At 66.0% G+C, this 56,913-nt stretch carries 51 protein-coding genes and 1 pseudogene (2 of these 52 cut by a window edge); 27 read left to right on the plus strand and 25 right to left on the minus strand.

Annotated features, from left to right (window positions below; genetic code table 11):
• The 6 genes from trbL to VFG17_RS03670 all read left to right on the plus strand — a co-directional run.
• Positions 1 to 58, plus strand: the final stretch of a protein-coding gene (gene trbL / locus VFG17_RS03645; RefSeq protein WP_325028101.1) for a P-type conjugative transfer protein TrbL. Its footprint begins 1,229 nt before the window's first position; 58 of the gene's 1,287 nt are visible here — the last part of the coding sequence; the start codon falls outside the window, past its left edge; the stop codon is at positions 56 to 58.
• A gap of 4 nt (positions 59 to 62) precedes the next feature.
• Positions 63 to 746 carry a conjugal transfer protein TrbF gene (trbF, locus tag VFG17_RS03650; RefSeq protein WP_325028102.1) on the plus strand — a complete coding sequence of 228 codons (684 nt, stop codon included), beginning with the start codon at positions 63 to 65 and terminating at the stop codon, positions 744 to 746.
• Positions 743 to 1,597: a P-type conjugative transfer protein TrbG gene (trbG, locus tag VFG17_RS03655; RefSeq protein WP_325028103.1), complete on the plus strand. Its 855-nt coding sequence runs from the start codon at positions 743 to 745 to the stop codon at positions 1,595 to 1,597. The genes trbF and trbG overlap by 4 nt, the downstream gene beginning before the upstream one ends.
• A gap of 119 nt (positions 1,598 to 1,716) precedes the next feature.
• On the plus strand, positions 1,717 to 2,799 hold the full coding sequence (locus VFG17_RS03660) for a TrbI/VirB10 family protein (protein ID WP_325028104.1): 1,083 nt from the start codon (positions 1,717 to 1,719) through the stop codon (positions 2,797 to 2,799).
• Positions 2,799 to 3,020 carry a DUF2274 domain-containing protein gene (locus tag VFG17_RS03665; RefSeq protein WP_325028105.1) on the plus strand — a complete coding sequence of 74 codons (222 nt, stop codon included), beginning with the start codon at positions 2,799 to 2,801 and terminating at the stop codon, positions 3,018 to 3,020. The genes VFG17_RS03660 and VFG17_RS03665 overlap by 1 nt, the downstream gene beginning before the upstream one ends.
• On the plus strand, positions 3,017 to 3,229 hold the full coding sequence (locus tag VFG17_RS03670) for an AlpA family transcriptional regulator (protein ID WP_325028106.1): 213 nt from the start codon (positions 3,017 to 3,019) through the stop codon (positions 3,227 to 3,229). Before VFG17_RS03665 ends, VFG17_RS03670 begins: the two co-directional genes overlap by 4 nt.
• 7 nt (positions 3,230 to 3,236) lie before the next feature.
• On the opposite strand, the gene VFG17_RS03675 is transcribed toward VFG17_RS03670, so the two are convergent.
• Positions 3,237 to 4,502, minus strand: coding sequence for a tyrosine-type recombinase/integrase (locus VFG17_RS03675; RefSeq protein ID WP_325028107.1), 1,266 nt, complete (start codon positions 4,500 to 4,502; stop codon positions 3,237 to 3,239).
• A 424-nt stretch (positions 4,503 to 4,926) separates the two neighbouring features.
• Between VFG17_RS03675 and VFG17_RS03680 the strand changes: the two genes are divergently transcribed.
• From VFG17_RS03680 to VFG17_RS03710, 7 genes are all read left to right on the plus strand, one after another.
• Positions 4,927 to 5,421, plus strand: a complete 495-nt coding sequence (locus tag VFG17_RS03680; protein WP_325028108.1) for a hypothetical protein — start codon at positions 4,927 to 4,929, stop codon at positions 5,419 to 5,421.
• A 27-nt stretch (positions 5,422 to 5,448) separates the two neighbouring features.
• A complete protein-coding gene (locus VFG17_RS03685) occupies positions 5,449 to 8,310 on the plus strand; it encodes a TonB-dependent receptor domain-containing protein (protein ID WP_325028109.1) in 2,862 nt (953 codons plus the stop codon).
• Positions 8,311 to 8,493: 183 nt separating this feature from the next.
• Complete coding sequence (locus VFG17_RS03690; protein WP_325028110.1) at positions 8,494 to 9,618, plus strand: sensor histidine kinase; 1,125 nt, start codon at positions 8,494 to 8,496, stop codon at positions 9,616 to 9,618.
• A complete protein-coding gene (locus VFG17_RS03695) occupies positions 9,615 to 10,409 on the plus strand; it encodes a LytTR family DNA-binding domain-containing protein (protein WP_325028111.1) in 795 nt (264 codons plus the stop codon). The genes VFG17_RS03690 and VFG17_RS03695 overlap by 4 nt, the downstream gene beginning before the upstream one ends.
• A gap of 215 nt (positions 10,410 to 10,624) precedes the next feature.
• Positions 10,625 to 11,221 carry a hypothetical protein gene (locus VFG17_RS03700; protein ID WP_325028112.1) on the plus strand — a complete coding sequence of 199 codons (597 nt, stop codon included), beginning with the start codon at positions 10,625 to 10,627 and terminating at the stop codon, positions 11,219 to 11,221.
• The gene (locus VFG17_RS03705; protein ID WP_325028113.1) at positions 11,148 to 11,753 is read left to right on the plus strand and encodes an RNA polymerase sigma factor; all 606 of its coding nucleotides are present in this window, start codon (positions 11,148 to 11,150) and stop codon (positions 11,751 to 11,753) included. Before VFG17_RS03700 ends, VFG17_RS03705 begins: the two co-directional genes overlap by 74 nt.
• Entirely contained in the window at positions 11,750 to 12,073 is a 324-nt protein-coding gene (locus tag VFG17_RS03710) for a hypothetical protein (protein ID WP_325028114.1), read from the plus strand. Before VFG17_RS03705 ends, VFG17_RS03710 begins: the two co-directional genes overlap by 4 nt.
• 18 nt (positions 12,074 to 12,091) lie before the next feature.
• Here the strand turns inward: VFG17_RS03710 and VFG17_RS03715 are convergent, their stop codons facing one another.
• The 5 genes from VFG17_RS03715 to VFG17_RS03735 form a co-directional block, all read right to left on the minus strand.
• A complete protein-coding gene (locus VFG17_RS03715) occupies positions 12,092 to 13,825 on the minus strand; it encodes a flotillin family protein (protein ID WP_325028115.1) in 1,734 nt (577 codons plus the stop codon).
• A 63-nt stretch (positions 13,826 to 13,888) separates the two neighbouring features.
• Positions 13,889 to 14,515 (minus strand): YqiJ family protein, encoded by a 627-nt coding sequence (locus VFG17_RS03720; protein ID WP_325028116.1) that lies wholly within the window; start codon positions 14,513 to 14,515, stop codon positions 13,889 to 13,891.
• Positions 14,516 to 14,570: 55 nt separating this feature from the next.
• A complete protein-coding gene (locus tag VFG17_RS03725) occupies positions 14,571 to 15,293 on the minus strand; it encodes a hypothetical protein (protein ID WP_325028117.1) in 723 nt (240 codons plus the stop codon).
• A 3-nt stretch (positions 15,294 to 15,296) separates the two neighbouring features.
• Positions 15,297 to 16,508 (minus strand): toxic anion resistance protein, encoded by a 1,212-nt coding sequence (locus VFG17_RS03730; RefSeq protein ID WP_325028118.1) that lies wholly within the window; start codon positions 16,506 to 16,508, stop codon positions 15,297 to 15,299.
• A gap of 52 nt (positions 16,509 to 16,560) precedes the next feature.
• Positions 16,561 to 17,529: a bile acid:sodium symporter family protein gene (locus tag VFG17_RS03735; RefSeq protein ID WP_325028119.1), complete on the minus strand. Its 969-nt coding sequence runs from the start codon at positions 17,527 to 17,529 to the stop codon at positions 16,561 to 16,563.
• A gap of 186 nt (positions 17,530 to 17,715) precedes the next feature.
• On the opposite strand from VFG17_RS03735, the gene VFG17_RS03740 reads away from it, so the two are divergent.
• From VFG17_RS03740 to VFG17_RS03765, 6 genes are all read left to right on the plus strand, one after another.
• Positions 17,716 to 18,405, plus strand: a complete 690-nt coding sequence (locus tag VFG17_RS03740) for a purine phosphorylase (RefSeq protein WP_325028120.1) — start codon at positions 17,716 to 17,718, stop codon at positions 18,403 to 18,405.
• Between the two features lie 63 nt (positions 18,406 to 18,468).
• Positions 18,469 to 19,386, plus strand: coding sequence for a tetratricopeptide repeat protein (locus VFG17_RS03745; RefSeq protein ID WP_325028121.1), 918 nt, complete (start codon positions 18,469 to 18,471; stop codon positions 19,384 to 19,386).
• Positions 19,314 to 20,279 (plus strand): hypothetical protein, encoded by a 966-nt coding sequence (locus tag VFG17_RS03750; RefSeq protein WP_325028122.1) that lies wholly within the window; start codon positions 19,314 to 19,316, stop codon positions 20,277 to 20,279. The genes VFG17_RS03745 and VFG17_RS03750 overlap by 73 nt, the downstream gene beginning before the upstream one ends.
• A 108-nt stretch (positions 20,280 to 20,387) precedes the next feature.
• The gene (typA, locus tag VFG17_RS03755) at positions 20,388 to 22,220 is read left to right on the plus strand and encodes a translational GTPase TypA (RefSeq protein ID WP_325028123.1); all 1,833 of its coding nucleotides are present in this window, start codon (positions 20,388 to 20,390) and stop codon (positions 22,218 to 22,220) included.
• Positions 22,221 to 22,371: 151 nt separating this feature from the next.
• Complete coding sequence (locus VFG17_RS03760; protein WP_325028125.1) at positions 22,372 to 22,941, plus strand: pseudouridine synthase; 570 nt, start codon at positions 22,372 to 22,374, stop codon at positions 22,939 to 22,941.
• Positions 22,942 to 23,169: 228 nt separating this feature from the next.
• A complete protein-coding gene (locus VFG17_RS03765) occupies positions 23,170 to 24,213 on the plus strand; it encodes a hypothetical protein (protein WP_325028126.1) in 1,044 nt (347 codons plus the stop codon).
• Between the two features lie 247 nt (positions 24,214 to 24,460).
• On the opposite strand, the gene VFG17_RS03770 is transcribed toward VFG17_RS03765, so the two are convergent.
• Positions 24,461 to 25,354, minus strand: coding sequence for a hypothetical protein (locus tag VFG17_RS03770; RefSeq protein WP_325028127.1), 894 nt, complete (start codon positions 25,352 to 25,354; stop codon positions 24,461 to 24,463).
• A gap of 282 nt (positions 25,355 to 25,636) precedes the next feature.
• Between VFG17_RS03770 and VFG17_RS03775 the strand changes: the two genes are divergently transcribed.
• Positions 25,637 to 26,734 carry a hypothetical protein gene (locus VFG17_RS03775; protein WP_325028128.1) on the plus strand — a complete coding sequence of 366 codons (1,098 nt, stop codon included), beginning with the start codon at positions 25,637 to 25,639 and terminating at the stop codon, positions 26,732 to 26,734.
• Between the two features lie 137 nt (positions 26,735 to 26,871).
• Here VFG17_RS03775 and VFG17_RS03780 read toward each other — a convergent pair whose 3' ends face one another.
• Positions 26,872 to 28,389 (minus strand): PepSY-associated TM helix domain-containing protein, encoded by a 1,518-nt coding sequence (locus VFG17_RS03780; protein ID WP_325028129.1) that lies wholly within the window; start codon positions 28,387 to 28,389, stop codon positions 26,872 to 26,874.
• A complete protein-coding gene (locus tag VFG17_RS03785; protein ID WP_325028130.1) occupies positions 28,386 to 28,961 on the minus strand; it encodes a hypothetical protein in 576 nt (191 codons plus the stop codon). The genes VFG17_RS03780 and VFG17_RS03785 overlap by 4 nt, the downstream gene beginning before the upstream one ends.
• Positions 28,962 to 29,053: 92 nt before the next feature.
• Between VFG17_RS03785 and VFG17_RS03790 the strand changes: the two genes are divergently transcribed.
• Positions 29,054 to 31,378, plus strand: a complete 2,325-nt coding sequence (locus VFG17_RS03790; RefSeq protein WP_325028131.1) for a TonB-dependent receptor — start codon at positions 29,054 to 29,056, stop codon at positions 31,376 to 31,378.
• A gap of 154 nt (positions 31,379 to 31,532) precedes the next feature.
• Here the strand turns inward: VFG17_RS03790 and VFG17_RS03795 are convergent, their stop codons facing one another.
• The 10 genes from VFG17_RS03795 to VFG17_RS03840 form a co-directional block, all read right to left on the minus strand.
• Positions 31,533 to 32,297, minus strand: a complete 765-nt coding sequence (locus VFG17_RS03795; RefSeq protein WP_325028132.1) for an SRPBCC domain-containing protein — start codon at positions 32,295 to 32,297, stop codon at positions 31,533 to 31,535.
• Positions 32,298 to 32,308: 11 nt separating this feature from the next.
• Positions 32,309 to 32,908 carry a helix-turn-helix domain-containing protein gene (locus tag VFG17_RS03800; protein WP_325028133.1) on the minus strand — a complete coding sequence of 200 codons (600 nt, stop codon included), beginning with the start codon at positions 32,906 to 32,908 and terminating at the stop codon, positions 32,309 to 32,311.
• A 178-nt stretch (positions 32,909 to 33,086) separates the two neighbouring features.
• Complete coding sequence (locus tag VFG17_RS03805) at positions 33,087 to 35,762, minus strand: TonB-dependent receptor (protein ID WP_325028134.1); 2,676 nt, start codon at positions 35,760 to 35,762, stop codon at positions 33,087 to 33,089.
• A gap of 193 nt (positions 35,763 to 35,955) precedes the next feature.
• Positions 35,956 to 38,460, minus strand: a complete 2,505-nt coding sequence (gene ligD / locus VFG17_RS03810) for a DNA ligase D (RefSeq protein WP_325028135.1) — start codon at positions 38,458 to 38,460, stop codon at positions 35,956 to 35,958.
• Positions 38,447 to 38,992: an MgtC/SapB family protein gene (locus VFG17_RS03815; RefSeq protein WP_325028136.1), complete on the minus strand. Its 546-nt coding sequence runs from the start codon at positions 38,990 to 38,992 to the stop codon at positions 38,447 to 38,449. The genes ligD and VFG17_RS03815 overlap by 14 nt, the downstream gene beginning before the upstream one ends.
• Complete coding sequence (locus tag VFG17_RS03820; protein WP_325028137.1) at positions 38,992 to 39,882, minus strand: Ku protein; 891 nt, start codon at positions 39,880 to 39,882, stop codon at positions 38,992 to 38,994. The genes VFG17_RS03815 and VFG17_RS03820 overlap by 1 nt, the downstream gene beginning before the upstream one ends.
• A gap of 78 nt (positions 39,883 to 39,960) precedes the next feature.
• Positions 39,961 to 40,965: a pyridoxamine 5'-phosphate oxidase family protein gene (locus VFG17_RS03825; RefSeq protein ID WP_325028138.1), complete on the minus strand. Its 1,005-nt coding sequence runs from the start codon at positions 40,963 to 40,965 to the stop codon at positions 39,961 to 39,963.
• Between the two features lie 11 nt (positions 40,966 to 40,976).
• Positions 40,977 to 43,172, minus strand: a complete 2,196-nt coding sequence (locus VFG17_RS03830; RefSeq protein ID WP_325028139.1) for a TonB-dependent receptor — start codon at positions 43,170 to 43,172, stop codon at positions 40,977 to 40,979.
• Positions 43,173 to 43,218: 46 nt separating this feature from the next.
• On the minus strand, positions 43,219 to 43,398 hold the full coding sequence (locus VFG17_RS03835; protein WP_325028140.1) for a hypothetical protein: 180 nt from the start codon (positions 43,396 to 43,398) through the stop codon (positions 43,219 to 43,221).
• Positions 43,395 to 44,561 carry a PepSY domain-containing protein gene (locus tag VFG17_RS03840; protein ID WP_325028141.1) on the minus strand — a complete coding sequence of 389 codons (1,167 nt, stop codon included), beginning with the start codon at positions 44,559 to 44,561 and terminating at the stop codon, positions 43,395 to 43,397. Before VFG17_RS03840 ends, VFG17_RS03835 begins: the two co-directional genes overlap by 4 nt.
• 244 nt (positions 44,562 to 44,805) lie before the next feature.
• Between VFG17_RS03840 and VFG17_RS03845 the strand changes: the two genes are divergently transcribed.
• Entirely contained in the window at positions 44,806 to 45,282 is a 477-nt protein-coding gene (locus VFG17_RS03845) for a hemerythrin domain-containing protein (protein ID WP_325028142.1), read from the plus strand.
• Here VFG17_RS03845 and VFG17_RS03850 read toward each other — a convergent pair.
• Positions 45,254 to 46,903 carry a ShlB/FhaC/HecB family hemolysin secretion/activation protein gene (locus VFG17_RS03850; RefSeq protein ID WP_325028143.1) on the minus strand — a complete coding sequence of 550 codons (1,650 nt, stop codon included), beginning with the start codon at positions 46,901 to 46,903 and terminating at the stop codon, positions 45,254 to 45,256. The genes VFG17_RS03845 and VFG17_RS03850 overlap by 29 nt on opposite strands.
• Positions 46,900 to 47,853, minus strand: a complete 954-nt coding sequence (locus tag VFG17_RS03855; protein ID WP_325028144.1) for a hypothetical protein — start codon at positions 47,851 to 47,853, stop codon at positions 46,900 to 46,902. The genes VFG17_RS03850 and VFG17_RS03855 overlap by 4 nt, the downstream gene beginning before the upstream one ends.
• A 480-nt stretch (positions 47,854 to 48,333) precedes the next feature.
• On the opposite strand from VFG17_RS03855, the gene VFG17_RS03860 reads away from it, so the two are divergent.
• Positions 48,334 to 48,603, plus strand: coding sequence for a DUF3297 family protein (locus VFG17_RS03860; protein ID WP_325028145.1), 270 nt, complete (start codon positions 48,334 to 48,336; stop codon positions 48,601 to 48,603).
• Between the two features lie 265 nt (positions 48,604 to 48,868).
• Here VFG17_RS03860 and VFG17_RS03865 read toward each other — a convergent pair whose 3' ends face one another.
• From VFG17_RS03865 to VFG17_RS03875, 3 genes are all read right to left on the minus strand, one after another.
• Positions 48,869 to 49,444 carry a CHAP domain-containing protein gene (locus VFG17_RS03865; protein WP_414712920.1) on the minus strand — a complete coding sequence of 192 codons (576 nt, stop codon included), beginning with the start codon at positions 49,442 to 49,444 and terminating at the stop codon, positions 48,869 to 48,871.
• A gap of 165 nt (positions 49,445 to 49,609) precedes the next feature.
• Complete coding sequence (locus tag VFG17_RS03870; RefSeq protein WP_325028147.1) at positions 49,610 to 51,964, minus strand: putative bifunctional diguanylate cyclase/phosphodiesterase; 2,355 nt, start codon at positions 51,962 to 51,964, stop codon at positions 49,610 to 49,612.
• Between the two features lie 213 nt (positions 51,965 to 52,177).
• A complete protein-coding gene (locus VFG17_RS03875) occupies positions 52,178 to 53,929 on the minus strand; it encodes a fatty acyl-AMP ligase (RefSeq protein ID WP_325028148.1) in 1,752 nt (583 codons plus the stop codon).
• Positions 53,930 to 54,109: 180 nt separating this feature from the next.
• On the opposite strand from VFG17_RS03875, the gene VFG17_RS03880 reads away from it, so the two are divergent.
• The 4 genes and pseudogenes from VFG17_RS03880 to VFG17_RS03895 all read left to right on the plus strand — a co-directional run.
• Entirely contained in the window at positions 54,110 to 54,682 is a 573-nt protein-coding gene (locus VFG17_RS03880) for a regulatory protein RecX (protein WP_325028149.1), read from the plus strand.
• 28 nt (positions 54,683 to 54,710) lie between these two features.
• A complete protein-coding gene (locus VFG17_RS03885; protein ID WP_325028150.1) occupies positions 54,711 to 55,172 on the plus strand; it encodes a DUF192 domain-containing protein in 462 nt (153 codons plus the stop codon).
• 180 nt (positions 55,173 to 55,352) lie between these two features.
• Positions 55,353 to 55,739, plus strand: a complete 387-nt coding sequence (locus VFG17_RS03890; RefSeq protein WP_325028151.1) for an NADH:ubiquinone oxidoreductase subunit NDUFA12 — start codon at positions 55,353 to 55,355, stop codon at positions 55,737 to 55,739.
• Positions 55,740 to 55,979: 240 nt separating this feature from the next.
• Positions 55,980 to 56,150 (plus strand): annotated as a pseudogene (locus VFG17_RS03895) (DUF2155 domain-containing protein); the annotation flags it as partial.
• Positions 56,151 to 56,185: 35 nt separating this feature from the next.
• On the opposite strand, the gene aat reads toward VFG17_RS03895, so the two are convergent.
• Positions 56,186 to 56,913, minus strand: partial view of a leucyl/phenylalanyl-tRNA--protein transferase gene (gene aat / locus VFG17_RS03900; protein WP_325028299.1) — the 3' portion only. It continues 64 nt past the right edge of the window; only the last 728 of its 792 coding nucleotides appear in the window; its start codon lies beyond the right edge, outside the window; its stop codon occupies positions 56,186 to 56,188.

The raw sequence follows: 56,913 nt of genomic DNA on the forward strand, positions 1-56,913 counted from the left end.
GAAGGCCGGCGACAGCCACGGCGCCGGGAGCGCGCCCGACATCAGTGAAAAGGATTGAAGCCATGTTTCGACGATCTTCGAACCGCTACGGCCATTCACCTGTCCCAGTGACACCCTATCAGCGTGCGGCGCAGGTCTGGGACGACCGGATGGGGGCGGCGCGCGTGCAGGCCCGAAGCTGGCGGCTGGCCTGTTTCGGCTGCCTGCTGATCTCGGGCGGTCTTGCCGGCGGTCTCGTCTGGCAGTCGGCGCGCGGGACGATCACGCCATGGATCGTCGAGGTCGACAAGCTCGGCGAGGCGCGCACGGTGGCGCCTGCGGATGCCGATTATCGTCCGACCGATCCGCAGATCGCCTTCCACCTCGCGCGCTTTATCGAACATGTCCGTGCCATTCCGGCGGACGCGGTGGTGCTTCGCGCCGACTGGCTGCGCGCCTATGATTTTGCGAGCGAGAGCGGGGCGCGGGCGCTGAACGAGCATGCCCGCGCCAATGATCCCTTCGCCGAGGTCGGCAAGCTGCAGGTCGCGGTCGATGTCTCGAGCGTGATCCGCGCCTCGAAGGACAGTTTCCGCATCGCCTGGACCGAGCGCCATTATCGCGACGGCGGCCTCGTCGAAACCGCCCGCTGGTCGGCGATTGTCACCGTCCGGATCGAGACCCCGCGCACGCCCGACGCGCTGCGCCGGAACCCGCTCGGCCTCTACGTAACCGCGATCAACTGGTCGAAGGAGCTCTCCCAATGACAAAATTCCTGCGAAGATCGTTCGGCCTTGGCCTTGGCCTGGCCGCCATTCTTGCCGTCCCGCTCGGCGCCAGGGAGGCGGACCCGAAGCTCGGCGTCGGCCGGGCCAACGCCGAGGCTCGCGTCCAGCCGGGCAAGCACGCCTATCGCAATGCGATCCAGCAATATGCCTGGGCCGAAGGGGCCTTGTTCCAGGTCTATGCCGCGCCCGGGCAGGTGACCGACATCATTCTCGAGGAAGGCGAGCAGCTCGTCGGCCCGGGTCCCGTCGCTTCGGGCGACACGGTGCGCTGGATCATCGGCGACACGATCAGCGGTACGGGTGCCACGCGGCGCGTGCATATTCTCGTCAAGCCGACGCGCCCCGACATCATGACGAACCTGGTCATCAACACCGACCGGCGCACCTATCATGTCGAGCTGCGCGCCAATGCCGCGACCTATATGGCGGCGGTATCCTGGACCTACCCCGCCGATGCGCTGATCGCGCTCCGCGCCGCCACGGCAGAGCAGGAGCGGCTGACGCCGGTGGCATCGGGCATCGATCTCGCGCGGCTCGATTTTCGCTACCGGATTTCGGGCGACAAGGCCGCGTGGCGACCGCGGCGCGTCTTCAGCGACGGCAGGCAGGTCTATGTCGAGTTCGGCGAAGACATTGCCACCGGCGAAATGCCGCCACTCTTCGCGATCGGCGGAAGCGGCGACGCCGAGCTCCTGAACTATCGTGTCGCCGGCCGCTATATGATCGTCGACCGGCTGTTCGAACGCGCCGAACTGCGCCTCGGGAAAGGGCGTTCGGCCCGCGCGGTACGGATCGAGCGCGAGGGACAGCGCCGTCGGGGCCGGTCGTGACGCGCGCGCCGGAGGTCGAAGCGTCGGCTCGCGAAGCTGCCCCGGAGGGTGCCGCCGATCAGCCGGTCGCTCCTGCCAGCCCCGATGGATTTCGGCTGGCCGGGGATCCGCCCCGCGTCATGCGTCTTTCGCGCAAGACGATCGCAGGTGCCGCGGCGTCGGCCGGCCTCGCGATCGGCGCGGCGCTGCTCTTCGCCTTCCAGCCCGAGGATCCTGGCGAGCCCGACAATCTCTACACCGCCGAGGCGCGCAGCCGCCCCGACGTGCTGAACGCCGAGGCGGGCTACGACGCCGTGCCCCAAGCGCCCCGACCGGGCGACCTGGGGCCGGTCCAGTCGGTGAAGGGCGATGACGGGGACATGCCGCCGATCGGACCACCGGTCGCGGACCCGCGGAGCGCCGCCGACCCGGCGCAGGAGCGTGCCGCCGACGAAGCCGGCGCGGCGCGCTCGAGCCGGCTCTTTTTCGGCGGCGCAGCAATGGCCGATGGCGGCGCGGCTTCAGCCGCCGCGAAACCGGCAGCCGACGCGGCCGCACCGGCCGTCCTCGCAAGCGCCCCGCCTGCCAGCCGGCAACAGGCATTTCTGGCACCCGGCGCGCGCGCCACCGATAGTCCCGAGCGCGTGCGTCCCCCCGCCTCGGCGCATATCCTCCAGGCAGGCAGCCTCATTCCCGCCGCGCTCATCACCAGCATCCGGTCCGACCTGCCGGGGCAGATAACCGCGCAGGTCACCGAGAATGTCTATGACAGCCCGACCGGCCAGCTGTTGTTGATCCCGCAGGGCTCGCGGCTGATTGGCGAATATGACAGCGAGATCGCCGCCGGACAGAATCGCGTGCTGCTCGCGTGGGACCGGCTACTTTTGCCCGGCGGCCGCTCGATCGCGCTCCCCCGGCTACCCGGCGCCGATCCCGCGGGCATGTCCGGCCTGTCCGACCGGACCGACTATCACTGGGGCCAGATGCTGCGCGCGGCGCTCGTCTCGACCCTGCTCGGGGTCGGCACGGAGCTCGCGAGCGACGAGGATGACCGGCTCGTGCGGGCGCTTCGCGAGGGCACGCAGGACAGCGTGAACCAGACCGGTCGCCGGCTCGTCGAGCGCCAGATCGGTATTCCGCCGACCTTGACCGTCCGGCCCGGGCATCCGCTGCGCGTCGTCGTGACGCGCGATCTGATTTTCGACGATAGAGGAGCGAACTGATGAGCAAGCTTCGCCTCGGCCCGATTCCGGAAGAGAAGCCGGTCAAGCTAAGTATCGAGCTGCAAGGGGCGCTGATGCGCGATCTCCAGGATTATTGCGCAGTCCACGCCAAGATGACCGGCCTCGGCGCGGCGCTCCCGCCCGAGCGCCTGATCCCGCCGATGATCGAGCGCTTTATCTCAGGCGACCGGGAGTTCAGCAAACAGCGGAGGCGATCGTGACATTCGTCGCGCGCGAACGGATCGTTCGCCTGAAGCTGGTGCTTTCCAGAACCGGACTATCGAAATCCACCATTTACAGGCGGGCCGCCGACGGCACTTTCCCTCCCCCCGTCAAACTGGGCGCGCGGAGCAGCGGCTGGTATGAGTCCCAGCTCGAACAATGGCTCGCAGCGCCCGCCGCTTATCGAGCCGGAAGCGACATCCGCTAGACCGCCGTCACGAAGCCGGCACCAACGGCCGCGGCGCAACCGCGATCCACGCGCCTCCCGTCAGATACAGACCCCACTGGTCGAGCAGCATCCGCCGCATCTCCATGAAGGTTGCGCGCTGGTAGGCTTTGACCACCTCGTCCTCGATGACGTGCGACAGCGCGGATTCGGCCACCGGCTCGGGAATATAGGGCTGCTGCTCGGCCGCCCATGTCCGAAGGCTTGTCCGGAAACCGTGCGGAACCCATGGCATGTCGCCGTCGCGCATGATCTTCGAGATGGTCATGTCGCTGATCATGGCGCCCCTGTTGTTGCCGAAGATCAAGGCGTCGGGATCGGACGGATCGGAATAGGCCGAAATCCTCCGCAGAATCTCGAGGGCCGGCGCATTCAGCGTCACCACATGAAGCTGCTCGGACTTACGCATCAGTTCGGCCGGGCGCGCCCATTCCGCCTTGTCGATATCGATATGCCGCCAACGGGCTTCACGCACTTCGGTCGACCGGGCACCGGTCGCCATCAGGAACATGAGCGCCAGCCGGCCGATGGTTTCGCGCGCATCGTTGAGCTCCGTCCAATAGGCCGGGACCTTGTCGTAGGGCATTGCCGGGAAATTGCCGCCCCGCTTCGGCTTCCCCGTCAGAGAACGCACCTCCTGCCGCTGGGCGCCGGTCTTCCGCCATCCCTTCGCAGAGGAATAATCGAGCACGGCGGCGATCCGCTGGCGGACCTTCTTGGCCATTGCGGGTTTGCTGGTCCAGATAAGCTTGAGCGTCTCGGCAACGTCGTCGGCGGTGATGTTGTCCACCCGCTTGTTTCCGAGCTTCGGGTAGGCATGGTCCTTGAGCGACGACAGGAATGCCTTCGAGGTGCGATCGCTCCAGCCGTGGCTCTGTGCCTTGTGGGTCGCCTTCGCAGCTTCCTTGAAGGACGGAGGTAATTCCTTGAACGGATTTCGAGCTTTACGACGCGCCTCCACCGGATCCTTGCCTGCCTTGGCGACGTTACGCATCCTGACGGCAAGTTCGCGAGCCTCGGCCAACGTCAGGCGGGACTTTTCCTCCAACGGGATGTCGTTCCCGATGCTACTCTTGTAAGCAAACGGTTGTCTCTGAACGCCGCCCAGGCCCAAGTCGCGGCGCCTTCCACAAACCTGAACCCGGAGCACCCAGGATCGGCATCCAGAGGCACCTACGAGCAAGTATAGACCGTCACCGTCTCCGTGCCGGCCCTGCTTGGCATTCTGGACAAATTTGGCTGTAAGCTGACCCATCTCAATTTCCGGGGATTATAACTTTGGGCTTCCAATTATTCCCTTTCCATCTCCCACGCTCGGAGCGGGATTTGGCGGGTCTTGGTGAGACTTGATTATAACAGATTGCCGGAAAAATGCACCATCTTTTCAGGTTGTTAGAGCCGTTATGGGTCTGTCCGGGACGACTAATTTTCCTCCTCACGGGGCATCCATCCGCTTGACGCTGCGCAAGGGCGTGCGGAAACTTCCGATCATCGATGACACTCGTTTCCGGCTAATATTGCGCGTCGATGCGCGAGCCCATCGCCGTTCGCCCCCTGAGACCGGACGTTCGCCTGACCGGCTTGCGTTGGGCTGCATCGCAGCGCCGATCGGCGGCGATTCGCTCCCAATGACGACCGGCCGGCATTAGCGCCCCTTTCCGGAAGAAAAGGGGACGAAGATGACCGAGGTTACCCATGTCATGGCGGCAGCGGGCCAGGGGGCGCCTGCCCGGGCGATCCTGATCGGGGGGCTCGCGGGCGGCACGCTCGACCTGGGCTTCGCCTTTACCGCCTGGGCGCTGAAGGGCGTCGGTCCGGCCGATATATTGCGAAGCATCGCGTCGGGCCTGTTGGGACCCGCGGCGCGGACCGGCTTCGCTCCGGTGCCCCTGGGGCTGGCGTGCCATTTCCTGCTCTCGTTCCTGTTCGCGGCGGCGTTCGTTCTCGTCACCCTGCGATTCGCGGCGGTGGGGCGGCAATCTCCCTGGCTCGCCGGTCCGCTCTACGGCGTCGCCGTCTATTTCGTGATGAACCGCGTCGTGCTGCCGCTCTCGAACTTCGCGGTTCCACCCGGCGGCATGGCGATCGGCTTCGCCGACCTTGCATCGCACATGTTCCTCTTCGGCCTGCCGATTGCGCTGGCGGCGCATCGTTGGGCGCGGGTCGATTCATAATAACGGACAATAACAGGGAGTATCAATATGTTGGGCAAATTTCGACCGCGTCACTATCTGCTTTCGACGACATTGCTCGGGAGCGTCGCCTGCATTACGCCAGCCCATGCGCAGGACGCGCCGGGCGGCGAGACGGCGATCGAGGATGCGGCGCCGATTGTCGTCACCGGATCGCGCATCCAGAACCCCAATCTCGAGCAATCGAGCCCCGTCCAGGTCGTGGGCGAGAGTGAAATCGGGCTTCGTCAGGCGACCAATGCCGAGGAACTGATCGGCGATCTGCCCGGCGTGTCGCCGGGCGCCAACAGCGCGGTCAACAACGGCGGCGCGGGCTTCGCTTCGCTCAACCTGCGCGGCGTCGGCACCAACCGCAACCTCGTGCTGCTCGACGGAACGCGGCTCGTGCCCTCGTCGCTGCTCAGCGAGACCGACCTCAACATCATTCCCGTCGCGCTGATCGAGCGCGCCGAGATCGTGACCGGCGGCGCCTCGTCGGTCTATGGCGCCGACGCGATCGCCGGGGTCGCCAACTTCATCACCAAGCGCGACTTCGCGGGCGCCGAGCTCGCCAGCACGGTCGGCATCACCGAGCGCGGCGACGGTGCGCGCTATCGCTTCGACGTGACGGTCGGCGCCAATTTCGACGACGGCCGCGGCAATGCGGTGCTCAATGTCGGTTACCAGAAGGTCGAGCCGGTGCTCCAGGGCGGCCGCGCCGTTTCGCGCGACACCTATTTCCTCGACGGCAGCCTGGTCGGTTCGGGCACGACGACCCCGACGCGCATCAACAACCGCATCTACAACCCCGCCGACGGCGCGCTCCGCGACTATGTCGGGTCGCGCGACGCCTATAATTTCGCGCCCGACAATTATTTCCAGACCCCGCTCGAACGCTATAATATGTTCGGCGCGGCGCAGTATGAGGTCGCCGACGGGATCGAAATCTATGCCAAGGGTATGTTCACCCGCTCGAAGGTGCAGCTCAGTCTCGCCTCGTCGGGGATGTTCGGCGACACATGGCAACTGCCGCTCAACAATCCGTTCCTGCCCGATGCCGTGCGCTCGGAGGTTTGTGCGTCGAACGCGATCTCGGCCGCCGACTGCGCCGCCGCGGGCGCCGCGACCAGCCCGAACGATCCCGCGTATCGCGAGGTCGCGACGGTCATCAACCGCCGCTTCATCGAGGCGGGGCCGCGCATCCGCAACCTGACGACCAATCAGTTCCAGGTCTGGGCGGGCGTCCGCGGGTCGATCACCGATGCGATCGATTTCGACGTCTATGGCCTGCATGGCGAATCGGACCGCAAGAACAGCAATATCAATTGGGGGCTGAAATCGCGCGTGCAGCAGGCGCTGCGTGCCAACAGCGAGACCGAATGCGCCGATCCGTCGAACGGGTGCGTGCCGATCAATCTCTTCGGCGATGGCACCGATATTACGGACGAAGCGATCGCCTTCTTCAACCAGCCGGCCGGATCGACGGTGAGCACGCGCCTGTCGGTCGTCAGCGGCAGCATTTCGGGCGAGCTCGGCAATTTCCTCGCCGGAGAAACGCCGATCGGCTTCGCGCTGGGCGCCGAATATCGCAAATATGGCGCCGAGCAGGTCTCGGACGTCGCCTTCGGGACGCAGGACGAAGTGCTGGGCACCGGGGCGCCATCGCCGTCCTTCGCGGGCACTTATGACGTCAAGGAAATCTTCGGCGAACTGATCGTGCCGATCGTCGAGGATGTACCCGGCATCTACAGCCTGACCGCCGAAGCGGGTATCCGCCTGTCGGACTATTCGAACACGGGCACGAGCACAACCTGGAAGGCGGGCGGCACCTGGGAACCGTTCCGCGGCTACAAGATCCGCGGCATCTACCAGCATTCGGTGCGCTCGCCGAATATCTCGGAGCTCTTCACCCCGATCACCACGGGTCTCGCGAACCTCGCCGAAGATCCGTGCCAGGGATCGAGTCCGGTCGGCAACGCCGCGCTCACCGCGATCTGCATTGCGCAAGGCGCCCCCGCCGGCACGATCGGGAATATTCCGGCGCCTTCGTCGGGCCAGATCAACCAGACCGCGGGCGGCAACCCGAATCTCGACGTCGAAACCGCCGATTCCTACACGCTGGGGCTGGTCGTGACGCCGCCGCAGGTGCCCGGGCTCGCGATCACGGCGGACTATTATCATATCAAGATCACCGACGCGATCACGCTGCCGACGCCGAACGACGTCTTCGGCCCCTGCTTCGAGGAGGGCGATGCGGAAGCCTGCGCGCTGATCCGCCGCAACCCGCTCAACGGCTCGCTGAACGGCGGGGGCGATACGCCGGGCCAGATCGCGCTGCTCACGAATCAGGGGACGATCACCACATCCGGCGTCGATCTGCGCATCAACTATGGCCTGCCTACCGGCTTTGGGCGGCTCAACTTCGACCTTTCGGGCAATTGGACCGAACAGTCGAAGTTCAAGGCCTCGCCGACCAGCATCAACCGCGAATGCGTGGGCCAATATAGTTCGAACTGCGGCTTCTTTGCCGGCGAAATCACCCCGAAATACAGTTTCAACATGCGCGCGACGGCGCAGATCGACGATTTCGGCGACATCTCGCTGCTGTGGCGCTGGCTCGACGGGTCCGATTATGAGCGGATCCTGGACGCCGACGGGATCGAACCCGATTATCTGCATATCCCGAGCTACAGCTATTTCGACCTGACCTATCGCGCCAAGGTCGCCGACATCTTCACGCTCACGCTGTCGGTCCAGAACCTGCTCGACAAGGACCCGCCGCTCGTCAGCAACTATGTCGGCACGACGGCGCTCAACTCGGGGAACACCTATCCGACTACCTACGATGTTCTCGGGCGGCGTTACAGCCTGACCGCGAGCATGCGTTTTTAAGGGTCGCGCTTCCGGTGCCGGGGACCAGTCCCCCTCGGTGCCGGCCCGGTGTGCGGACGAAGGGTGGTGCCTTCGTCCGCGCATCACATCCGCCCTCGCCGCGCCTCTTCCGGCGGGTGAACGCACGATATCTGCGGCCGAACGTCGGTCGACAGCTTCCCGCCTTCCTGCGATAACCGCGCGATGAACCAGGTCGCGGCCTTTCCATCCACCGGCGTCTACGAAGTGGCCACGGCCGGCCGGCCGGGCAGCCTCGAACGCCAGCGGCGGCAAGCGATCCTCTGGCTTACCGGCGCCTTCTGGGGCCTGCACACGCTGGCGCTCTGGATCGCCGATCTGCTCGATCACCACCCGCATCTCCTGCGCGTAACCGCGGTGCGCTTGATGCTCATGGCGATCGGCCTCGCGCTTTGCTTCGGCATCCACATGATATTGCAGAAGCTGAGCCGGCGGGCCTGGCGCCAAAAGGCGCCGATCGTCTTTTTCGCCTCGCTCGTCGCGGCGGAATTCTTCGCCTGGTGCACCTATTTCGCCCTGGTCTATGCGAAGGGAGAGCCGGTCCAGCTTGCGATCGACGGTAGCGCGGTGATCCGCACCCTCGTTCCCTGGACCTGGTTCTTTCTGGCGTGGGTTGGGCTCTATCTGGCCGTTCAATATGGTTTCGAGGCGCGCGCGGAGGAACGGCGCTCGGCGCAGCTTCGCACGATGGCACAAGCGGCCAAGCTGCAGGCGCTCCATTACCAGATCAACCCGCATTTCCTGTTCAACAGTTTCAACGCGGTATCGGCGCTGATCCTCGACGGCCGCGCCGACGACGCCAATGCGATGGTCGAGCGGCTTGCGGGCTTTTTCCGTGTTAACCTTGCCACCAATCCCGACGTCGACATTTCGCTGGCCGAGGAGGTCGCGTTGCAGGCGACCTATCTGGAAATCGAGCGGACGCGCTATCCCGACCTCGAAATCCGGATCGACCTGCCGCCGGCGCTCGGACGCGCGGCGGTGCCGGCCTTCCTGTTGCAGCCGCTGGTCGAGAACGCGGTCAAGCACGGCGCCGGAACGGTCGGCGCCGGCGACGCGTGGATCGCGATCTCGGCGCGGGAGGAACCGGGCCGGCTGAAGGTCGTGGTCGAAAACAGCTGTTCGTCGGCCTCCGGGCGTGCGGGGGTTTGCGGCACGCATACCGGCCTCCGCAATGTTCGCGACCGGCTGTCCAACCGCTTTGGCGCCGATGCGAAATTGTCGATCGAGCGGCTGCCCGCATCCCGCTTTCGCGTGACGCTCGAATTGCCGCTGGGATATGCCCGATGACGATGCGGGTGCTGACCGTTGACGATGAACCGCTCGCGCTCCGGCGGCTCGAACTGATCCTCGCGAAGCTGCCCGACGTGGAGCATGTGGGGTCGGCGAGCGGTTGCCGCGAGGCGATCGCGAAGATCGCCGAGTTGACGCCCGATATCGTGCTGCTCGACATCAAGATGCGCGACGGAACGGGTTTCGACGTTCTGAACCAGCTCCCCGAGGATGGCGTCCCGGGGGTCATCTTCACGACGGCTTTCGACCACTTCGCCGTTCGCGCCTTCGAAGCCCATGCCATCGACTATATCCTCAAGCCGATCGAAATTTCGCGCCTGCGCGCGGCGATCGACCGGTCGCGCGACCGGCTCGCGGCGGACGATGCGCGCGAACAAATCGCCCAGATGCGCGCGGTGATCGACGATCTGCGCGCGGGCTATCACGAGCAGGGGATAAGGCAGCGCGACGACGAGCTGTGGCTGCGCGGGACCGCGGGTGCGCTGACCTGCATCCAGCGCGCCGATATCGACATGATCACCGCCGAGGATGATTATGTCCGGCTGCACACGGCGTCGGCTTCCTATCTGCTGCGCGGGTCGATCAGGGCGGCGCAGGCCGACCTCGACCTTCCCGAAGAGGAGTTCGTCCGCGTGCATCGCCGCGCGCTGCTGCGGCGAAGCGCGATCGCAAGCGTCCGGCGCTCGGCCGGGAAGGGCGTGCGGGTGATCCTCCGAAACGGCACCGACGTCGGCGCGGGGCGCGTCTACGCCAAAAAATTGCTCCGCTCGCTCCCCGCGGTCGGCTGACCTTCCGCTCCTTCCGGGGGAGGCGCGAAAAATAATCGCGGATCTGCATCCATCGATACGCGCCGCGCCGTCCAGTTCATGACCGGCGGCTGTGCCGGTCCGGGCGGCGGCTTCGCGCGGCGGCTGATCCGGCTCCCCGGTTCGGATCATCCCCGCCTTGCCGGAGGCCGCCGCCTGTGGTTTCACCATGCCGCGCGGCATGAAGGAGAGAGATGTTGGATCAGCTGATAACCGCCGCGGCACCCGCCGTCCCCGCCGCACCCGCCGCGGTTCCGCCCGCCGCGGTCAGCGTGCCCCTTCCCGGCGCCCAGTCGATCAGTCCCGCCGACGTTGCCGCCTATATCGATCCGCGCGACGTCGCCTCTTTCCTGCCCCCGCCGGCACCGACCACCGAGCTTGTCGCGGTCAGCGAGGGGTTTTTTCGTCTGCTCGAGAACATCACGATGGTCGCGCTGTTCGTCGTCGGCTTTTTCCTGCTTGCGCGATTGCTCCACGCGTGGATGCTTCACCGCTCGATCCGCCGCGCTCTCGATGCGAAATCGGATGCGGTCAGCCCGCTGATCGACAAGCTCAACAAGCCCTATGAGCATATCGGCGGCCAGAGTCCCGACACGCCGGGCGACGACCGCAACGCGCTGGTGCTGCTCGCGATCGGGCTGGCGATGGCCGGTTTCGGGCTGATCCAGGGGCATGAGCAATTGATCCGCACGTCGGCGGGCGCCGCGCTCTTTCCTGTCTTTGTCGGTATCGCCCTCCTCGTCCGCCGCCGCCTCGCGCGCGCCGCGGCTGCCGAGGAGCGCGCCGCTGCGTGATGGGGCACGCGCCGATGAGGATTGGGCTCTCAGCCAGCGTGTCGCGGGGGGCGATCGTGCCGCTTTCCAGCTCCTCGTGCTGCGGCACGAAGGGCGATTGCGCGCCTTTCTGTCCCGCGCCGCCGGGTGCGATGCCGACGATCTGGCGCAGGAAGCCTTCGTCCGCGCGTGGCAGCGTGCGGGCGAATATCGGGGGCAGGGGAGTTACGCGGCCTGGATCATGGGGATCGGCTGGCGGCTGTTTCTCGACCAGCGGCGCACCGCGCGCCGGCGCGAAGGGCTGGCCGCGGGCGAGGAGGCGGCGAGCGCGACCGATCCGCAGCCCGCAAGCGATGCCGCGATCGACGCCGATCGCCTGCTCGCCGCGCTGTCGCCGCAGGAACGCGCCGCGCTTACCCTCTGTTTCGGCCATGGCTGGTCGCATGGCGAGGCGGCGGCGATCATGGGGGTGCCGCTCGGCACGCTCAAATCGCTGGTCTTGCGCGGCCGCGCCAAGGCGCAGAAGATGATCGGCGAAGGAGCGGACCGATGACCCAGCCGGACGATCAGGCGATGGACGCGGCGCTCGCCGCGCTGCTGGCGCCGCCCGAGCGACCCGGCGACCGCGGCTTTGCGATCGGGGTCGAGCGCGCGATCGATGCGCAGGCGGCCTATGCACGCGCGCGGCGCCGCTTCTGGCGCAGCTTCGCGTTCGAGGCGCTCGCCGTGACCGCGCTGCTCGCGGCGCTGTGGCTCTTGTCGTCGGCGCCGTCGCTCGCCCCGCTTGCCGGCGGCGCCCATTGGGGCCTCGCGCCGCCCTTGCTGCTCATCCTGCTGCTGTGGTTTGGAACGCAGCGCTGGCGCCAGGCCTGACCGGCGCCAGCCGCCGGCTCAGGCGTCTTCCTCGCTGTCTTCGGTTTCGGTCGCGGCGGGCGCGACCGGGCGCGGCTTGCGCCCGCGCGGAGCCGCCGCCGAGATTGCGGGAGGTGCTGCCGGTTCCGTCGCCGCGGCGCCCTTGACCAGCGCGTCGAGCGAGCCGCCGTCAAAGCCCAGTTCCTTCATCAAGCTGTCGATGACGGGCGCCTGCGCGCGATAGGCGAGCGCGGCCGATACGGCGTTGCTGGCGAGGTTGCCCCCGTTGCCATTCGCGTCGCCGTTCGCACCGCCGTTCGTGGCGCCGCCGCCGGTCTGATTGATGCCGTCGACCTGGATGATCTTGATCGAATCGATCGCTTCCATCGGCTTCGCGGCTTCGCGCACGACCTCGGGCAGCACCTTGAGCAGCGCCATCTTGGTCTGAAGCGAGATCTGGTCCGACGAGAGCAGGTTCGCGGCCTCGTTGATAGCACGCTGACCCGCGGCTTCGACCTCGAAGCGGACGCGCGCGGCCTCGGCGCGCAGCTTCTCCGCCTCGGCCTGACCCTCGGCCTCGAGCCGGAGCGCCGCGGCGCGGTTCGCCGCGGCTTCCTTCTCGGCCTCGGCCTCGACCTTGACCGAAATCGCCTGCCGCTCGGCTTCCTTGGCGGCTTCGATCAGCTCGATGCGCTTCGACCGTTCGGCGACCTCGGTTTCGCGCGCGGTAGCGACCTGTTCCTCGGCCGCGACCGCGAGCGCGCGCGCGGCGTCGGCTTCGCCGCGCGCCTGACTTTCCTCGCGGCTCTTGTTCTGGATCAGAATCTGCTGTTCCTGTCGGGCGAGCTCGATCGCCTGTTCCTGCGCGATGCGCGCTTCCTCGATCGCGCGATCGGCCTCGATCTGCTTGGCATCGACCAGCTGCTTCGCCTGAATGCGGGCATTGTCCGCTTCTTGATTGCGCTGCGCCTGTTCGCGCGCGATTTCGGCCGCCTGTTCGGCGCGGCGAATTTCGATCTCACGCTCCTGGCTCAGCTTCGCGAATTCATTGTCGCGCGAGATTTCGAAGCTGCGCTTGTCGGCTTCCAGATTCTTCGTCTCGATCTGGACGCGCGTGTCCTGTTCGATGTCGTTGCGCGCCTTTTTGCGCAGTTCGATCTGCTCGGTCAGTTTGGTCAAACCCTCGGCGTCGAATGCGTTGTTGGCGTTGAAATGCTCGATCGACGTCTGGTCGAGCCCGGTCAGCGACACCGATTCGAGCTCGAGCCCGTTCATCGAGAGGTCGTTCGAGCTGACCTGCTGCACCTTTTGGACGAAGTCGGCACGCTGTTCGTGGAGCTGGTTCATCGTCATGCCCGCGGCGACCGAGCGCAGCGCGTCGACGAACTTGCCTTCGACGAGGTCTTTGAGGGCCTCGGGGTTCATCGTGCGCAGGCCGAGCGTCTGCGCCGCCATCGCGATCGATCCCGCGTCGGGACGGACGCGGACGTAGAATTCGGCCTTCACATCGATGCGCAGGCGATCGAGCGTGATCAGCGCGTCGACGTTCTTGCGCTCGACGGCGAGCCGGACGGTGTTCATATTGACCGGCATCGTTTCGTGCAGCACCGGCAGAACCAGCGCGCCGCCGTTCATGATGACGCGTTCGCCGCGAAATCCCGTGCGAACGAACGCAATTTCCTTGGTCGCGCGATGATAAAGCCGCGTAACGATCAATCCCAATATCAGGAGCGCGGCAAGTCCGATGCCGGCGTAAATAGCAATTTCTATCATGAACCCACCCGTTGCTGTCGATTCGCGCTTCCATGATTGGAAGCCCCCGCGTGGATATTAGGGTCAGTCGAGCCGGGGTAAATAGAAATCGCCGCGCGTGAAGCCTTTGAAGATGTCGCCTTCGCGTTTTACCAGAAGGACGCTCTCGCCGGTCTGGAAAATCTGGTCGGCGCTGTCGGGCTCGACCATGATCTGGTGCGGCTGACCATGCGGATCGGTGACGCGCGCGCGTGCGGGATGGCCGACGCGGGCGGTGCCGATGCTGATTTCGGCATAGAGGCCGACCAGATCTTCGCGTTCGATTGCGGTGGTTTCGAGCCCGGGGAGAATATGCGCGACAAGGCGTGCCGCGCCGCCCGCCACCGGGAGCGCCGCGACGGCGGTCAGCGGAACCATCAGCAGGTTTGTGCCGGGCTCGCCGGTCAGCGCGGTCATCAATTGCTGCAGCCCGAGCCCGAGTGCGCCAAACAGCGCAAGGAAAATCACGAGCCACATCAGGAAAGGCACGCGGCCGATCCCGGCCCAGGCGAGCAGCGTATCGGCAAAACCGACGTCGCCATCGGCATCGCCGTGCACGTCGGCGTCGATGTCGCCCGCGAGCCCAATGGCCTGTACCGCCCCGATCAAAAGCATCAGCAGCAGGGCCGCGCTGAAGACGATATTTTCGGGAGCGAGAAACTGGTCGAGCATCAAAGCCTATGTGACCGCGAGCGCGCCGCTTGGCAAGCGATGCCGCGGATTGACGCTATGCCGCGTCCTCGCCCTCGAGACCCTGATATTTGAGCTGGAGATAGCGTTCGCGCGTCGCCAGTTTGTCGAGCTCGCCCGCGGCGAGGCTGCGCGCGGCGCTGCCGATTTCGCCTTCGAGCATCTTGAGGCCGCCGACGAGCGTCTCGTCGGGGGTGCGGCCGGCGTGGGCTTCCTTGCGGAGGCCCGCGGGAATGCGCTGGTAACCCGCGACGAGCTCGGGCAAATCCTCGCCGACGAGCTTGCGGATATTTGCCGCCGCCGGGCTCGATGCGTCGAGCGTCTGGAGCTGCGGCGCGAGCAGGTCGAGCTGGACGCCGATGCCGTCGACGAGCTGGCGCGCCGGCGCGGGCAGCATCGGCCGCTGTGCCTCAAGCCAGATTTCGGTGCGGCCCGCGAGCTGTTTGAGATCGGCTTTGGGTAGATCCGCCTGCCGCGGTTCGGGGAAGGGCGGCCATTTGCCGAACAGCACCGCGACGCCGATCAACAGCACGAACAGCGCGAGCAAACCGATGAAACCGAGCGGCTGGATCAGCGCGCCGAACACCGCTGCGCCGATCAGCACGATCCCGCCCGCGATCAGCATCCGGCCGAGCTTCTTGTAGAGATGCTGGCGGCGCAGCGCGACGCTCTTGGTGCCGATCGGGCGGCGGCGCTCGCGCGACCGTTCGATCGCCGAAGCGGCGGTAATCCGGATCTTGTCGACTTCGCTCATGCTCATTATTTAGCCTTCGAGCGCGGCGAGCGGGCTGTCGGCGCCGCCGACGCTGGCCTGCGCCTGGCTCGCACCCTCGGCGCGCGCGATATAGCCCTTCGACTTCGCGACTTCGCCCTCGAGCGTGTTGACCGTCGTCTTCATGCTGTCGAGCGCTTTCAGCTTGAAGGTGTCGATCGCGTCCATCGTGTCATAGATATTCTGGAAGGCGCGCTGCAGCGTCTCCATCGGGATCGTGCTCGACGCCGCCTGCTCGTGGATCCGCGCGGTATTGTCCTTGAGCATCTTCGACGTGCCGTCGATGATGTTCGCCGTCGTCGTGTTTAGCGCGGTGATCTGTTCGAGCACCAGCTTCTGGTTCGTCATCGCCTGCGCCACGGTAATCGCGGTCTTCAATGCGCCGACGGTGGTCGTGCTCGCGCGGTCGACGCCCTTCACCAGCTCGACATTATTCTTTTTGACGAGGTCGAGCGCGAGATAGCCCTGCACCGTCACCGCCATCTGTGTGAGCAGGTCCTGCGTCCGCTGGCGCGCGTAGAAGAGCGCGTTCTCGCGAAGAATTTTCGCCTTCGCGGGGTCGACGCCGTCGAGTTCGTTCGCTTTCGCTTCCAATTTCTCGTCGAGCGTCTGGGCGATGTGGACCATCTGCTCGAGCTTGCCCATCGATTCCCACATCTTGCGCCGTTCGACGTCGATCGCCGCATTATCCATCAGCAGTTCGTCCTTGCCGTTGGAAAGCGCGGTCAGGATGCCGCCGATATGCGTCTGCGCGCTGCGGTATTGCGCGAAATAATTGTTGATTTTGCCGCCGAAGATCTTGTCGAGAAAGCCGCGCTTCGAGATGAGCTTGCCGTTCGCCGACGGGTCGAGCCGCTCGACCGTCGTGCGCAGCTCGATGAGGTTCTGGCCGATGTCGGTGTCGCGGTCCATCGCGCGGATCGGGCGGTCGAGGAAACGGTTCGAATGGCTCGCCGCCTCCAGCATCTCCTTGCGGCCCATATTGGTGATCTGGTCGACCTTTTGCCCGAAGGCGGGAGAATTGACGTCCTGCGCGACGAGATCGTCGATAAAGCCGTCGACGCGCTCGCCGAGCTTCGATTTCTGTTCGGTCGACAGCGGGACGAGGCCCGCGGCCTTTTCGGGCGAAACCGACGGTACGGGGTCGGGCGGGGTCAGCTTCAGCTCGTCGGTTGCGGTCGCCGTCGCGGTCACTTCGCTCATTCGTCTTCCTTCCAGCCCCTTACCACTTGCCTATATGGCACGCGGTCCTGTGTTATTCAAGCACTACACCCTTGCCCGCCTTCAGCCCCGGGGCGATCCACGCGGAGAGGATCAGCTGCGCCATATGATAGACGAGGATCGGAACGAGCACCATGCCGGCGATGGCGGGCGGGAACAGCGTCGCGGCGAGCGGCGCGCCGACCGCGATGCTTTTCTGAGCGCCCGAAAAGAGCAGCGTGATGCGGTCGGCGCGCGCTAGCTTCAGCAGCCCGCCGAGCGCCCAGGCGCCGCCGAAGGATAGCGCGAGCAGCACCGCCACGGCGGCGAGAACGACCGCGATCTCACGCCCGTCGAGCAGGCCCCAGATGCCGGCGACGACCGCAGCGGAAAAGGCGACATAGACGGCGATCGCGATCGCGGCGCGGTCCATGAAGGTCGCGAGGCCGCGGTGCGCAAGTACCCACGGGCGCAGCCAGCGCTGGACGAGCTGTCCGGCGACGAAAGGCAAGAGCAGGATCGAGACGATGCGCAGCACCGCCTCGCCATGGATCTCGCCCGCGCTGCCCGCGAGCAACGCGAAGAGCAAAGGCGAAAGCGCGACCCCGCTGAGGTTGAGCAGCGCCGCGGCGACGACGCTCGCGGCGACATTGCCGCCCGCGAGGCTCGACGCCGCGGTTGCAGACTGGACGGTCGAGGGCAGGATGCCGAGGAAGAGGAAGCCGAGCGCGAGCGTCGCAGGGAGGAGCGGCGCGGTCGTCGCCTGCGCCGCAAGGCCGAGCAGCGCCATGCCGCCGAAGCAAAAGGCGAGCGCGCTCCCCTGCAGTTTCCAGTTGCGGATACCGTGAAGCACTTCCTCGCGTGGCAGGCGCACGCCGTTGAGGAAGAAGAGAAAGATGATCGCGGCGGTCGACAGCCCTCCCGCAATCGGCACCGCCGCGCCGCGCACCGGAAGCAGACTGGCGAGAAGGATCGTCGCGAGCAGCACGGGGACGAAGCGGTCGGGGAAGATGCGGGACAGCATTGGGATAAGCGATGGCGGTCTTGCGCAACGTTGGCAAGGCGAACGATCCTCCCTGCCGCGAAGCGGTAGGGAGGGGGACGGCTCGCGAAGCGAGTGGTGGAGGGGCCGCGACGTCGCGCCCTAAGCCCTTCCGTCAGCGCTTCGCGCTGCCACCTCCCCATGGCTTCGCCACAGGGAGGATTGGATGTGGCGCGAACTCGGCTAAACAGCCGCATGGTCCATATCCTCATCCTCGCCGCTTTACCCGAAGAGGCCGACGCGCTCTTTCCCGGCACCGCCGCCCGCGCTGCGGGGCCGTTCGCCGAGCGGCGACTGAGGGTCCGCGACCATGATCTCGTCATCGCGACCTGCGGGCTCGGCAAGGTCAACGCCGCGCTTTGTGCCGGGGCGCTCGCGGGTGATGCCGACCTGCTGCTGATGACCGGTACCTGCGGCTCGCTCGGCGCCGCGCCGGGCGCCTACTGGATCGCCGAGGCGCTGCAGCATGATTATGGCGCGAACCAGCCCGGCCTGTTTCGCCGTTATCGCGCCGGCGAATGGCCGATCGGCGAAGCGGGCCCAGAAGCAGGGGAGGCGCATTTCTCGGCGATGCCCGACCCGGGACTCGGCCTGCCGCATGCGCGGATCGCGAGCGGCGACAGCTTCGTCGCCTGTCCCGACGCGGCGGCCGACCTGGCAGCGCTCGGCGCGACGCTCGTCGATATGGAGGTCGGCGCGGTGGCGCAGGTTGCGGCAAGGCTCGGGCTTCCGTGGGCCGCGATCAAGGCCGTGACCGACGAGGCGAACGATGACAGCGCGGGCGATTTTCATGCCAACCTCGTCCGCTCGGCACGCACCGCGGCGCACGAGGTCGAGCGGCTGATCGCGATGATCTGAACCGTTCCGCGCGACCCCCGGCTGTGGTAAGCTGGCGCCACAACGACCGAGGAGAGACTCGCGATGCGATACCGGTCTTCATTCGCCATGCTCGCCGCCTGTGCGGTCTTCGCTGCGCCGACCTTCGCGGCGGGAAGCGGCGGGAGCGGAAGCAGCGCGCCGCCCAGCCAGAGCAGTTACGACCCGACGGTCGATTACCAGAAGGGCGCCGATGCCTTTGCCTCGGGCCAATATGTGGAAGCGGCGAAAGCGTTCAAAAAGGTCGTGTCGGCGGTGCCCAAGAATCCGCAGGCCAATTATCTGCTCGGCGCGAGCTATATGGCGCAGGGCGAATTTTCGCGCGCCGTGAAGCCGCTCGAAGCCGCGGTGCGCTACGACGAGAAGATGGTCGATGCCCGCCGCGACCTTGGCATCACGCAGGCGAAGCTCGGCAAGGCCGACAAGGCGGATGCGCAATTGGGCGCGCTGAAGGCGATGCAGGAAGCCTGTGCGGGGACGTGCGCCGACGCGGCGAAGCTGACCGATGCGATCGCCAAGCTCGAGGCGGCGGTGGCCGCCGGGCCGCAGGCGCGGAGCGCGGTCGAGCCCGAGGTGCGACTGGCCGCGGCCGAAACGCTCGACGCGACCTACGTCGCCGCGGTCGGCCTGATCAACGAACATCGCTACGAGGCGGCGATCGCCAAACTCGATGCGGCGTTGTGGGCGGCGGGGCCGCATCCCGATATACTCACCTACCTCGGCTTCGCGAACCGCAAGCTCAAAAATTATGACGCCGCCGAAACCTATTATCGCGAGGCGCTCGCCATTGCGCCCGCGCATCGCGGCGCGCTCGAATATTATGGCGAGCTGAAACTCGAACGCGGCGACGTCGGGGGGGCGAAGGCGCATCTGGCGAAGCTCGAGGCGATTTGCGGCTTCGGCTGCCACGAGGTCGACGAGCTTCGGCGCTGGATCGCGGCGGGGCGCTCATCCGCAAGCTGATCGCGCTCGCCGCGCTGCTCCTCGGCGCTGCCGCGGCGCCGGGCACCGCGCCGCGGGCGTTCGAGCAGTTGCGCTGGACCGCGCCGGGGGCCGAGCGGGCGTTGCTGTCGGAACAGCCCGCGACCTGCATGGCCGGCGACGATGATATGATCCGCGGCGGCGGGGCGCTGTTCGCGACCCCGACCTTGCTCGGCGGGCAGGCCGCGAAGGCGGGCCTCAGCTGCGCGAGCTGCCATATCAACGGGCGCGACAACCCGCATTTCCTGCTCGCGGGTGTCTCGGCGGGGCCGGGGACCGCCGATGTGACCAACAGCTTCTTCAGCGCGGCGCGCGGCAATGCCCTCTTCGATCCGGTCGCAATCCCCGATCTGGCGAGGCCGGGGAAGGTATCGCGCGACCCCGAAACGCGCGCGCTCGAAACCTTTATCCGCAATCTGATCGTCGAGGAATTCGGCGGGCAGGAGCCGACGCCCGCGATGCTCGATGCGCTTGCCGCCTATGTCCGCCGGATTCGGCCTTGCCCGGGCGAGCCGCGGGTCGTGCGGCGGCTGGACGATCAGCTGGCGGCGATTGCCGACGGCGCCGCGGGCGCGCGGCTGATGGCGCGGCGCGGCGATCGGCAAGGCGTGCAGCTATCGATCGCCGCGATGCGCTATCAGTTAGGGCTTGTCGCGGAGCGTTATGCGGGGTCGGTTTTTGCCCGCGACCGCGCGGCTTTGCTCGCGATGTCGCGCGAATTGCAGTCGATCGGCGAGATCGCCGACCCCCGTGAGACTCGGCCGGCCCTCGACCGCTGGAAGCGCGATTTCGACGCGGGGCTGGCGCGGCGCCTGCGCGGCGCCGAAGTGCGCTCGCTCTACGATCCGAAGCGTCTCGACCGCACGCTTCGGTAGTTCGAGCGCTATCGGCAATCATGTTGCGCCGCAGCACCACTTCTGTTAGGGGCGCGGCGTTTCGCGGCGCTCCGGGCGCTGCCCCCTTCCATCAAGGCTCAAATCCGCATGTCTCTGCGCAATATCGCCATTATTGCCCACGTCGATCATGGCAAGACCACGCTCGTCGACCAGCTCTTCCGCCAATCGGGCACTTTCCGCGACAACCAGCGTGTCGAAGAAAGAGCCATGGATTCCAATGACTTGGAAAAGGAACGCGGGATCACGATCCTGGCGAAGTGCACCAGCGTCGAGTGGGGCGAAGGCGCCGACCAGACGCGGATCAACATCGTCGACACCCCGGGTCACGCCGACTTCGGCGGCGAGGTCGAGCGCATTCTGAGCATGGTCGACGGCGTCATCCTGCTCGTCGACGCGGCCGAAGGGCCGATGCCGCAGACCAAGTTCGTCACCGGCAAGGCGCTCGCGCTGGGCCTCAAGCCGATCGTCGTCGTCAACAAGATCGACCGCAGCGACGCGCGCGCCGCCGAAGTGCTCGACGAAGTGTTCGAGCTGTTCCTTGCATTGGAGGCCAATGACGAACAGCTCGACTTCCCGATCCTCTACGCCTCGGGCCGCGGCGGCTATGCCTCCGAAAGCGCCGATGCGCGCGAAGGCACGCTCGAGCCGCTGTTCAAGACGATCGTATCGCACGTGCCCACCCCGGGCCTGCCTGAAGACGCGCCCTTCACCTTCCTTGCGACCTTGCTCGACCGCGATAACTTCATCGGCCGCATCCTGACCGGACGCGTCCAGTCGGGCACGGTCAAGGTCAACCAGCCGATCCATGCGCTCGACGCCGACGGCAAGGTCATCGAAGCCGGCCGCGCGTCGAAGCTGCTTGCCTTCCGCGGGCTCGACCGCGTGCCGGTCGACGAGGCGAAGGCGGGCGACATCGTCGCGATCGCGGGCCTGACCAACGCGACCGTCGCGAACACGATCGCCGACACCAGCGTCAGCGAACCGATCGCCGCGCAGCCGATCGACCCGCCGACGCTGTCGATGCGCTTTGCGGTCAACGACAGCCCGATGGCGGGCCGCGAGGGCAGCAAGGTGACGAGCCGCATGATCCGGGATCGCCTGATGCGCGAAGCCGAAACCAATGTCGCGATCCGCATCACCGAAAGCGCCGACAAGGACAGCTTCGACGTCGCGGGCCGCGGCGAGCTTCAGCTCGGCGTGCTCATCGAAACGATGCGCCGCGAAGGCTTCGAACTCGGCATCAGCCGCCCCAAGGTTCTCTATGGCGAGGACGAGGCCGGCAAGCGCACCGAACCCTATGAAACCGTCGTCATCGACGTCGACGACGAACATAGCGGCACGGTCGTCGAGAAGATGCAGATCCGCAAAGCCGACCTCACCGACATGCGCCCGTCGGGCGGCGGCAAGACGCGCATCACCTTCAGCGGCCCGTCGCGCGGCCTGATCGGCTATCATGGCGAATTCCTGTCCGACACGCGCGGCACCGGGATCATGAACCGCCTGTTCGAGAAATATGGCCCGTACAAGGGCGTGATCGAAGGCCGCAAGAATGGCGTCCTGATCTCGAACGGCAATGGCGAAGCCGTCGCCTATGCGCTCGGCCCCTTGGAAGAGCGCGGCATCCTCTTCGTCTCGCCCGGCGAGGCGCTCTATGAGGGGATGATCATCGGCGAGAATGCCAAGCCCGACGACCTCGAAGTCAACCCGATGAAGTCGAAGCAGCTCACGAACTTCCGTTCGACGGGCAAGGACGACGCGATCCGCCTCACCCCGCCGAAGCGCATGACGCTCGAACAGGCGATCGCCTATATCGACGACGACGAGATGGTCGAAGTGACCCCGAAGAATATCCGCATCCGCAAGGCGCTGCTCGACCCGCACGAGCGGAAGAAAGCGTCGCGGAAAAAAGAGGCGGCGTAAAACCCAAGCCCTCTCCTTCAGGGGAGGGCTGCGAGACTTGGGAGCTTGCTCCCTAGTCGCAGCGGGTGGGGTTCCGCAGCCTTGCGCTACGCTGATAGACCCCACCCCAACCCCTCCCCTGAAGGGGAGGGGCTTAGTCGGGAGATGCGCCGTGGCCCGCCTGATCCTGTTCAACAAGCCGTGGGGCGTGCTGTCGCAATTCACCGACAAGGGCATGACCGCGCCCGGAGCGGGGAGCGATGGCGGCCCGCGCGCGACGCTGTCCGACTATATCGACGTGCCCGGCGTCTATCCGGCGGGGCGGCTCGACCGCGATAGCGAGGGCCTGCTGATCCTGACCGATGACGGCGCGCTGCAGGCGCGGATTTCGTCGCCGAAGCACAAGATGCCCAAAACCTATCTGGCGCAGGTCGAGGGCGATCCCGACGCCGCCGCGCTCGACGCGCTGCGCCGCGGCGTCACGCTGAACGACGGCCCGACCCGCCCCGCGACCGTCCGCCGCATCGACCCGCCGATGCTCTGGGACCGCGACCCGCCGGTGCGCTACCGCAAGAGCGTGCCCGACTCATGGCTCGAACTGACGATCACCGAAGGCCGCAACCGCCAGGCCCGCCGCATGACGGCGGCGGTCGGCTATCCGACGCTGCGGCTGGTCCGCTGGCGGATCGGGGGGTGGGAGATTGGGGATTTGGGGCTGGGGGAGTGGCGCGAGGTTGGATGAAGGGCCGGCCATCGTAATCGATAGGGATTGTGGGCATATGAACACAAGTCTCGAAGATTGATGCGTGGTCGCCGAACGAGTTCAGAGCACGCTGTTCACTGTAGCCCGTGTAGCTGGCAGTCACATAGCTTGCACGACGATGAAGATTCGGAGCAATTTCTGTTCTGAAATCTCGAATATCTAGGTTAAACTTCGAATAGAGAGTCCGGACTAGATTGTGGGGCGGGGATGACGACAAGGCATTGGGTGGGGAGTTTGAAAGGCGCTCGTTTCGGGCCGCTCTATTGGGCTGAACCCGAGACAGGCGAAGGCGTATTGTCGGCAACAGTGGGTGACAATCAGGTCTTCTCGTTTGCGACCGTGCGCGATCCGGCAGTGCCGAATAAGATCAACCTTTATGCTGAAAAGCCGGACGAAGAGGGAAAACGAGCGTTTCTCGGAAGTCTGACTTTCGACCACGCTACGGACATCGGCTGTAGTGGGACTTGGGAATGGATCGACCGGTCGAAGGGCATCTTCGATCTCGGCATTCCCACTCGGGTAAGTGTGCCTTCAGACACGCCGGGACAGGCTTTGTCCTTGAAGCTTTGGAACAAGGATATCCCGCTCGGCGCGATTACGCTTTATCGGAGCGATCTGGCGCGGTTGATCGCTGAACTCGAAAGCTTTGTGCCCGAAGAGGCGTCCACGATCATTCGCGCTACCGAAGGCGGGCAGATCATCATCCAAACCGCTGCTGATTATCTAGCACGAGGCGACCTCCCCGATGTGCTCAAGCATATCTCGATCAGCCGAGAAGAAACTGTAGCCGCAGGCTTTAAGAAGATTGTCACCGTCAATCTTGATGACAGCGATGGTAATAGCATCACTGTCTCATCACCGGACGAACTGTGGACCAGCGCCGTATCGCAGCGAGTAGCAGGCTTCATGGGGCAATTCACCAGTGTCTTCACCGGCCTCCTCCGTAAGCACGGGCTCGACTTCAATGCCATTCTGCTGGTTATGGTCGTGATCGCTCTTCCCGATTACTCCCTAAACGAGCGGATTGGAATCTTCGCGGGACTAATCCTCATCGCCTTGTTGATTGCACGCTACCATAAGTTCATCCGCTTAGCGCGTGTCTACCTCGACCCGGATCGTACCAAGCGACCCTTTTCGAAAGAGGCCCCAAGCGCCATCCTCGCACTGGTCGTAGCAGCCGTAGCCGCAATTTTCAGTGCTCTCCCGCAGATCTTTGAGTTCCTGCAGCGAGTTTTGAAGTGGTTCCTTTGACCGTTCGAGCCTCTGCATTCTGTCATCAAAGGTTACGGCGCACTTGTGATGGCGCCGCATTGAAGGCCCACGATCGCGCGCATCCATGCCTGGCAATTGTCCGAACAAACTAGTGACTGACTGTGGACTTCTACAAATCTTTTGTGTTGAGACGCTTCCGAGAGAAGATTCCTAACAACTGATATTGCGTAAAGGAGCGCCTCATCATTCTGATAGTTTTGACGAACAAAAATTGGACGTTTTCAGATCAACGTCTGTTTTGTAGTGCTACCAGCACTAGGTCAGCCGCTCTGCCCAAATCTCGCACGATAAGGCTGCCCTTCAGCCGCACCGAGGTAATTCCCAACCTCTCTAGCTTATCATTGATCGCCTCATCTTTTTGACGCCGCTTTCCACGATGGAAGTTCCTGCCGTCGCAGAACACTGCGACCCGCTCATGGGAGAAATACATATCTGCCTCGCTAACTAGCCCGCGTGAGTAGCGGAAGTCGAGATCGCCCCAAAGATGGTAGAGAGAGGGGAATGTTGAGCCGTCGTCCATAATCAACATCTGCAGTTGGGGATGTAGTTCACGACGCGCCAATTCCTGAAGTAAGAACAGCTCGATTGGCGAATGTGCGCCCCAAACGCGGCGGGCTTCAATCCTGCGGAACGGCTTGAACAATAGATCGCGGCGGTGCCGGATGTAACGCTCGCGCGCGCGCTCGGGCAGGCCAATGTCCGGTGCAAGCACATCATCAGCATCGTATTCTGTTGCTAGGTAATAAGCATCTACAACTATGCCGATCTCGTCCAGGAAGCCCCTGCCCTCGACTAATTCGGGCGTTTTCATCCCGTAGAGCCCCCACTCGCCTGTGAACGGGTTGAAGTCGGTATAAAATGCTTCTGACTCGCGCGCGGCCGCGGAAATGTCGAGATGCGCGGCCGTCTCAATGTCCACGACTTCCAATTCGCCCCTTTTCGAAGCGGGCAAAAGCGTAATTGCAAAAGGGGTCGTAAGCAGGTGGCCGTCGAGCTCGCCAATCGCAACTAAACTTGCGACCACCGAAACCGCTTGAAAGCGTGTCCCCTGCGCGCGAAACATCGCAACCTCTCCCTCGGTCGGCAAATCCGTAAGTGTTCCGCCGGCAGCTTCGAACATCGCCCTCGTCGTTGGCTGAATGCCGCCGAGGTCGGCGGTTGAGGCTCGGACTAGATCGGGCACGGACGACCAGTCGACGGCGTATGGAAGCGGTCGCCTCGTGCAATAGCTATCGTCCGATGTGAGTAGGAGAGGTCGGTTTTCAATCATGCCGTTCCGATTGCCACGGTCCACTTGGCGCGGCAATCCGAGTAAGGCAGGAACAAACCATAAACAAACCTCTTTCCTACATTATCCCTCTAGGTCATATCCTGTCCGGTTTGACCAACAGGAGGGCTTATCATGCAGAACCGCACCCCCATCGCGAAGGAGGCACGGCCGCCGCTTCCCGACTTCACGCCGGTGCCGCGCAAGTACCGGCACGACGGGTGGACGCCCGAGCGGCAGCGGGCGTTTATTGCGGCGCTCGCCGATACGGGGTCGGTCCGCCGCGCTGCCGCGATGGTCAATATGGCGCAGACGAATTGCTATACGCTGCGGCGCGCGGACGGGGCGGAGAGCTTTCGGCGGGCGTGGGAGGCGGCGCTCGATTTCGGGGTCGCGCGGCTGAAGGATATCGCGTTCGAGCGCGCGATCGACGGCTATCTGGTGCCCGTCTTTGTCGCGGGCAAGCTGATGGGGTTCCGGCGCAAGCATAATGACGCGCTGCTGATGTTCTGCTTGCGCCATTATGGGCAGGATGCGGGCGGCAAGCGGACGACGATCAACTATTTCTCGACGCGCGCCAGTGCAGGGGCGGGCGCTGCGGTTGCGGGGAGCGGCGGCGGTGAGGGAGCGGGCGGCTCGGCGGGAGCGGCGGCGGGTGCGGTCGCCGAGGCCTCGACGACGACGGTGCGGACGGTGATCCATGGTGGTGCTGCGGCGGGGGCGGGCGATGCGGCCGGGACGCAGGATGCGGCGGCGGGGCTGATCGAGGGGTTCGAGGGGGCGGCGCTCGATGCACAGGCCGAGGCCGAGATCGGGGCGGCGCTGCTCGCGCTCGCCGCGCGGCAGCGCGCGCTCTATGCCGCGACGGCGGAGGGCGGGCCCGATGCGATCGACGCGCAGCTCGATGATCCGGGGATCGGGCTGGTGCCGATGGACGGGATGGGCATTCCCTTTTTCGGGCCGCTGCAGGCCTATGAGGGGCTGGCCGATGCCGAGCCGGTGCAGCGCTTCGCGGGCGAGGCCGACTGGGTCGAAGCGGGCGGCGATATTCCCGAGAAATATCGCGAATGGATCGAGGCGGCCGAGGCGCGCGGCGAGCGGGTGCCGGCGGTGCCGCTGGCGGGCCCGATGCCGACGGGGGCGGATGACGGCGTGGCCGCGGTGCGGAAGCGGCCTTCGTGGCGGCAGGCGCGGAAGGCGAAGGCGGCGAAGGGGGATGGAGCGGCGGAATGATCCTCCCTGTCGCGGAGCGATGGGGAGGGGGACCGTCGCCGCAGGCGATGGTGGGGGGCGGCGGCGGTGCGCTATCGGCCCCTCCGTCAGCGCTCCGCGCTGCCACCTCCCCATCGCTTCGCGACAGGGAGGATTGCTCAGGCGGTGGCCGCTGCCGGTTCGACGGGGCGCTTCTGCGCGCCCAGGCGCGGGATCAGCAGCAGGACGCCGCCCGCGACCAGCACGAGGTTGACGATCCACGCCATCGGGTCGGCGGCGGCGAGGCCGTCGCGCAAGCCGAGGTGGACCGCGACCGCGAGCAGGGTGAGCGCGCCGGTGGCGAGGCGGCCGATGCGCGAGAGGCTTTCGGTCGAAAGGCGGATTGCGGCGAGGAGGAAGAGGAGGCTGACGACGAGCCACGCGCCGATCGCGACGGGGGTGCTGATGGCGGCGAGGCCGGCGACGGCGGCGGCGGCCATGCCGGCGGGCTGGCCCCAGACGGTCGCGGCCCAGGCGCGTTCCCAGCGCGGCGCGGGGCGGCCCTTGTCGCGGCGGCGCGCGAGCCAGATGTTGACCCCGCTCGCGGCGAGATACGTCAGCGCGAGGCCGAGCGCGAAATAGATGATCTTGACGATTCCGCCGCCGAACCAGCCGAAATGGAGCTGGCCCATGCCGCCGAGCAGATCCTCGCCGAGATTATTGTCCGCCGCCTTTTGCGCATTGTAGATGCTCGCGTCGCGGCGGAAGGCATAGCTGTCGGTGCCCGCCATGCGATCGGGCTGCTTGACGTTGAAGAGCGCGGCGCCGCCCCGCTCGGTCGGATGCTCGGTGAAGATATAGGTGATGCGGCCGCCGTCCTGCGGCAGCTTGGCATACATGGGGCGAAGGTCGAGCACCGGCGCGGGGCGCGGGTCGTCGACCGGCGGCGGCGGGAAGAAGAGCGCATAGACCTTGTTCGCGTCGCCGTTGAACATCGCCATGCCGAGCACCCCGACGATGATCGTCGTGAGCCCGAGGAAGGCGCCGGTGAGCGAGATGAAGATGTGGAAGGGCAGCGCCCAGACGCCGAGCCGGTTGTGGAGGTCGGCCTCCTGCAGCCGCTTCGACCCGCCGAGCCGCAGGTGGAAGGCGTCGCGGAAGATGCGCGGGTGCGCGAGGATGCCCGAGATGAGCGAGGAGAGCAAAGCGACCCCGATCAGCCCGACGAGGAAGATGCCCCAGGTGACGGGGAGGTGGAGGTTGATGTGGAGGCGCGTGATGAATTCGGTCCAGGCGAAATCCTGCCCCGGCGCGATCTTGCCCGCCGCGTCGGCGAGAAATTCGCGGTCGGTATCGGCGTCGACGTGGAGGAGGAGGCGCGGGAAATCGGCCGAGGGGAGCGTGATATAGACATGCTCGACCCCCGCGCCGCCCGCGGCGATCGCGCCCGCGAAGGCGGTCTGCACCGCGTCGGGAGAGGCTTCGGTGATGTGGGGCCCCGCCGCGCTTTCCCAGCGCTGGAATTCATGCGCGAAGACCGCGATGCTGCCCGAGAGGCAGATGAGATAGATAAGCGCGGCGAAGGCGAGACCGAGGCTGCTGTGGCCGCGGAGCACCGCGCGGACGAAGCCCGCGGGGATGCGCGACATCAGATCCTTTTTCTTCGCGGGTTTCGGGGGCTTGGTGGCGGTGGTCATGCGAAGCCCTTCACGATGGCGGCGGTGAAGCTGACGATGGCGACGCCGGTGAGGACGGCGGTCGCGCGGAGGATGCGGTTGTCGGCGAGGGTCCACGCCATGCAGCCGCCCCAGATCACGGGGACGATCATCCCGCCGACGACGAGCCGCGTCTGCTGTTCGCCGGGGACGAGCGCGGCATATGCGATGCCGACGCCCATCGCGGCGATCATGCCGATCGGGCCCGCGAGCAGCCAGCGCAACGTCTCGCGCCATTTGGTCGTCGCGCGGTCGGAGGGTTCGGGGGCGAGGCTTTCGCGCGCGGCGCGCGCCTTCGCCTGCCGGACGCTGTAGTTCGCCGCGACGATAGCGAGTGCGGCGGTGGAGACGATCGCGAGCGCGATGAAGGGCCCGCGCGCGGGGCCGAGGAGCCAGGCGGGGAGGATGGTCGCGGCGGCGATGAGCAGCCAGCCGGCGGCAACGAGCCCGGTCTGCTGCGTCTTGCCCTGCCACGAACGGCGGAGCAGCCACGCGCCCGCGCCCGCCGCGACGGCGATCAGCAGCGACGGCAAAAGCGCCGGCGTGTCTTCCATATGTCCCCCTATTCTCGTCCTGCCTCACTATTGACACGCATTCGCAATATCAATAGCGGGCCCTTCGATAGCTAAGCGGGGAGCTAAAGACAATGACCAACTATGCGCGGCCGGTGCTGGCCCTGATGCTTGCGGGCGCGGCGATGCCCGTCCATGCCGAAGAGGCGGCGATGACGGCGGCGGCAGGTGCCGATGCGGGCGAAAGCAACGAAATCGTCGTCACGGGCATGAAGTTCGAGCGGACGTTGCAGGACACGCCCGAGAGCGTGAAGGTGTTCACCGCCGAAGAGATCGACCGGCAGAATCTGGTCAATGTCTATGACCTGATCGACCGCACGGCGAACCTTTCCTCCTCCTTCGCCGAATCGGGTTTCAACATCCGCGGCATTTCGAACAATAATGTCTCGGGCTATGGCTTCGGCGACCTTGCGACCATCTATCTCGACGGATCGCCGCTGCCGGGCGAGGCGGCGGGCGGCGGGCCGCTCGACCTCTGGGACCTCGAGCAGGTCGAAATCCTGCGCGGGCCGCAATCGACCTTGCAGGGGCGCAACGCGCTCGCGGGCGCGATCATCCTCAAGACCGCCGACCCGAGCTTCGACTGGCGCGGCAAGGCGCGCGCGATGATCACCGATGCGAACGGCGAATATCGCCTTGCCGCCGCGGTCGGCGGGCCGATCGTCGACGATGTGCTGGCGTTCCGCGTCGCGGGCGAGATCGCACGCGGCGACGGACTGGTCACCAACCGGCTGAACGGCGGCAATTACGACAAGACGAACAGCGAGGTTCTGCGCACCAAGCTGCTCTTCACCCCGGCGGGCGCCGACGGGCTGCAGGTCAAGCTCTCCTATCTTTACGACCGGCATTTCGGCAACAAGGGGCGCGGCTATGTCTTCAGCGACGTGCCCGACGCTTTCGACAATCGTTTCGTCGAGGCGAACCGGCCGACCTTCACGCGGACGAGCACCGACCTGTTCACCGCCGACCTGTCGTTGCCGCTCGGCCAGGTCTTCACCCTGTCGTCGGTAAGCACCTATAATCACCTCAAGACCTTTTCGACCTATGATGGCGAGCTGCGCGCCGAGGACGAGGCCTATGGCGATTTCGCGACCAACCAGAAGAGCTTCAGCCAGGAGGTGCGGCTGAATTTCGACACCGGGCCGCTGCAGGGGCTGATCGGCGGCTATTATTCGCGGTTGAAGAACCCGCGGTCGGATTCGAACAGCACGTTCAGCCTCGACCCCGACGCCGACCTGGGGCTGACGCCGCAGGTCGCGGCGATCCTCCAGAGCCAGTTCGGACTGCCCGCCGATCAGGCGCTTTTCCTCGCGCAGCAGGCGCGCCAGCTCTATCCGCCGCGCATCTTCATCGCGTCGGACCAGCGCTATGCGATCGACGTCGAGACGATGGCGCTGTTCGGCGACGCGAGCTTCGAGGTCGCGCCGGGGCTGAAGCTGCTCGCGGGCTTCCGCTACGATCATGAGCGGCAGAAGGTGGCGAACGACAATGTCGTCGTGCTCAACACCGTGCTGCCCGACCCCGCCGACTATGCGTCCGATCCGCTGCTCGCGGGGATTATCCAGACGGTGAACGGCGTGCTGCAGCAGCAGGTCGACAATGCGAACAGCAGCGGCCCCCAGTCGACGACGACCTATAAGGCGTTTCTGCCCAAGGGCGGAGTGTCGTGGGAGGTCGCGCCCGACAAGATATTGAGCGCGATCGTCCAGCGCGGCTATCGTTCGGGCGGCAGCGGGGTGAACCCCGGCCGTGCGACGACGCATGTCTATGACCCCGAATATACGTGGAATTACGAGCTGTCGCTGCGCACCCAATGGCTCGACCGGCGGCTGACCTTCAACGCCAACGCCTTCTACATCGACTGGAAGGACCAGCAGGTTTACGTCCAGCTTTCCGACAATGTCTATGATTACGAGACGCAGAATGCGGGCAGCTCGCGCGTCTGGGGTTTCGAGGTCGAGAGCGATTTCGACGTCACCGAGCGGCTGAACATCTATGGCTCGGTCGGCTATGCGAACAGCAAGTTCCTCGATTTCCAGACGAGCAACGGTCAGGTGCTCGACCTGTCGGGCTTCGAATTCGCCAATGCGCCGCGCTGGACCTGGGCCGCGGGCTTCGACTGGCGCCACCCGTCGGGGTTCAGCGCCAACGTCAACGTCAATTACCGCGGCGCGCAGTTTCAGGACATCCGCGACCAGAGCGGCGGTCGCGACGTGCCGGCGCGCACGCTGGTCAACGCCAAGATCGGCTATGGCAACGATTATTTCGGCGCCTATCTGGTCGCGACGAACATCTTCGACGACGAATATTATGATTATCAATATGAGAATGGCGGCCGGATGCAGGCGCTGTTCGGCGAACCGCGGATGATCGGGCTGACCTTCGAAGGGCGTTTTTGACCAGCTCGACCATGATCATCCTTTGAGTGAAAAGCAGTGTGCTCCCGCGAAGGCGGGAGCCCATCTCCGGCTGGTGCCATTTTGAGCCCTCAGGAGATGGGTCCCCGCCTTCGCGGGGACACGGGAAATGATATCATCCAAAGGTGATCACGCCCTAGCTGCATGCTTCTTCGGAGGCGGGCACCGGGTCGTAATTCGCGTCCCACCAGGTCTTCCACCGTTCCTCGAGCGCCGCGAAATCGTCGGCGGAGAGGTCGTAGGTGGTGAGGATCACCATGCCGCGGCCGTGCGGCGCGCTGTCCTTCACCGACTTGTCGGTGACGATCAGCAGCCCGTTCCCCCATTGCGGGACGGTGAGGCCGATCTGCCACTGGGTGCGGTGCCACGCCTGTCCGACGACGGTGTCACCGGTGGGCAGCGTCGCGGCGTGCGGCTGGCCGTCGGGCGTGTCGCGGAAGTCGGCGAGCCCGAGCGCCGCGATCGGCCCCGCCCCGCCGCGCTTCGCATGGCCCGAGAAATAAAGGGTGCGGCGCGGCGCGAGGCCGTGCTGCTCGATCGCGAGGCGCAGCTGCTGGACGAAGCTGATCCAGCCTTCGACCATATCCTCGTAAATGCCGTCCCAGTCCTTGCCCGCGGGTTCGGCGCGCACGACGCGGAAGATGGTTTCCTGCCCGCGCGGTTCGATCTCGAAGCGGTCGGGGACGCCCTCGAACCACAGGATGCCGGCTTCCTTGTCGGCGCGGGTATATTGGAAGAAGATATAGTCGATCTCTTCGCGCAGGCTGTCGGCTTCCCAGCCGAACCAGTTGAAGAGTTTTTCGCGGTCCTGCAGCGCGTCCCACACCTGCTCGGCGGGCGCGGAGATCGTCATCTCGACGAGGATGCGGTCGACGGTTGGCTGGTCGGATGCTTCGGTCATCGGTGGTCTCCCTAATTGATCGCGGGTTCGGCTCGAGTGTCGGCGGCAGGATGGCCGGCGATGGTGACGCGGTAGCGGCGGCCCTGTCCGGGCGGGGCGTAATCGGCGGCGATCCTCGCCACCGCCTCCGACAATCGCGCCGCGAAAGTATCGAGGTCGGCGGGCCGGGCGAAGCCGACGTCGGCCTCGATCGTGAAGGTCAGGAGCCGGCTGCCCTCATCGGCGGCGGCGGCGCGCATCCGCGACACGTCGCGCACGATGCCCGCGGCGGTGCGCACGAGATGGTCGGAGGCGAAGCGGTCCTGCTTGTCGACGGCGCCCGGATCGGGCGGGGCGAGGAGCATCGGGTCGATGACGAGCGCGTCGCTCGCCAGTTCGAACACTATCTCGGTGAAGCCGCGCCGTTTTCGCGTGTCGGCCTTTGCGATCAGCCCCGCCTTTTCGAGGATACGGAGATGATAGCCGATCTTCTGCCGCGGCAGGCCGAGCGCCTCGCTGAGCGCCGCCGCCGAGGCGGGCGTGCGCAGCCGTGCGAGCAGTTCGCGCCGCAGCGGCGACAGCGCCGCGCGCGCGGTGGCGGCGTCGTCGACGAGGGCGAGCGAGTCGGACATGATGTCTGGCTAATATTGACAAATAAATTTGTCAATTGGAGCGCCGCCGATGCGATTGGGCGGGCTGGATCATTTCGGCGAAGGCCGGATCAGGAGGGGCGGGGCGCGGCGGTTGCGACACCGGCGCATGGGGGTCCGAACCGGCATCGGGCGTGCCCGATGCCGGTTGCGGGGGGGATCAGAATTTCAGCCGCGCGCCGACGTAGAATATGCGGCCATTGTCGTAGATCGCGCGCGGTCGGTCGCGCGTGCCCGAATATTGCTCGATCTTCTCGTTGGTCAGGTTCACCGCGTCGGCGGTGAGCGCGATATTGTCGGTGATGTTGACGCTGACCGACGCGTCGAGCGACGAGAGCGCGGCCTGGTTGAGCGGCGCCGCGCGGTCGATGTCGATGAAGAATTTCGACCGGTAGTTATACGACAGCCGCGCGCTGACGAGGTCATTCTCATAATAGCCCGTCAGGTTGAGCGAATGCTTCGAATTGCCCGGGATCGGGTCGCCATTGTCGGCCTTGGCGTCGGAGTAGGTGTAGTTGACCACCGCGCCGAAGCCGCCCCAGATCGGGCGCGATACCTGGAATTCGAAGCCCTGATTGCGCCCGCCGTCGCCGTTGCTGCGCCGGTTGATCTGATAGGGACAGTCGAACAGGTTCGGGTTGCCGCCGGGCGCCGCGACGCAGCCCGCGGGTTCCGACCCCGGCACGAAAACGCTCGGCAATATTTCGGTCGAGGTCGTGTTGACGATGTACGACTGGATATCCTTGTAGAAGGCGGCGAGCGCGACGATCGTCTCGCGGTCGGGATACCATTCGATCGACAGGTCATACTGGTTGGCGCGATACGGATCGAGGTTCGGATCGCCGCCGCGGCCGGTGAGCAAGGTGCCGTTGAGGTCGACGCCGGGGGTGATGTCGACGAAGTCGGGGCGCGTCACCGTCTTGCCCGCGGCGAAGCGCAGCACGACCTGATCCGACAGGTCGACCGACAGGTTCGCGCTCGGCAAGATGTCGGTGTAGGAACGTTTCGCGCGCGACGGGGTAAAGCCGCCGAACGGGTTGGTGAACTCGGGGTCGGCGCCGCCGATGATGAAGCCGTCCGACGTCTGCTTGGTTTCGATCACGCGCACGCCGACATTGCCGCGCCAGCCGTCGCCGCCGAATTTGGCGAGGCCATAGCCGCCCCATGCTTTTTCATTGATCGAATAGGCGTTGCCGGGGACGAGGAAGCGGTCGTTAGAGGGCGACGTCGACGCGCCATAGATGGCGCGCAGCTTCGCGGGATCGACACGCCAATAGTCGCGGAGCGTGCCGGGCGACGCGATATTGTCGAGGAAGTCGCCGGGCATGCCGCCGCCGGTCGCGAAATCGGCCGAGGTGCACGGCGCGCCGTCGCAGCGAAGGCCGGGCGTGAAGACGCCGCCGTTGGTCGCGAAGCGTTCGGCGACGCGGTCGTGGTCGGTATATTTCAGCCCGAATTTGAGCGCGGTGAGCGGCCCCCATTCGACCTCCTTTTCGACGTCGAGGTAGACATATTTCTCTTCATCGTCGTTGGTGACCGACTGGATGCGCCCGAAATCGGGGCGGATCCCCGCGGGATTGAGCGGGTCGGGGTTCGCGAAGCTCACCTCGGGCCGGCCGCTGGTGAGGTCGTAGCTGAAGGCGCCGGGGCCCGCGAATTCGATAAAATTCTCGTTGCTCGTGTCGCCGTTCGCCTTGGTCCAGCCGGCCTTGAAATGAACCGAGAGGCTGTCGGTCGGGCGGTATGTCAGGTCGAAGTCGGCCGACACGGTCTTGGCGACCGCCTGCCGGTCGATCGCGTCATAGACGACGCCGAAGCCCGTCGTGCCGCCGTTCGCCGAGGCGATGTCGCCCGAAACCGCGACGCCGTCCCGCACCACGGCATTGCTGATCGTGCCGCCGCCGCCGAGCGCCTGTTCGCCCCATGCGATATAATTCTGGTTGAAATTGTCGGCGTTGAAACGCGAATAGAGCCCGGTGATGTTGATTTCGAGCGCGTCCGACGGGCGAAACTGGATGCCGATATTGGCGCCATAGCGTTCGCGATTCTGTTCGAACATCGTCGAACCGATCAGCGTCGGGACGAGCGCGCTCTGCCCGCCGCCGACGGGGAAGGAGCGATAGCCGAAGATTTCGAGCCCGTCGCGGCGCGTGCGGCGCTTCTGGTAGATCGCGCCGACGAGGACGCCGAAGGTCTCGTCGTCATTCTTCCAGCTGACGAGGCCCGAGACCTGCGGGTCGACCTTGCCCGACAGGTCCGAATAGGCGGCCTGCACCGACGCCGAGAGGGTGAGCGGGTCGAGGTCGAGCGGGTTGCGCGTGATCACGTTGATCGTGCCGCCGACCCCGCCTTCCTCGACGTCGGCCTGCGGGCTCTTGTACACCTCGAGGCGGCCGATGATCTCGGCGGGCAGCGTCAGATAGTTGAAGCTGCGCGTCGAGGCGACCTGATCGAGGATGAACCAGTCGGCGGTCGCGACGCTGTGGCCGTTGAGCAGGGTCTTGGTGAGGTTCGGGGCGGTGCCGCGTAGCGAGACGCGCTCGCCTTCGCCGAACTCGCGGTTGACGACGATGCCGGGAACGCGCTGGAGCGCTTCGGCGACATTCTTGTCGGGGAATTTGCCGACATCCTCGGCGGTGACGACGTCGGCGATCACCGACAGGTCGCGCTTGGCGTCGATCGCTTCGCGGAGCGAGCCGCGGATGCCGGTGACGACGATTTCGCTTTCGGCCGCGGCGTCGGCGGCGGGCGCGGTGGTCTGGGCCTGCGCCACGCCGGCGGCGAAAAGCAGCGTACCAATGCTCGCCGAAGCGAGCCAATATCGCGCATTGGTCATGTCAAATTCCCTCCTCATCATGCCAATCGGCTATGATTGCCGATTTATAGGGGATTTTATACAGACCAATTTTGCGGTCAATCTCGTTTCATCGCAGATTAAGACCCGTTCAAGACGTTGAATAGCTATTTTTGGTATCTAATTGGTATTATTAGATTACTAACCAATTTTCGCGAACGCGACTCGCGGGAGGTCAGAAGTCGGGGAGCGACTGGCTGGCGAAACCCCAGCCCTTGAGGTCGGGGCCGACGGCGCGTTCGAGCAGCGCATCGGCATCCCTGATCGTCCACTGGCCGGCGCTCTTCACATCGGCAAGTGCGTCCCAGCCGATCGGAACCGCGACCGGGGCCTGTTCGCGCGCGCGCGCCGAATAGGGCATGATCGCGGTGCTGCCGCGCTGGTTGCGCAGATAATCGATGAAGATCTTGCCCTTGCGCTTCGCCTTGCTCATCGTCGCGACATAGCGTTCGGGCTCGGCGAGGCTCAGCGCCTCGGCGAAGCGTTTCGAAAAATCCTTGTGCGCGTCCCAGCTATGCCCCGGATCGAGCGGCACGACGACATGCACGCCCTTGCCCCCCGACAGCATCGCGAAGCTGACGAGGCCGATGTCGGCGAGCTGGCGGCGGATGTCGGCCGCGGCCTTCTTCACGTCGGCGAAGGCGAGCCCCTCGTCGGGGTCGAGGTCGAACACCATGCGATCGGGCTTTTCGAGCGCATCGACATGGCTGTCCCAGCCGTGGAACTCGATCGTCCCCATCTGGACACACGCGAGGATGCCGTCGGCATCCTCGACATAGAGATAATCCTCGTGCCCCCCGTCCTTCTCCTTGATCGGGACGTGATGGACATGATCGCCGAACGAGCCCGAGTCATGCTTCTGGAAAAAGCATTTCTTCGCGCGCCCCTGCGGACAGCGGACGAGGCTGATCGGGCGGCGCGCCATGTGCGGGAGCATGAGCGGAGCGATCGCGGCATAATAGTCGGCGAGGTCGCCCTTGGTCGCCTTCGCCTCGGGGAAGATCACGCGGTCGCGGCTGCTGATCTTGACGTCGCTTGCCGCCTCGGGCGCGGGCTGTTTCACTTCGGGGGTCACCTCTATCGCCTCCTTGTCGCTGCGCAGGCCGAGGAAGCTCGCGTGGCGCACCGAACCGCTCGCGGTGAATTCGGCGAAGGCGATTTCGGCGACGAGTTCGGGTTTCAGCCAATGGACCTTGCGCGCGGCGACTTTGTCGACGTCGAGCGGCGCGGTCTTGCGTTCGAGCTTCGCGAATGCCTTGGCGAGGTCGGCCATGGTGCCGGCATCGAAGCCGGTGCCGACATTGCCCTTGTAGACGAGCCCGCCGGCCTCGTGCTGCGCGAGGAGCAGCGACGAGAAGGGGCGCGCCTTGGTCGATGACGGTTTCCAGCCGACGATGATAAATTCCTGCCGCCGCGTGCATTTGACCTTCACCCAGCTTTTGGTGCGGCGGCCGACGTAAGCGGCGTCGGCGCGTTTCGAGATGATGCCTTCCTGTGCCGCGCCGCACATCGCGGCGTAGAGCGTCTCGCCCGCGCCGATGACATGGTCGGCGACCGCGACCGGCGCCTTCGCGTCGCGAAGCAAGGCTTCGAGCCGCTCCTTGCGTTCGAGGTTGCCGAGCTTGGCGAGCGATTTGCCGCCTTCTTCGAGCAGGTCGAAGGCGAAGAAGTGGAGCCGGGTCGCCTCGTCCTGCGCGCCATGGCCGCGTTTGAGCACCGCCTGCAGCGACGAGAAGTCGGGATTGCCGTCCTTGCCATAAGCGACGATCTCGCCGTCGATCAGGCAGGGCGGCAGATCGAGCGCGGCGATATGGCGGACGAGCGGCGCGAACTTGTCGGTCCAGTCGAGGCCATTCCGGGTGTAGACGCGCACGTCGCTGCCCGCCGCCGCGATTTCGGCGCGGTAGCCGTCATATTTGATCTCGTGGAACCAGCCATTGCCCGCCGGCACCGCGTCGACGAGCGTCGCGAGCTGGAGCGGGCGGAATTTGGGGAGTTTGGCTTTCGGTTTCGCCTTGACGACCTTGCGGTTGTGCGCGGCGGCGGCCGCCATCTTCTTCGCGAACGCCGCGCCCTTCGCGCCCTTCAGCGATTGTTCGCCGCCTTCGTCGCCCGCGATCTCGGCCATGGTGCGGCCGGTGAGGACGCTCGTAAGCTGGCGCCCGACGAGGTCGTCGGTGCCGCCCGAATAAGCGTCGTCGACCTTGCGGAGCAGCCAGTTCTCGCGCTTTTCGCCGGGACGCGGCTTCATGCGGACGAGCAGCCATTCGCCTTTCATCCGCTCGCCGTCGAGGGTGAAATGGAGATGGCCTTTCTCGATATCCTTCGCGCTCTTGCCCGCGATCGGCGCCCAGCTTCCGCGGTCCCACAGCATCACGCTGCCGCCGCCATATTCGCCCTTGGGGATCACGCCTTCGAAATCGGCGTAGGACATCGGATGATCCTCGGTGCGCACCGCGAGGCGCTTGTCGGCGGGGTCGGCGCTCGGACCCTTGGTCACCGCCCAGCTTTTGAGCACGCCGTCGACTTCGAGCCGGAAGTCGTAATGGAGCCGCGTCGCGTCGTGCTTCTGGACGATGAAACGGTTGCCTTCTCCCTTTGCCACCTTGCCCGCGGGCTCGGGGGTCAGCTTGAAATCGCGCTTGGCGTTATATTGGGCGAGCGGGTCAGCGCGGGACATCCCCATTCTCCACCTTGGGCCCATTCTCCCTGGCCTCGTCCTCCTTCGCGCCGTCCTCCTTCGGCCCGTCCTCGACCTCGGGCAGGCGGCGTTCGACGAAGCGGAGCAGGGTAAGCAGGACGAGCGCGAGCCCGGCGGCGATGATCACCACCGCGAAATAGCCCGCACCGCTGGCGATGCCGATCGCCGCGGTCAACCAGATATGCGCCGCGGTGGTGAGGTTGCGCACCTCGCCGCCTTTGACGATGATCAGCCCCGCGGCGATGATGCCGATGGCCGCCGCCATGCCCTCGATCACACGGAGCGGGTCGAGCGACGAGTCGGCGCCGCCGAGCTGGTGATAGAGCGCGATCGACACGACGGTCATCAACGAGGCGCTGAGCGCGACCATTCCGTGGGTGCGCAGCCCGGCGTCATAGCCCTTGAGCTCGCGGTCGAGCCCGAGCAGCAGCCCGACGAGCGTCGCGATGCCGAGGCGCAGCAGCACCTCGGTATCGATCGTTTCCCACCAGAGCGCCTCGTTGAGTTCCATCAAGCGCGCTTCCGCTCGGCGGTCTTCCGGGCCGGCGCCTTTTTCGCCGAAGCCTTCTTCGCGGGCGCCTTCTTCGTTTCGCTCGCGGCCGCCTTTTTCTTGCCGTCGACCGATGCCTTCAAGGCCGCCATCAGGTCGATGACGTTCGATCCGCCGCTCACCGGTCCGGGTTCCTCGACATCCTCGAGCACGCGCTTGCCTTTGGCTTTCGCCTTTTTCGCGATCACCCGCTTCAGCGCGTCGACATAATGATTGTGATAGTCCGACGCGTCGAACTTGCCCGATTTCTTGCCGATCAGCGTTTCGGCGAGGTCGAGCAGGTCGGCATCGGGCTTGCTATTTCCGACATCGCGGAAATAATTGGCCGCCTTGTTCACCTCGTCGGCGTAGCGCAGCACTTCGAGCACGAGCCCCTTGCCGCACGGGCGCAGCCCGACGAGCTGTTCCTGCCCGCGCACCGACAGCTGGCCGAGCCCGACCTTCTTCGTGCGCTTCAGCGCCTCGCGCAGGACGATATAGGCTTCCTCGGCCAGCTCGTCGGCGGGGACGACATAATAGGGCTTGGCATAATAGAGGATGTCGATGTCGCCCGCGTCGACGAACTGGAGCAGTTCGAGGGTGCGCTTGCTGTCGAGCTTGACCGCCTCGATCTCCTCCTCGTCGAGCAGGACATAATTGCCCTTCGACATCTCGTACCCCTTGACGATGTCGTCGGTGTCGATCGGCCCGATGCCGGGGACCACCTTTTCATATTTGACCGGTTTGCCGCTCGGTTCGTGGATCTGGCGGAAGCTGATCGCCGCGCCCGATTTGGTCGCGGCGTAGATTTCGACGGGGATCGACACCAGCGCGAGCCGGATCTGTCCCTTCCAATAGGCGCGTGCGGCCATCGGTTTCCCTTTCGCTGTCCCCATTCGGAGTCGGAGTCCAAATGTTCGGGGAAGGCGACGGGTTCCCGCCGGGCAGAATCAGTAGAGATTGTCCTTATAATCCTTGTCGAGCCCGCGCTGCATCAGACCCGGAACCGAGACGAAGGCGCCCGCGATGCGCGCGCTGAGGCCCTTGTCCTTGTTGAGCTTCACATGGTCGGCGAACATCTTCGCGGGCTTGATGTCGGCGGGCGCGGCGGCGGCGGGCCAGAGCTTCGCGCGGGCGAGCGCGGGGCTGGGGCGCAGTTCAATCTCGACGTCGTCGACGCGCGTCGCGAGCAGCGGCACCTTGCCCTGCACCTCGAAGCTCGCGCGCGGGGTTTCATCGTCGGTGAGCATCGCGGTGCCGCGCACGATCGCGATGTGCGGCGAACCGGGAACGAGCAGCGCCGCGGCGATGCGCGGCTGCGCGATGATGTTGCGGAAACTGTCGGCGCGGCGGTTGCCCGGACGGTCGGCGAACCAGAGCTGGTCGCCCGCGATATGCGCCATCGTCCCCGCCGGGTCGCCCTTGGGGCTGAGGTCGGCCGCGCCCGCGGCGTCGATCGTCGCGAGCGCCATGAAGCGCGCGGCAACGGCGAACTCGCCCGGTGTGGAGGGCGACACCTCCGACGGATCGGCCGACCAGAAGCCCGAGCGGATCAGCGCCTTGGCGCAATGGACATAGCATTCGGTAACCGCGATGCGGGCGGTTTCGTCGGCGACCGCCGCGACATGGCCGTTGATGCGCAGCGTCTCGCCGATGCCGGGGACGAGGAACAGCGAGCCGAAGCTGGCGCCGGGCACCGCGAGCGCCGGATCGTCGAGCATCGCGAGCGGGATCGAGAGCATCCCGGGCTCGGCGGTGGCAAAGCCGGGCGCGCCGCCGCCGAGCGTGACCGCGATGCCCGCATCGCCTTGGCCGAATCCCGCGAACATCAGCGGCGCGGCGGCAAGCCAGCGCATCGCGCTTTCATCGACATGGTCGATCACCTTGAGGTTGACCGCGGGCGGCGTTTTCCCGAGGATAGCTTCGAGGCGGTCGACGCTGTCGATGTCGCTCATGTCATGCTCCGTCAAAAGTCGATCGATGCCGACGCCTTGAAGGTGCGCGGTGTGCCCTGCAGCAATTGCGTGCCGAAGCTGCTGAACGCCGACGCCCAATAGCGTTTGTTGGCGACGTTATCGACGCCGAAGCGCAATGTCAGCGGCTTGTCGCCGACCACCGCGACATAGCGCGCACCAAGATCGAAGCGCGTCCATGAGCCGAGTTCGAGCGTGTTCGGCTGGTTCGCCATCTGCTTGCCGGTGTGGACGACGCGGCCGGTCAGCGTCAGCGCCGGTACGAAGGGGATATCCCATTCGACGTTGGCGTTCGCGGTCCATTCGGGGATGCCCGGCGCGTCATTGCCCTGATTGACCTCGCCCGGGGTGCGGCGCAGCTTCGGATCGTTGACCGCGACGCCGCCGATCAGCCGCAGCCCCTGAACGGGCTCGCCGTCGAGGGTGAATTCCACGCCGCGGTTGCGCTGCACGCCGAAGGGGCCGAAGATCAGCTCGTCGGGCGCCGCCGGATTGACGCGATAGTCCGAGTTCGGACGATCGATCTGGAACCACGCGAGCGCGGCGTTGAAGCGCCCGAAGCTGAACTTGCCGCCGACCTCATATTGCACCGAGGCATAAGGGGGCAGCACTTCGCCGCCGTTGGAGACGATGATGTCGGGGCCGCCCGCGGGATCGGCAACTGTCGGCGGCGCGGTCTGGCCCTGTTCGAGCCCTTCGATGCGATTGGCGTAGAGCGAGAGCCCATCGGCCGGCTTCACCACCAATCCGACGACCGGGGTCACGGCATCTGCTTCGTATGAACTGGTGAGGTCTCCCGCCTGAACGCCCGGGCTGTCGCTATAGGCATAGCCCTTCGTCCGGATCTGCTGAAGGCGGAGGCCGCCGGTCAGGAGGATGCGGTCGTCCCAGAAGCCGATCGTGTTCGACGCGAACAGGCTGGCGACGCGCGTGCGGCCGATCGGGAAGGGATCGTCGATGTCGCCGCCAACGAACCCGCTCGCCGGACGCGGCACGGTGACGGGATCGTAGAGGTTGTTGGCGAAGGTGCCGGAGAAAAAGTCGAACGCGTTGCGGTTGGTCTGCCAGCTCGCGGCGGCGCCGAAGTTGATCTCGTGGCTGATGCCGCCGGCTTCGAGATTGACGCGCAGCCCGGCGACCGCCGATTCATTATTGTCGGTGCGCGGCACATAGGATCCGCCGCCGCTGCCCGCGCCGGTGACCGGGTCGAGCAGAGTGAAGGAGCTGGTGATCTGGTCCTCGCGCCCGTCGCGCGCGCCGAAGCGGGCATAGAGCAGCGCATTGTCGGCGATGTCATATTCGAGGCTGAGCGAGCCGAAGACATCCTCGGTCTCGATCGCGGCCCACGGCTGGGCATAGTTGACGTCGGCGCGCGGCGCCTTGGGGATGGCGGTGCTGACGGTGATCTTGGGCCGCCAGTTCGACTGGCGCAGCCGCTGGTAATTGACGTTCAGCGAGGCGCGGAAGGCGCCGCCGTCATAATCGACCGTGCCGCCGAGCGCATAGGAGGAATGGAATTCGTCGTCGATGGCGATGTCGCCGCGACGCGCCAACCCGTTGAGGCGGACGCCCCACGCGTCGTTCGCGCCGAAGCGGCGGGCGACGTCGAACGAACCGGCGAATTGCGAATCGCCGACGAAGCCCAGCGTGACGCGCGACAGATCGCGTTCGGCGCGTTTGGGGATGAGGTTGACGCTGCCGCCGATGCCGCCGCCGCTGGGCGCCGCGCCGTTGAGGAAGGCGCTGGCGCCGTTGATCACCTGAACCGAGGAGAAGAGCTCGGGCACAACGAGCTGGCGCGGGGTGATGCCATAGAGGCCGTCGAAACCGACATCGTCCGAGCTGAGCGCGAAGCCGCGGATCACGAACACCTCGCCCGAAATGCCGAAGCCCAATGTGGTGCGGATCGTCGGATCATTTTCGAGCAGCTCGCCGAGCGTATCGGGCTGCTGGTTGAGGATCAGCGCCTCGTTGTAGCTGCGGATATTGAACGGCACATCCTCGGCCGCCTTGGTGCCGAAGATGCCGACATTGCCGCCCGCGGTCACTTCGGTCTGGTTATTGCGCTGCGCGGTGACGAGAATCTCGTCGGCCGCGCTCGCTTCCTGCGCCAGCACGGGCGCCGATATGGCAAGCACCGCGGTCGCGGCGGAGAGGCCGAGTGCGGTGCGGAAGGTCGATCTGGTCACTGATATTCCCCTTAAAAGCGCGGCCCTACCCCGCGCGTCCTCTGTTTCAGGTTCGGCGCGCGCGCATCGCCCAGCCGACGGCCAAGACCGGTATGGCGAGCAGCGCCCACGAGATCGCATCGCGCCAGCCGTCGCCGGTCAGCGCGACGACGAGGCCGACGAGGCTGGCGAGCGCGAGCAGCAGCGGGACGGCGAAGATCGCGCGGAGGCTGCCCGTCTTCTTCATTCGGCGGGCACCAAAGTGCCGCCGCTCTCGACCTCGCGTACCAGCGCGTCGGTGCCGAAACGGCGCTTGCCGAGCCAGAGATAGAGGCCCGAGCCGAGGACGATCATCGTGAAGAGGGTGAGGATCGCCCAGAGCAGCTTGAGCGGCAGCGCGCCATAATCGCCGAAATGCAGCGGCTGCGACAGCGCGAGCGCCTTGGCGTACCAGGGCATCGCGCGCGCGTCGGTGAACTCGCCCGTCTCGGCGTCGATCAGCGCCGCGGTAAGCAGCCCTTCGGTCAGCGGCGTGTCGCCCTGGAAGAAGACGGCATAATGATGCTTGCTGGAAAATGCGCCGCCGGGGAAGGCGATGAACTGCGGATTGTTGCCCGGGATCTCCTTGCGCGCCGCCGTCATCGCCTTGTCGATCGAGCCGTAATTTTCGGGCGGCACCGCGCCCTTGCCGTCATAGGCCTTGGTCATTTCGGCGAGGTCGGTCCGCTGCCAATATTCGAAGATCGGGGTCGCGAGCGCGTTGATCACGCCGGTCAAGCCGACCACCGTCATCCACGCGAGCGCGACGATGCCGAGGAGGTTGTGATAGTCGAGCCATTTGACGCGGCGGCTGCGCGACGTGCGCAGGGTACCGAAGTCGAGCTTTTTCATGAAGGGCGCGTAGAGCACGACCCCCGAGACCACCGCGATCACGAAGAAGAGGCCCATCAGCCCGAGGAAGAGCATGCCGGGAAGCCCGAGGAACATGTCGGTGTGGAGCTGGAGCAGGAAGTGCATCACGCCGCTTTCGTCGACGGTCGAGGTCGCCTCGCCGGTCGAACGGTCGAGGATCTGGATCGTCATGTCGGCGGCGGGCGAGTCCGCGCGCGGCGCGGTGGTGACGGTCATCGACGGATGCGCATTGTCGAAGGCCATGAAGACGGGGACTTCGCCCGGCCGCGCCGCGAGCGCCTTCGCCAGCATTTCGTCGAGGGGTTTGAGGCCGGGGACCTCGCCCGACGATCCGACCCCGGGCAGACCATATTGCGGGGTTTCCTCGGTCAGTTCGTCGATTTCGTCGTGAAAGATCAGCGGCAGGCCGGTGACGCACAGCATCAGCAGAAAGGCGGTGCTGACGATGCTCGTCCACTTGTGGATCAGGAACCATGTGCGGATGGTCGTGCGTTGCATGGGCAAAGGCTGCTGCTATTGCGAGGAAAAATCAATAGCGCCCTAGAATTTGCCGGTGCGGTTGGCAACCCGATTCGCCCCGCGCACCCCATGATTCGGGCCAGCTATGCCATCGATCGGGCCAGCCCGGCGCAACGCGGTCCGGCGCGCGGTGTGTGCGGGATTTCCTTGCCGATTCACTTTCCTTTCATCGCCGATTGCCTATGATGGAGGCCGAGGGACCGCTCGCATCGATGGAGCTGATATGCCCTTGAGCCGCGAGATGCAGCGACTGCGCGCCGAACATGCGGCGCTGGTCACCTTGTCGCTGATCATCCTCGACATGGTTCGCGCTCCGCACTCGCCGCCCCCTGCCGAGCTTGCGGCGGCGCGCGGGCAACTCCGCGAAAATCTGGTGCGCCACCTGAAATGCGAGGACTGGATTTTATATCCGCGGCTGATGGCGACGGGCGATCAGGAACTGATGACGATCACGCGCGAGTTCGAAATCGAAATGGGCGGTCTCGCCGCCGATTTCACCGCCTATGACGAGAAATGGACGAGCGAGCGCGTCGCGGCCGACTGGCCCGGTTTCGGCCGCGAGACGGTCGAGATTTTCGATATCCTCGCCGCGCGCGTCGAGCGCGAGGAGCGCGAACTCTATCCGCTCGCCGAAACGCTCTACGCGTCAAGCGCCGCGATCGGCGTGCCGGTCATGGACGGATCGATAGTTTCCAGCTGAGCGCGACGCGCCAGTCCTGACCATATCCGGGCACGGGTTGATTCCATGCATCGGCGACTTCGAGGCCAATGGTGGCATTTTCGGCATAGGAGAGGCGCACGCCGCCGCCCCAGCTGCCGAGGGTGAAATCGGTACGCGGAATTGCGGGGCGTTCGAACAATGTCACGTCGGCATAATCGACGAAGCCATAGAGTTCGCTCTTCGAAAAATCGCCGCTGCGTAGCGGCCGGAGCGCGAGTTCGCCGAACGCCGCATAGCCGCGGTCGCCATTCACCAGCCCGTCGTCGAATGCGCGGCCGAACGTCGCGCCGCCGACGCTGAAGCGTTGCGCGGCAGGCAGGCGGTCGCGCGTCCAGCGGCCCGTCGCGGCGGCGCGGGCGACGAAGGCCTTGCCGATCGCCTGGTTCGCCTCGACGCTGGCGTCGGCATAGGCGAAGCCGGCCTCGCCGACCCCGGGGTCGACGCGCGCGCCGGCGAAATCGAGCCCCTTGGCGCCGCCGACGCGCGCGCCGATGACGGTGCGGTCTTCGCTCAAACGAAAGGCGAGGCTGCCGCTGGCCGTCCACGTCTTTTCGGCGGCGATCGTCGAACCGAAGAGCGCGTTCTTCGAATCGAGATAGTCGATCCGCGCCGACGCGATCAGATTGCGCCGCGTCGCGCGGATCAGCGGATGGGTGATCGCGAAGCCCGCGCTCCACGCCTCGCCGTCGACCGCGATGCCCTTGGGCCGTGTGCGCAGCGCCGCGCCCGACAGTTCGGCGCGCGTGCCGCCGGCGCCGATCGGGGTCGAATGGCTCGCGGCGAGATAGAGCAAGGATTTGAAGTTGAGCGCGGCGGCGCCGGTCAGCCGCGTTTCGTCGCCGCTGCGCAAGAGGCTGGAGCCGCGGGCGTTCGCTTCGACGATACCGTCATCGACGAAGCGGCTGGTGCGCGTCGTGAAGCCGAGCCCGACCGTCGGCTTCTTCGCGTCGAGCGCGAGGTCGAGCGCGACCGCGCCCTGCTCGCCGCCCAGCGCGAGCGTCGGCGTCACGGTAAGGCCCGGAATGTCGGCGATATTGCCGAGCGCGCGTTCGAAGCGCGCGCGCGGCAGCGGACGCCGGCCGACGAGATTGGAGGCCATGTTTTCGACGAGCGGCGCGGGGCCGCTCTCGCGCTCGCCGCTCAGCGTCACCGACCCGACATAGCCCTCCGCCGAAGCGACGGTGACGACGCCCTCCGACAAATCCTGTTCGGGAATGACGAGCGTGAAGAGCGCGACGCTCGAGCGGTTATAGGCGCGCGTCATCGCGGCGGCGAGCTTGGTGAGATTGTCGGCCGAAGCGGGCTTGCCGACGAAGCGCTGCGCCGCGCGGCCGACATTGGCGGGCACGCCTGCGCCGACGAAGCGGATTTCGCGAATGATGACATCGGGCCGTGCGCCGAGTTCGATCTTGCCGAGCGAAAGCGGCTTCGCCTCGGGATCGGGCAGCGGGTCGCGGGTGCGGTCGGGAGCGAGGGGCGGGCGGCCGTCGAGCGGCGTCGACGCCGGTTGGGCCGCGAGCGCCGCGGCGGGGAGGAGCAGGGCTCCCGCCACCGCCGCGGCACAGGCGTAACGCCGCTGGCGCATGCGGCGCAGCTTCAATCGCCGCGCTTCGGTGTCAGGCCGCCGAGGACGCCCCCGACGGTATCGGTGACCCCCGTGACGACGCCGGTCACGGCATTGCCGTCGCCGCTCGGCGTCCCGCCGCCGGTCACGCCATTGGTCACCTGCGACAAGGCGCCGGTCGCCGTCGTGACGACATTGCCGACCAGCGCGCCCGGCGTGCCGACAGGATTGCCGGACGTTCCGCCGGTCAGACCGCCAGTCGCACCACCGAGCAGATTGCCGCCGGCGCCGGGCTGGAGCGTGACGAGCTGGCCGCCCGACCCGACCCCGACGGTGAGCAGGCTGCCATTCTGCTGTCCGGGCGACAGGATGCTCGCGCCGATCAGCGGCGATGCGTTCGGGCTGCCCAGCGCGGTCGCCTTGCCGATCGTTGCGGTGATCAGCTGCCCGGGGGCAGCGGTCAGGCCGTCGACCAGATATTGCTGGCCATTGCCTGTCTGGACGAGCGCGACGCCGGTGCTTTTGACGACCCCGACGACGGTGCCGACGAGGTTGGTGTTGCCGGGCAACTTGCTGTCGACCGCGCTCGCGAGCAGCAAGCCCTTGTCGGCGATGACATTGACGAGACCGCCCGATTTGACGAGCACGCCGCCGATGACCGGGTTGACGTTGGCGGGATCGCCGGTGTTCGCGAGCAGACCGGTGCCCGCGACGCCGCCGGGCCCGACGAGGCCGCCGACCGCGAGCGCGCCCGCATCGCCGAGGCCGAGGCCGCTTCCTGCGGGGCCGGCCGGACCGGCGGGGCCTGCAGGGCCTGCGGGACCGTCGGCGCCGGTGGGACCCGCGGGCCCGGTGGCGCCGGTGGCTCCGGTCGCGCCGACGCTGCCGACGCGATAGCTTCCCGACGATTCGCACGCCGCGAGCGCGAGGCACGCCGGGAGCAGAATGAGATGGGCTGGGCGAAATTCAAGACAGGACAAAGGCATGAGACATCCCCTTCGTACATGATCTGGTCCCTGACCTTGAGATTCTTGAAATGCCGACAAAGTTCCTTCTATTGTTCAGATTCATTTGAACAAAGTTACTCTTTTAACTAATATATTAGGTTTTTTGCGGACAATCGATCTTGAGTTAACTAATTTATTTCTTACGAACAGCGCGCGAGCAATTATATGATGCTTTCACATCTGTTTCGATCAGGGACAAAATTTTCCTAAATTGATTTGAATTATAAAGGTTCCCTGCTTCGTCGGGCGCGAAATAGCGGGAAAGGGATGTCGGCCGCGCGTCGGCGCTCTCGCGCCTCGCCGGCCGCATCTCGATGAAGCCATGCCGAAACGGGGTGTCGCGAACGGCGGCAATGCGCCGACATTGCGCGCGGGCGCGCGGCGGCGATTCACCTCTCCATTGACGATGCGGCCGCGGTCCCGCTAGGGCCGCGCCATCATTTTTTGGGAAACAGTCAAATGACCGATACGCCACCCGACCGCCTGTCGACCAACCCCCGCTCGCCCCATTTCGACATGGAGGTGTTGCAGCGCGGCATCGGGATCCGCTTCAAGGGCGTCGAGCGCACCGACGTCGAGGAATATTCGATCTCCGAAGGCTGGATCCGCGTCGCCGCGGGCAAGTCGAAGGACCGTTTCGGCCAGCCGATGACGATCAAGCTGTCGGGCCCGGTCGAAGCCTGGTTCGAGGATGCGCCCGGCGAAGGCGAGCCGCCCGCGGGCGAGTGAGGCGGCCGCTCCCGAAGCCCCGTGCGAAGCATCGCGCCCTTTAATCGGCATCCATTCAAAAACCGTTCGTGCTGAGCTTGTCGAAGCACCGTTCTTCTTCGCACATCGAAAGAAAGAACAGCCCTTCGACAAGCTCAGGGCGAACGGATCGGGTGATACTGCCGGTGTAACGCACGACGCCCCCAAAAGGAGAAACCACCCGGAGCGGCGGGCCGCCCCGAGTGGCTTCATCGCTCGCCGAGCCCGAGGGTGGGGGGGGGAAGGCTCAGTTACCGAGCGAGGCGGCGACGACTTCGAGGCCGTTGCCGGGTTTCCATTCATTTTGCGTCCAGACGGGCGCCTTGAAGCTGGGCGCTTCTTCGGCGGCACCGTCGGCGTAGATAAAGCCCTGCACCGGGTTGGCGCGGAGACCGAGATCGCCGATCGGGGCATACCAGACGCGGACCATGCTCCAGTCGCCGGCGTCGCTGACGTCGACGACACGGACGCCCCGCTCGATCTGGCCACGGCGGCCGTTGATCGGCGACCAGTTGGCATGGTCGATCAGGATTTCGCGGTCGCCGACGATCTTCTTGACCACCGCGACATGACCCATCGGCATGCCGCGCGTGCCGGCGAAGGCCATGACGGCTCCTTCGCGGGGCTCTTCGCCGCGCGCATAGGTGCCGGCGGCCTGCGACCACCAGGTCTTGGCATTGCCGCGGATTTCGACACCCGATTCGGCGCGGGCGAAGGGGACGCATTGCAAATAGGATTTCGCCGCGGCGGGAACGCTCGCGAACAGGCCGGTGACGGTCATCACGGACGCGATGGCGGCTGCCAGGTAACGACGATGGAGCATGAAATGCGACCCCCCGATGCTTGTCTTCAAGCGTTGGAGGGTCTTTGCCACGCCGCGCGGCGTCCACCACCCGTGAAGCGACGAATCGCGCCGGGGATGCGGTGGACGGGGGAACCTTTTGTTAAGAGGTTCAATTCGTCGTGCAGGCCGTTCGGCTGGCCGCCGTCAAGCGGCGGCGGTCGCGACATCGTCGGGACGGCGGAAGAGGGTCAGCACGTCGCTCGCGGGCATCGGGCGCCCGTAATAATAGCCTTGGATGTTGCTGCAGCCGAAGCTGCGCAGCGTTTCGACCTCGAGCTCGGTTTCGGCGCCTTCGGCGGTCGTCGACATGCCGAGGCTGTCGGCGAGCGCCACCACCGCGCGGATGATCGCGATCGATTCGATGCTGCCCTTCGCGGCGCCGACGACGAAGGTCCGGTCGACCTTGATCGTCGAGAATTGCGTTTTCCGAAGGTAGCCGAGCGACGAATATCCGGTGCCGAAATCGTCGAGCGACAGGCGAATCCCGAGCGCGATCAGCTGATCGAGCAATTGCGCCGCACCGCCGCCGTCGCGCAGGAAGACGCTTTCGGTAACCTCGATCTCAAGCCGTTGCGGCGGAAGCCCGCTCTGCGCGAGCGCCGAGACGACGACCGAGGCGAAGCTGGGGTCGGTGAGCTGGTCCGCCGAGACGTTGATCGCGACCTTCAGGTTCGACGGCCATTTCATCGCTTCGTGGCACGCGGTGCGCAACACCCATTCGCCGATCGGCGAAATCAGGCGGGCGTCCTCGGCGAGCGGGATGAAGCGGCCCGGCGACACATTGCCGAGCTTCTTGTTGTTCCAGCGGATCAGCGCCTCGAAGCCGTTCAATGTGCCATCGGCGGCGGTCACCACCGGCTGGTAATAAAGTTCGAACTCGCCGCGTTCGAGCGCACCGCGCAGTTCCTGCTCCATCACGCGCCGTTCCTCGGCTTGTGCGTGCAGGGAGGCGACATAGGCGGCGACGACATTGCCGCCCTTGTCCTTCGATTTGTAGAGCGCGAGGTCGGCGTTGCGGGTCAGCGTCTCGACCGTTGCACCGTCGGTCGGGCCGATCGCGAAGCCGACGCTGGCGCCGACGAAGAGCTGGTGGTTGTCGACGACATAGGGGCGGCTGATCGTCGTGATGATCCGCTGCGCGAGATCCTCGGCGGCGTCGGCCGAGGGGACATTGTGGAGCACGACGGCGAATTCGTCGCCGCCGAGCCGCCCGCAGGTCATCCCGCGCTCCATCAGCCCCTTGAGCCGTGCCGCGACCTGCGCGAGCAATTTGTCGCCGACGGGATGCCCCAGCGTATCGTTGACCGCCTTGAAGCGGTCGAGGTCGATCATCAGCAGCGCGCAGCGCGACTTCGCATCGACCGCATGGGTCAGCGCGCGGGCGAGATCCTCGTTGAGGCTGAGGCGATTGGGCAGGCCGGTGAGATTGTCGAAGCGCGCCATCTTGGCGATCTGCTCGGCGGTCGCGCGCTTTTCGGTGACGTCCGAGCCGACGCCGCGGAACCCCAAAAACTTGCCCGCTTCGTCGAGGCGCGGCGAAGCGGAGAGCTCCCACCAGCGCGGCGCGCCGCCGATCGTCACCGGCACGATCAGGTTCGAGAAGCTCTCGCGCCGCTTCATCCGTTCGGCCATGTCGTGCAGGCTCTTGGGGAACAGGCCGGTTTCCCACGCATCGCCCGAAAGCGCCTGGAGGAGCGGCACGCCCTCGAGCCCCTCGGCGGTGCCGCCGAGTGCATAAGCGAGGCGCGGCGAAACATGGATCAGGCGGCGGCTGTTGTCGGTCTGCCACAGCCAGTCGGCCGAGGTTTCCTCGAATTCGCGCAGCAGCAGGCTGACCGTCTCGGTCTTTTCGTGCAGCGTCTCTTCGGCGCGGCGGAAGCGGATATGGCTCTGCGCGAAGCGGACGCAGAAAGCGCAGAGCAGGAAGCCCGCGACGAGCGCCACGCCCGCGAGTTGGGGCGCGCCGGCGCGGGTCAACGCCGCTGCGGCCGACAGCGAGACAGGGGCGATGAACAGCGCGCAGGCGAGCGGAACGCTGTGCGCGACGATCGACAGCGTGACCATCATCAGCACCGCGATCGTCCACATCGACAGGACATGGTCGAGCGTCGGTGTCAGGCCCTGCAACCAGAAAGGCGCGCCCCAGAGCAGCGCCGAACAGAGCGCGTGGCGATTGCACAGCCGATATTCGGCGAGCCCCGAGGATTTGGGGTCGCCGAGCGGCAGGTGGTTGAACTTGCCATACGACCAGAGCGCAAAGAGGAGGGCGCAGGCCAGCCAGCCAGCCGCGACCGACAATGCTATGCTGTGGACCATGGTGAAGGCGGCGACGAACGCCATGCCGATGCCCATCAACAGGCGCAGCGAGCCGCGGCCGCGGAGCGGCGCGAGCTGGAGCTGGCGGAGGTTGCCGACGTCCTGGTTTCGCGGCCCCAGCCCCAACAGGGTCCGCACAGGTATCTCTTCGGCAGCAATAGGGTCGGTCAGCAGGCTTTTCACACCCGCCGGTTTAGCGCGCGGGGGTTACCCGAAGGTAACTGCCGCGTTGTTTCGACGCGAAATTCTGTGCCGGGTGGGGACAGGCTGGCGGCGCGATGCAAGCGACGGCTTTGGGGTGGTGAGTGGCCGTTCCCTCTTTCGTCATCATCCCGGACTTGATCCGGGTGACGAGGATTGATGGGTCTGCTTCCGACCGAAACCGGCCGCGTCCGCTTATGCCGCCATCGCGAAAGGCTGGATTTCGCCGGCGAGATATTGCGCGCGCGCCTTCGACCGGCTCAATTTGCCCGAGCTGGTGCGCGGCAGGGTGCGCGGCGGGATCAGCTCGATCAGGCAGTTCATGCCGGTGATCGCGCGGACGCGGTCGCGAATCGTCTCGCGCAGCGCGAGCCGCTCGGCTTCGTCGCTGGTGCGGCACTGGACGAGCACGGCGGGGGTTTCCTCGCCGCCCGGCGTCGTGATCGCAAAGGCCGCGATGTCGCCCGACTTGAAGCCCGGCAGCTGCTCGACCGCCCATTCGATATCCTGCGGCCAGTGATTCTTGCCGTTGATGATGATCATGTCCTTGGCGCGGCCGACGATATAGATGTAACCGTCGGACATATAACCCATATCGCCGGTGTCGAGCCAGCCGTCCGCCATGCAGGCGCCGGTCGATTCGGGGTCGCGGAAATAGCCGGTCATCAGCGACGGGCCGGTGCACCACACCTTGCCGACGGTCTGGTCGGCGAGCGGATTGCCCGCTTCGTCGCGGACCTCGATCACCATGTCCTTGACCGCCTTGCCGCAGTTGACGATCGCGCGGTAGCGCGTCGGACGGCCGCTGTCGTTCGCGGCGCCCGACAATTCGGTTTCCTCGACCAGTTCGACGACGATGCCCTCGCCCGGCGGCATGATGCTCACCGCGAGCGTCGCTTCGGCGAGGCCGTAGCTCGGCAGGAAAGCGCTCGCCTTGAAGCCCGCGTCGGCGAAAGCGTCGACGAAGCTCTGCATCACGTCGGGACGGATCATGTCGGCGCCATTGCCCGCGACCCGCCAGCGCGACAGGTCGAAACGGTCGGCGACATGGCTCTGGCTCGAGATGCGGCGCGCGCAAATGTCATAACCGAAGGTCGGCGAATAGCTCAAAGTCGTGCCGGTGTTGCGGCTGATCAGGTCGAGCCAGGCGAGCGGGCGGCGGGCGAAATCCTCGGTCTTCAGATAATCGACCGATACCTGATTCGCGACGGGCGAGAGCAGGCAGCCGACGAGGCCCATGTCGTGATACCAGGGCAGCCACGAAATGCAGCGGTCGCTGTCCTGCAACTCCATGCCGTGCGAATGCGCCGACAGATTGTTGAGCAGCGCGCCGTGCGTCACCGCGACGCCGTGCGGGAAACGCGTCGAACCGCTGCTATACTGGAGATAGCAGGTCTCGTCGGTTTTCTGCTCAGGCAGGTCGGCGATCGGCGCGGGGCGTTTTTCGAACTCGCTCCAGTCGATCGGCTGCACTTTGCGCTGCTCGGCCGCCTCGATCGCCATCGCGGCGATTTCGGGCGGGAAAAACAGCATCTTGGGGTCGCAGCTCGTCAGCTGGACGACGAGCTGGCCGACATAGCTATCGCGCCCGCCGAAGCTCGTCGGCAGCGGCAGCGGAACCGGCCAGGCGCCGGCATAGATGGTGCCGAAGAAAAGCGCGGCGAATTCGGCGCCGGTTTCGGCGATCAGCGCGATGCGATCGTTGGGCTGCACCCCCGCGGCGATCAGCCGGTAAGCGGCGGCCAGCGCGTCGGCCTTGAGCTCGCTATACGGATAGGGACGCACGAGTTTCCCGCGCGGATCATGGAAATTGAGCCCGCGCGAACCCGCGGCGGCATAGTCGAGCGCCTCGCCCACGGTGGCGAAGTCGGAAAAACGGCGCGGCTGCGCACATTCGGTCGGCGTCGGCACGAGCGCATCGGCCGAAATCAGGTCGGTATCGGTCATAGGGGCTGCGACATCCCGCGATACGGGCCGCGCGGCAACAAGCATGTCATCTTTCTGTGCCATGTGTCGGTGCGCGAACCCTGTGTTGTTTGAACAAATCGCCCATTTCCGGGCTTTAGCACCCGATATGGCGGTGTTGATCGTTCTCAATCGGGCCCGACTGTGGCACAAACATGGCATATGGCCAAACGCCGCGCTTCCTCCGACCGATCGAAAAGGCCCCTAAGCGCGGCAAAACTCGACGAACTGGCGCTCGCCTATGTCGCGCGATTCGCGACGAGCCGGGCGAAGCTGACGCGCTATCTTTCCAGAAAAGTCCGCGAATCCGAATGGATAGACGAAAGTGACGCCATGGCGGCGTGCGAGGCGATCGCCGACCGGATGGAGCGTCTGCGCTATCTCGACGATCGCCAATATGCCGCGATGCGCGCGGGGGCGATGACGCGGCGCGGTCTGGGCGTGCGGCGGGTCAAGGCGCAGCTTTACGTCGATGGCATCGCCGAGGATGACAGCGGCGATGCCATCGCGGCGGCGGAGAATGCCGCGGTCGCGGCGGCGGTCGGTTTCGCGCGGCGGCGGCGGTTCGGCCCCTTTGCGACGCGCAACAGCGACGATCCGAAACTCCGCGAGCGGCAAATCGCCGCTTTTTTGCGTGCCGGGCACAGCATGACGATCGCGCGTCGTATTCTCGCCGTCCCGCCGGGGGACGAATCGGGGCTGGCGGCGCTGGACGACGAAGCAGGGCTCGATTAGGCCGGGGCATCCGATGGAGGAACTGCCGATGCGTGCCATATTGACCGCCCTTGCCCTGTCGTTCGCGCTGCCGATGGCGGCGTGCAGCCGCGATGCCAGCGAGGCCGAAAGCGCCGCGACAATCCCCGTGACGATCGCGATGGCGGGCCAGGCGCACCGGTTCGACGTCGAGGTCGCACGCACCGACGCCGAGCAGGATCGCGGGCTGATGTTCCGGACCAGCCTGCCCGAAAATGGCGGCATGCTCTTTCCGTTCGCAAAACCGCGAATCGGCAGCTTCTGGATGAAGAACACGCTGATTCCGCTCGATATGATCTTCATCCGCGCCGACGGCAGCATCGACCGGATCGCCGAAAACACCATCCCCGAATCGCTCGAACCCGTCGTCAGCGGCGGCGAGGTTTCGGCGGTGCTCGAACTCGCGGGCGGCACCGCGGCGAAGCTCGGCATCGACGAGAGTGCCAAGGTGACGTGGAAAGACAAGAAATAGCGGCGCTCTGAACGGCTGGTTCGAAGCGGGGCTTCGAACCGTTCGGCACCGGCCCGCTCCCCCACCCGGCCTCCCATAGGCTACTATGTTCGCGGAGGCCGGGTGGGGGAGCGGGCCGGGGCCGAAAACCGCGAAACAGTCCTTGCGGACCGCGCATGCTTGCCTGTAAACGCCGCAGCCATGAGCATTTTGGGCAAGATTTTCACCTGGTGGGACGGCGCGACCGTCGGCACGCTGCTGAACAGCTGGAGCACGGGCGAGAAGGTCGGCGAGGACAGCCTCGGCAACCGCTATTTCCGCGCCAAGAAGGGCGGCCGCCGCTGGGTAATCTATAACGGATCCAACGATGCGAGCCGCGTGCCGCCCGAATGGCACGGATGGCTGCACGGCACCTTCGACGAATTGCCGACCGACGCCCTGCCCGCGCCGCGTGCGTGGGAGAAGGAGCCGAGCGCGAACCTGACCGGCAGCACCGGCGCCTATCGTCCCGCCGGCGCGCTCGAACGCGGCGGCCGCCGCGCCGCCGCGACCGGCGACTATGAGGCCTGGCGGCCCGGCGCCGACTGAGCTTCAGTGCGGCCGCAACCCCTCCGTATCGCGCTCCTGACGCTTGTCGCGGCGACCGCGCTGACGGCATGCGACCGGACGCCGTCGAAGGCGGGCGGCAGCGCGACCGTATCGACCACCGCAAAATCCGAACGCGTGCCGCAGGAAGTCGGCGGCATCGAGGGCGCGACCCCGATGGCCGAGCGCGTCGCCGTCGTCGGCCTGCTCAACAAGCGCAACGGGCTGGTCCGCGAACTCGAAATGAAGCCCGGCGAATCGGTGCGCGTCGGCCGCGCGATCGTGCGGATGCGCGCGTGCGAAATGACCGCGCCGTGGGAAGACCCGCCCGAAACCGGCGCCTTCGTCCAGCTGACCGTGCAGGACCAGCGCGACGATAAATGGCGCCGCGTCTTTTCGGGCTGGATTTTCCGCGAGCGGCCCGACCGCAACGTGATCGAGCATCCGATCTATGACGTCTTCGTCAAAAGCTGCGCGATGACATATCCGGGCGGCGAGCCCGTCGAACGCTCGGCGCCCAAATCGGCGGCCGCGCCCAAGGCGTCGAGCGCGCGCCAGTCGCCCGCGGCGAACGGCGGCGAGGGCACCGCGACCCCGGCGACGGCACCTGCCGCGCCCGCTCCGGTTGCGCCGCCCAAGATCGTGCCGCCGTCGCCGCCCGCCAACACCGAATAGAGCCGCGCGAGATAATCGGCCTGGCGGATCTCGATCGCGCCGAGGCTCGCGAGGTGCGGCGTGATGAACTGGCAGTCGAGCAATTTCCAGCCGCCCGCGATCAGCCGCGCGACGAGATGCGCGAGCGCGACCTTCGACGCGTCGCGCACGCGGCTGACCATCGATTCGCCGAAAAAGGCGCGGCCGAGCGTTACGCCATAGAGCCCGCCGACGAGCTCGCCGTTCTGCCAGCATTCGACGCTGTGCGCATGGCCGAGCCGGAACAGACGGTCGTAGCTCGCCTTGATCACCGGATTGATCCACGTCGTCGGCCGGTCGTTCGCGGGTTCGGCGCAGAGCGCGACCATGTCGGCGAAGGCGGCATCGGTGGTGACGCGAAAGCGGTCGGAGACGATGACCTTCCTCAGGCTGCGCGACAGATGAAAGCCATCGAGCGGGAGAATCGCGCGCAGCCGCGGCTCGACCCAATGGACCGACGGGTCGTCCGCCCCGTCGGCCATCG

This window comes from Sphingopyxis sp., assembly GCF_035686825.1.
GTDB lineage: Bacteria > Pseudomonadota > Alphaproteobacteria > Sphingomonadales > Sphingomonadaceae > Sphingopyxis.

Bases quoted from the DNA above. Each gene is read 5' to 3' on its own strand.
- ligD (WP_325028135.1), bottom strand. From the start codon at position 38,460: ATGTCCCGCGCTGACCCGCTCGCCCAATATAACGCCAAGCGCGATTTC.
- VFG17_RS03805 (WP_325028134.1), bottom strand. From the start codon at position 35,762: ATGACCAATGCGCGATATTGGCTCGCTTCGGCGAGCATTGGTACGCTG.
- VFG17_RS03665 (WP_325028105.1), top strand. From the start codon at position 2,799: ATGAGCAAGCTTCGCCTCGGCCCGATTCCGGAAGAGAAGCCGGTCAAG.
- VFG17_RS03860 (WP_325028145.1), top strand. From the start codon at position 48,334: ATGACCGATACGCCACCCGACCGCCTGTCGACCAACCCCCGCTCGCCC.
- VFG17_RS03800 (WP_325028133.1), bottom strand. From the start codon at position 32,908: ATGTCCGACTCGCTCGCCCTCGTCGACGACGCCGCCACCGCGCGCGCG.
- VFG17_RS03690 (WP_325028110.1), top strand. From the start codon at position 8,494: ATGAACCAGGTCGCGGCCTTTCCATCCACCGGCGTCTACGAAGTGGCC.
- VFG17_RS03790 (WP_325028131.1), top strand. From the start codon at position 29,054: ATGACCAACTATGCGCGGCCGGTGCTGGCCCTGATGCTTGCGGGCGCG.
- VFG17_RS03835 (WP_325028140.1), bottom strand. From the start codon at position 43,398: ATGAAGAAGACGGGCAGCCTCCGCGCGATCTTCGCCGTCCCGCTGCTG.
- VFG17_RS03680 (WP_325028108.1), top strand. From the start codon at position 4,927: ATGACCGAGGTTACCCATGTCATGGCGGCAGCGGGCCAGGGGGCGCCT.
- VFG17_RS03825 (WP_325028138.1), bottom strand. From the start codon at position 40,965: ATGAGCGACATCGACAGCGTCGACCGCCTCGAAGCTATCCTCGGGAAA.
- VFG17_RS03875 (WP_325028148.1), bottom strand. From the start codon at position 53,929: ATGACCGATACCGACCTGATTTCGGCCGATGCGCTCGTGCCGACGCCG.
- VFG17_RS03880 (WP_325028149.1), top strand. From the start codon at position 54,110: ATGGCCAAACGCCGCGCTTCCTCCGACCGATCGAAAAGGCCCCTAAGC.
- VFG17_RS03780 (WP_325028129.1), bottom strand. From the start codon at position 28,389: ATGACCACCGCCACCAAGCCCCCGAAACCCGCGAAGAAAAAGGATCTG.
- VFG17_RS03710 (WP_325028114.1), top strand. From the start codon at position 11,750: ATGACCCAGCCGGACGATCAGGCGATGGACGCGGCGCTCGCCGCGCTG.
- VFG17_RS03725 (WP_325028117.1), bottom strand. From the start codon at position 15,293: ATGAGCATGAGCGAAGTCGACAAGATCCGGATTACCGCCGCTTCGGCG.
- VFG17_RS03730 (WP_325028118.1), bottom strand. From the start codon at position 16,508: ATGAGCGAAGTGACCGCGACGGCGACCGCAACCGACGAGCTGAAGCTG.
- VFG17_RS03770 (WP_325028127.1), bottom strand. From the start codon at position 25,354: ATGTTCGAAGCTGCCGGCGGAACACTTACGGATTTGCCGACCGAGGGA.
- trbF (WP_325028102.1), top strand. From the start codon at position 63: ATGTTTCGACGATCTTCGAACCGCTACGGCCATTCACCTGTCCCAGTG.
- VFG17_RS03695 (WP_325028111.1), top strand. From the start codon at position 9,615: ATGACGATGCGGGTGCTGACCGTTGACGATGAACCGCTCGCGCTCCGG.
- VFG17_RS03890 (WP_325028151.1), top strand. From the start codon at position 55,353: ATGAGCATTTTGGGCAAGATTTTCACCTGGTGGGACGGCGCGACCGTC.
- VFG17_RS03840 (WP_325028141.1), bottom strand. From the start codon at position 44,561: ATGCAACGCACGACCATCCGCACATGGTTCCTGATCCACAAGTGGACG.
- VFG17_RS03795 (WP_325028132.1), bottom strand. From the start codon at position 32,297: ATGACCGAAGCATCCGACCAGCCAACCGTCGACCGCATCCTCGTCGAG.
- VFG17_RS03685 (WP_325028109.1), top strand. From the start codon at position 5,449: ATGTTGGGCAAATTTCGACCGCGTCACTATCTGCTTTCGACGACATTG.
- VFG17_RS03815 (WP_325028136.1), bottom strand. From the start codon at position 38,992: ATGGAACTCAACGAGGCGCTCTGGTGGGAAACGATCGATACCGAGGTG.
- VFG17_RS03735 (WP_325028119.1), bottom strand. From the start codon at position 17,529: ATGCTGTCCCGCATCTTCCCCGACCGCTTCGTCCCCGTGCTGCTCGCG.
- VFG17_RS03855 (WP_325028144.1), bottom strand. From the start codon at position 47,853: ATGCCTTTGTCCTGTCTTGAATTTCGCCCAGCCCATCTCATTCTGCTC.
- VFG17_RS03675 (WP_325028107.1), bottom strand. From the start codon at position 4,502: ATGGGTCAGCTTACAGCCAAATTTGTCCAGAATGCCAAGCAGGGCCGG.
- VFG17_RS03715 (WP_325028115.1), bottom strand. From the start codon at position 13,825: ATGATAGAAATTGCTATTTACGCCGGCATCGGACTTGCCGCGCTCCTG.
- VFG17_RS03720 (WP_325028116.1), bottom strand. From the start codon at position 14,515: ATGCTCGACCAGTTTCTCGCTCCCGAAAATATCGTCTTCAGCGCGGCC.
- VFG17_RS03865 (WP_414712920.1), bottom strand. From the start codon at position 49,444: ATGCTCCATCGTCGTTACCTGGCAGCCGCCATCGCGTCCGTGATGACC.
- VFG17_RS03660 (WP_325028104.1), top strand. From the start codon at position 1,717: ATGCGTCTTTCGCGCAAGACGATCGCAGGTGCCGCGGCGTCGGCCGGC.
- VFG17_RS03745 (WP_325028121.1), top strand. From the start codon at position 18,469: ATGCGATACCGGTCTTCATTCGCCATGCTCGCCGCCTGTGCGGTCTTC.
- typA (WP_325028123.1), top strand. From the start codon at position 20,388: ATGTCTCTGCGCAATATCGCCATTATTGCCCACGTCGATCATGGCAAG.
- trbG (WP_325028103.1), top strand. From the start codon at position 743: ATGACAAAATTCCTGCGAAGATCGTTCGGCCTTGGCCTTGGCCTGGCC.
- VFG17_RS03885 (WP_325028150.1), top strand. From the start codon at position 54,711: ATGCGTGCCATATTGACCGCCCTTGCCCTGTCGTTCGCGCTGCCGATG.
- VFG17_RS03775 (WP_325028128.1), top strand. From the start codon at position 25,637: ATGCAGAACCGCACCCCCATCGCGAAGGAGGCACGGCCGCCGCTTCCC.
- VFG17_RS03765 (WP_325028126.1), top strand. From the start codon at position 23,170: ATGACGACAAGGCATTGGGTGGGGAGTTTGAAAGGCGCTCGTTTCGGG.
- VFG17_RS03820 (WP_325028137.1), bottom strand. From the start codon at position 39,882: ATGGCCGCACGCGCCTATTGGAAGGGACAGATCCGGCTCGCGCTGGTG.
- VFG17_RS03845 (WP_325028142.1), top strand. From the start codon at position 44,806: ATGCCCTTGAGCCGCGAGATGCAGCGACTGCGCGCCGAACATGCGGCG.
- VFG17_RS03785 (WP_325028130.1), bottom strand. From the start codon at position 28,961: ATGGAAGACACGCCGGCGCTTTTGCCGTCGCTGCTGATCGCCGTCGCG.